The 57,671-nt window shown below is 64.4% G+C and carries 51 protein-coding genes and 2 tRNA genes (2 of these 53 cut by a window edge); 21 read left to right on the top strand and 32 right to left on the bottom strand.

Annotation, left to right across the window (positions count from 1 at the left end; all coding sequences use genetic code 11):
* A protein-coding gene (locus ACFULT_RS17095) for an alpha-amylase family glycosyl hydrolase (RefSeq protein ID WP_037110217.1) crosses the window boundary here: on the top strand, positions 1-1,344 show its 3' portion. The gene continues 240 nt to the left of window position 1, outside the view; 1,344 of the gene's 1,584 nt are visible here — the last part of the coding sequence; its start codon lies off the left edge, out of view; the stop codon is at positions 1,342-1,344.
* A gap of 7 nt (positions 1,345-1,351) precedes the next feature.
* On the opposite strand, the gene ACFULT_RS17090 is transcribed toward ACFULT_RS17095, so the two are convergent.
* The 7 genes from ACFULT_RS17090 to ACFULT_RS17060 form a co-directional block, all read right to left on the bottom strand.
* On the bottom strand, positions 1,352-2,038 hold the full coding sequence (locus tag ACFULT_RS17090) for a hypothetical protein (RefSeq protein ID WP_378481987.1): 687 nt from the start codon (positions 2,036-2,038) through the stop codon (positions 1,352-1,354).
* Entirely contained in the window at positions 2,031-2,495 is a 465-nt protein-coding gene (locus tag ACFULT_RS17085; RefSeq protein WP_052059270.1) for a thioesterase family protein, read from the bottom strand. The genes ACFULT_RS17090 and ACFULT_RS17085 overlap by 8 nt, the downstream gene beginning before the upstream one ends.
* Positions 2,496-2,541: 46 nt before the next feature.
* A complete protein-coding gene (locus ACFULT_RS17080) occupies positions 2,542-7,410 on the bottom strand; it encodes an NAD-glutamate dehydrogenase (protein WP_378481986.1) in 4,869 nt (1,622 codons plus the stop codon).
* Positions 7,411-7,546: 136 nt separating this feature from the next.
* Entirely contained in the window at positions 7,547-9,226 is a 1,680-nt protein-coding gene (ettA, locus tag ACFULT_RS17075; protein ID WP_019664769.1) for an energy-dependent translational throttle protein EttA, read from the bottom strand.
* 151 nt (positions 9,227-9,377) lie between these two features.
* Entirely contained in the window at positions 9,378-9,914 is a 537-nt protein-coding gene (gene ssb / locus ACFULT_RS17070; RefSeq protein ID WP_037110211.1) for a single-stranded DNA-binding protein, read from the bottom strand.
* Positions 9,915-10,085: 171 nt separating this feature from the next.
* Positions 10,086-10,709, bottom strand: coding sequence for an IMPACT family protein (locus tag ACFULT_RS17065; protein WP_378481985.1), 624 nt, complete (start codon positions 10,707-10,709; stop codon positions 10,086-10,088).
* Positions 10,710-10,761: 52 nt separating this feature from the next.
* Entirely contained in the window at positions 10,762-12,525 is a 1,764-nt protein-coding gene (locus tag ACFULT_RS17060) for an ABC transporter ATP-binding protein (RefSeq protein WP_378481984.1), read from the bottom strand.
* A gap of 117 nt (positions 12,526-12,642) precedes the next feature.
* Here ACFULT_RS17060 and ACFULT_RS17055 point away from each other — a divergent pair, with 117 nt between their 5' ends.
* The gene (locus ACFULT_RS17055; RefSeq protein ID WP_378481983.1) at positions 12,643-13,071 is read left to right on the top strand and encodes a MarR family winged helix-turn-helix transcriptional regulator; all 429 of its coding nucleotides are present in this window, start codon (positions 12,643-12,645) and stop codon (positions 13,069-13,071) included.
* 21 nt (positions 13,072-13,092) lie between these two features.
* On the opposite strand, the gene ACFULT_RS17050 is transcribed toward ACFULT_RS17055, so the two are convergent.
* From ACFULT_RS17050 to ACFULT_RS17035, 4 genes are all read right to left on the bottom strand, one after another.
* A complete protein-coding gene (locus tag ACFULT_RS17050; protein ID WP_378481982.1) occupies positions 13,093-15,123 on the bottom strand; it encodes a cytochrome c oxidase assembly protein in 2,031 nt (676 codons plus the stop codon).
* Between the two features lie 92 nt (positions 15,124-15,215).
* Positions 15,216-16,367, bottom strand: a complete 1,152-nt coding sequence (locus ACFULT_RS17045) for an XdhC family protein (RefSeq protein WP_378481981.1) — start codon at positions 16,365-16,367, stop codon at positions 15,216-15,218.
* Between the two features lie 121 nt (positions 16,368-16,488).
* Positions 16,489-16,561 (bottom strand) — tRNA-Arg (locus tag ACFULT_RS17040).
* Between the two features lie 29 nt (positions 16,562-16,590).
* Positions 16,591-16,743 (bottom strand): hypothetical protein, encoded by a 153-nt coding sequence (locus ACFULT_RS17035; RefSeq protein ID WP_170945301.1) that lies wholly within the window; start codon positions 16,741-16,743, stop codon positions 16,591-16,593.
* A 38-nt stretch (positions 16,744-16,781) separates the two neighbouring features.
* Here ACFULT_RS17035 and ACFULT_RS17030 point away from each other — a divergent pair, with 38 nt between their 5' ends.
* Positions 16,782-17,900: a N(5)-(carboxyethyl)ornithine synthase gene (locus tag ACFULT_RS17030; RefSeq protein ID WP_052059275.1), complete on the top strand. Its 1,119-nt coding sequence runs from the start codon at positions 16,782-16,784 to the stop codon at positions 17,898-17,900.
* Between the two features lie 188 nt (positions 17,901-18,088).
* Entirely contained in the window at positions 18,089-18,730 is a 642-nt protein-coding gene (locus ACFULT_RS17025; protein WP_094721321.1) for a YdcF family protein, read from the top strand.
* A 33-nt stretch (positions 18,731-18,763) separates the two neighbouring features.
* Here ACFULT_RS17025 and ACFULT_RS17020 read toward each other — a convergent pair whose 3' ends face one another.
* From ACFULT_RS17020 to ACFULT_RS17005, 4 genes are all read right to left on the bottom strand, one after another.
* Positions 18,764-19,957 (bottom strand): PucR family transcriptional regulator, encoded by a 1,194-nt coding sequence (locus ACFULT_RS17020; RefSeq protein WP_378481980.1) that lies wholly within the window; start codon positions 19,955-19,957, stop codon positions 18,764-18,766.
* 216 nt (positions 19,958-20,173) lie between these two features.
* Positions 20,174-20,401, bottom strand: coding sequence for a hypothetical protein (locus ACFULT_RS17015; protein WP_033190614.1), 228 nt, complete (start codon positions 20,399-20,401; stop codon positions 20,174-20,176).
* A 46-nt stretch (positions 20,402-20,447) separates the two neighbouring features.
* Positions 20,448-21,626, bottom strand: coding sequence for an acyl-CoA desaturase (locus ACFULT_RS17010; protein ID WP_019664781.1), 1,179 nt, complete (start codon positions 21,624-21,626; stop codon positions 20,448-20,450).
* A gap of 48 nt (positions 21,627-21,674) precedes the next feature.
* On the bottom strand, positions 21,675-22,787 hold the full coding sequence (locus ACFULT_RS17005) for a ferredoxin reductase (RefSeq protein WP_052059274.1): 1,113 nt from the start codon (positions 22,785-22,787) through the stop codon (positions 21,675-21,677).
* Between the two features lie 199 nt (positions 22,788-22,986).
* On the opposite strand from ACFULT_RS17005, the gene ACFULT_RS17000 reads away from it, so the two are divergent.
* The gene (locus ACFULT_RS17000) at positions 22,987-23,613 is read left to right on the top strand and encodes a TetR family transcriptional regulator (RefSeq protein ID WP_037110336.1); all 627 of its coding nucleotides are present in this window, start codon (positions 22,987-22,989) and stop codon (positions 23,611-23,613) included.
* Positions 23,614-23,655: 42 nt separating this feature from the next.
* Positions 23,656-24,489 carry an alpha/beta hydrolase gene (locus ACFULT_RS16995; protein ID WP_037110192.1) on the top strand — a complete coding sequence of 278 codons (834 nt, stop codon included), beginning with the start codon at positions 23,656-23,658 and terminating at the stop codon, positions 24,487-24,489.
* A gap of 2 nt (positions 24,490-24,491) precedes the next feature.
* On the opposite strand, the gene ACFULT_RS16990 is transcribed toward ACFULT_RS16995, so the two are convergent.
* Positions 24,492-25,814: an MFS transporter gene (locus tag ACFULT_RS16990; protein ID WP_037110189.1), complete on the bottom strand. Its 1,323-nt coding sequence runs from the start codon at positions 25,812-25,814 to the stop codon at positions 24,492-24,494.
* Positions 25,815-25,943: 129 nt separating this feature from the next.
* Here ACFULT_RS16990 and ACFULT_RS16985 point away from each other — a divergent pair, with 129 nt between their 5' ends.
* The 3 genes from ACFULT_RS16985 to cmrA all read left to right on the top strand — a co-directional run bounded on the left by ACFULT_RS16985 (position 25,944) and on the right by cmrA (position 29,388).
* A complete protein-coding gene (locus ACFULT_RS16985; RefSeq protein ID WP_037110187.1) occupies positions 25,944-26,471 on the top strand; it encodes a PadR family transcriptional regulator in 528 nt (175 codons plus the stop codon).
* The gene (locus tag ACFULT_RS16980) at positions 26,468-28,504 is read left to right on the top strand and encodes an FAD-dependent oxidoreductase (RefSeq protein WP_378481979.1); all 2,037 of its coding nucleotides are present in this window, start codon (positions 26,468-26,470) and stop codon (positions 28,502-28,504) included. The genes ACFULT_RS16985 and ACFULT_RS16980 overlap by 4 nt, the downstream gene beginning before the upstream one ends.
* Positions 28,505-28,584: 80 nt before the next feature.
* Positions 28,585-29,388 carry a mycolate reductase gene (gene cmrA / locus ACFULT_RS16975; protein ID WP_094721316.1) on the top strand — a complete coding sequence of 268 codons (804 nt, stop codon included), beginning with the start codon at positions 28,585-28,587 and terminating at the stop codon, positions 29,386-29,388.
* A gap of 4 nt (positions 29,389-29,392) precedes the next feature.
* Here the strand turns inward: cmrA and ACFULT_RS16970 are convergent, their stop codons facing one another.
* Positions 29,393-30,004 (bottom strand): hypothetical protein, encoded by a 612-nt coding sequence (locus tag ACFULT_RS16970; RefSeq protein ID WP_037110180.1) that lies wholly within the window; start codon positions 30,002-30,004, stop codon positions 29,393-29,395.
* 113 nt (positions 30,005-30,117) lie between these two features.
* Here ACFULT_RS16970 and ACFULT_RS16965 point away from each other — a divergent pair, with 113 nt between their 5' ends.
* Entirely contained in the window at positions 30,118-30,657 is a 540-nt protein-coding gene (locus tag ACFULT_RS16965) for a hypothetical protein (protein WP_378481978.1), read from the top strand.
* Between the two features lie 31 nt (positions 30,658-30,688).
* Here the strand turns inward: ACFULT_RS16965 and ACFULT_RS16960 are convergent, their stop codons facing one another.
* Positions 30,689-32,476 (bottom strand): helicase HerA-like domain-containing protein, encoded by a 1,788-nt coding sequence (locus ACFULT_RS16960; RefSeq protein ID WP_378481977.1) that lies wholly within the window; start codon positions 32,474-32,476, stop codon positions 30,689-30,691.
* 105 nt (positions 32,477-32,581) lie between these two features.
* On the opposite strand from ACFULT_RS16960, the gene orn reads away from it, so the two are divergent.
* The 3 genes from orn to ACFULT_RS16945 all read left to right on the top strand — a co-directional run bounded on the left by orn (position 32,582) and on the right by ACFULT_RS16945 (position 34,386).
* The gene (gene orn, locus ACFULT_RS16955) at positions 32,582-33,184 is read left to right on the top strand and encodes an oligoribonuclease (protein WP_080732968.1); all 603 of its coding nucleotides are present in this window, start codon (positions 32,582-32,584) and stop codon (positions 33,182-33,184) included.
* Between the two features lie 87 nt (positions 33,185-33,271).
* Positions 33,272-33,347, top strand: a tRNA-His gene (locus ACFULT_RS16950).
* A 298-nt stretch (positions 33,348-33,645) separates the two neighbouring features.
* Positions 33,646-34,386 (top strand): M23 family metallopeptidase, encoded by a 741-nt coding sequence (locus tag ACFULT_RS16945; RefSeq protein ID WP_037110170.1) that lies wholly within the window; start codon positions 33,646-33,648, stop codon positions 34,384-34,386.
* Here ACFULT_RS16945 and ACFULT_RS16940 read toward each other — a convergent pair.
* The 5 genes from ACFULT_RS16940 to ACFULT_RS16920 form a co-directional block, all read right to left on the bottom strand.
* Positions 34,383-35,573: an Ig-like domain-containing protein gene (locus ACFULT_RS16940; protein WP_378481976.1), complete on the bottom strand. Its 1,191-nt coding sequence runs from the start codon at positions 35,571-35,573 to the stop codon at positions 34,383-34,385. The genes ACFULT_RS16945 and ACFULT_RS16940 overlap by 4 nt on opposite strands.
* Positions 35,574-35,762: 189 nt before the next feature.
* A complete protein-coding gene (locus tag ACFULT_RS16935) occupies positions 35,763-37,244 on the bottom strand; it encodes a flavin-containing monooxygenase (protein WP_378481975.1) in 1,482 nt (493 codons plus the stop codon).
* Positions 37,245-37,272: 28 nt separating this feature from the next.
* Complete coding sequence (locus tag ACFULT_RS16930; protein WP_094721311.1) at positions 37,273-38,133, bottom strand: SDR family oxidoreductase; 861 nt, start codon at positions 38,131-38,133, stop codon at positions 37,273-37,275.
* Positions 38,134-38,238: 105 nt separating this feature from the next.
* Complete coding sequence (locus tag ACFULT_RS16925) at positions 38,239-38,988, bottom strand: IclR family transcriptional regulator (RefSeq protein WP_037110162.1); 750 nt, start codon at positions 38,986-38,988, stop codon at positions 38,239-38,241.
* 65 nt (positions 38,989-39,053) lie between these two features.
* On the bottom strand, positions 39,054-40,337 hold the full coding sequence (locus ACFULT_RS16920; protein WP_037110160.1) for a nucleobase:cation symporter-2 family protein: 1,284 nt from the start codon (positions 40,335-40,337) through the stop codon (positions 39,054-39,056).
* 9 nt (positions 40,338-40,346) lie between these two features.
* On the opposite strand from ACFULT_RS16920, the gene ACFULT_RS16915 reads away from it, so the two are divergent.
* Entirely contained in the window at positions 40,347-40,574 is a 228-nt protein-coding gene (locus tag ACFULT_RS16915; RefSeq protein ID WP_378481974.1) for a hypothetical protein, read from the top strand.
* Here ACFULT_RS16915 and pucL read toward each other — a convergent pair.
* The 3 genes from pucL to uraD are packed head-to-tail and all read right to left on the bottom strand — an operon-like array spanning position 40,571 to position 42,327.
* Entirely contained in the window at positions 40,571-41,461 is an 891-nt protein-coding gene (gene pucL, locus ACFULT_RS16910) for a factor-independent urate hydroxylase (RefSeq protein ID WP_019664800.1), read from the bottom strand. The two genes, ACFULT_RS16915 and pucL, sit on opposite strands and share 4 nt — an antisense overlap.
* A 2-nt stretch (positions 41,462-41,463) precedes the next feature.
* Complete coding sequence (gene uraH / locus ACFULT_RS16905; RefSeq protein WP_378481973.1) at positions 41,464-41,796, bottom strand: hydroxyisourate hydrolase; 333 nt, start codon at positions 41,794-41,796, stop codon at positions 41,464-41,466.
* Positions 41,797-42,327, bottom strand: a complete 531-nt coding sequence (gene uraD, locus ACFULT_RS16900; RefSeq protein ID WP_378481972.1) for a 2-oxo-4-hydroxy-4-carboxy-5-ureidoimidazoline decarboxylase — start codon at positions 42,325-42,327, stop codon at positions 41,797-41,799. It abuts the gene before it with no gap.
* Positions 42,328-42,547: 220 nt separating this feature from the next.
* On the opposite strand from uraD, the gene ACFULT_RS16895 reads away from it, so the two are divergent.
* The 6 genes from ACFULT_RS16895 to allB are packed head-to-tail and all read left to right on the top strand — an operon-like array spanning position 42,548 to position 48,835.
* Entirely contained in the window at positions 42,548-42,940 is a 393-nt protein-coding gene (locus ACFULT_RS16895; protein WP_037110157.1) for a gamma-glutamylcyclotransferase, read from the top strand.
* Between the two features lie 14 nt (positions 42,941-42,954).
* Positions 42,955-43,782, top strand: coding sequence for a hydroxypyruvate isomerase family protein (locus ACFULT_RS16890; RefSeq protein ID WP_378481971.1), 828 nt, complete (start codon positions 42,955-42,957; stop codon positions 43,780-43,782).
* Positions 43,783-43,791: 9 nt separating this feature from the next.
* A complete protein-coding gene (locus ACFULT_RS16885) occupies positions 43,792-44,691 on the top strand; it encodes a 2-hydroxy-3-oxopropionate reductase (RefSeq protein WP_037112649.1) in 900 nt (299 codons plus the stop codon).
* A gap of 1 nt (position 44,692) precedes the next feature.
* Entirely contained in the window at positions 44,693-46,483 is a 1,791-nt protein-coding gene (gcl, locus tag ACFULT_RS16880; protein WP_378481970.1) for a glyoxylate carboligase, read from the top strand.
* A gap of 11 nt (positions 46,484-46,494) precedes the next feature.
* Positions 46,495-47,547, top strand: coding sequence for an allantoicase (gene alc, locus ACFULT_RS16875; protein ID WP_019664807.1), 1,053 nt, complete (start codon positions 46,495-46,497; stop codon positions 47,545-47,547).
* A complete protein-coding gene (gene allB, locus ACFULT_RS16870; protein ID WP_094721269.1) occupies positions 47,537-48,835 on the top strand; it encodes an allantoinase AllB in 1,299 nt (432 codons plus the stop codon). The genes alc and allB overlap by 11 nt, the downstream gene beginning before the upstream one ends.
* A 66-nt stretch (positions 48,836-48,901) precedes the next feature.
* On the opposite strand, the gene ACFULT_RS16865 is transcribed toward allB, so the two are convergent.
* The 6 genes from ACFULT_RS16865 to ACFULT_RS16840 are packed head-to-tail and all read right to left on the bottom strand — an operon-like array spanning position 48,902 to position 56,470.
* On the bottom strand, positions 48,902-49,978 hold the full coding sequence (locus tag ACFULT_RS16865) for an XdhC family protein (protein ID WP_037108966.1): 1,077 nt from the start codon (positions 49,976-49,978) through the stop codon (positions 48,902-48,904).
* Positions 49,978-51,414, bottom strand: a complete 1,437-nt coding sequence (locus tag ACFULT_RS16860) for an NCS2 family permease (protein ID WP_037108967.1) — start codon at positions 51,412-51,414, stop codon at positions 49,978-49,980. The genes ACFULT_RS16865 and ACFULT_RS16860 overlap by 1 nt, the downstream gene beginning before the upstream one ends.
* 8 nt (positions 51,415-51,422) lie before the next feature.
* A complete protein-coding gene (locus tag ACFULT_RS16855; RefSeq protein ID WP_378481969.1) occupies positions 51,423-53,777 on the bottom strand; it encodes a xanthine dehydrogenase family protein molybdopterin-binding subunit in 2,355 nt (784 codons plus the stop codon).
* Positions 53,774-55,117 carry an 8-oxoguanine deaminase gene (locus tag ACFULT_RS16850; protein WP_378482057.1) on the bottom strand — a complete coding sequence of 448 codons (1,344 nt, stop codon included), beginning with the start codon at positions 55,115-55,117 and terminating at the stop codon, positions 53,774-53,776. Before ACFULT_RS16850 ends, ACFULT_RS16855 begins: the two co-directional genes overlap by 4 nt.
* A gap of 8 nt (positions 55,118-55,125) precedes the next feature.
* Positions 55,126-55,599, bottom strand: coding sequence for a (2Fe-2S)-binding protein (locus ACFULT_RS16845; protein WP_037108970.1), 474 nt, complete (start codon positions 55,597-55,599; stop codon positions 55,126-55,128).
* Between the two features lie 4 nt (positions 55,600-55,603).
* Positions 55,604-56,470, bottom strand: coding sequence for an FAD binding domain-containing protein (locus ACFULT_RS16840; protein ID WP_378481968.1), 867 nt, complete (start codon positions 56,468-56,470; stop codon positions 55,604-55,606).
* 112 nt (positions 56,471-56,582) lie between these two features.
* Between ACFULT_RS16840 and ACFULT_RS16835 the strand changes: the two genes are divergently transcribed.
* Positions 56,583-57,671, top strand: the 5' portion of a protein-coding gene (locus tag ACFULT_RS16835) for a PucR family transcriptional regulator (protein WP_241483726.1). It continues 432 nt past the right edge of the window; only the first 1,089 of its 1,521 coding nucleotides appear in the window; the start codon lies at positions 56,583-56,585; the stop codon falls past the right edge of the window.

Raw genomic sequence — 57,671 nt, 5'->3', positions numbered from 1 at the left:
CTGTTCGGTGACCTCGCGGTGATGGACTCGCTGATCGAAGAGGCACACGCGCGCGACATCAAGGTCACCATGGACCTGGTGCCCAACCACACGAGCGACCGACATCCGTGGTTCGTCGCAGCGCTCGACTCGGCTCCCGGAAGCCCGGAACGTGCCCGCTACATCTTCCGTGACGGCAAGGGACCGGACGGCTCCGAACCGCCGAACAACTGGCCGAGCATCTTCGGCGGTCCCGCATGGACCCGTATCCGCGAAGCCGACGGAACGCCGGGACAGTGGTACCTCCACATCTTCGCGGCCGAACAACCCGATCTCGACTGGACCAACCCCGAGGTCTTCGAGGACTTGGCCACGACGCTGCGTTTCTGGTTGGACCGGGGAGTCGACGGCTTCCGGATCGACGTCGCACACGGCATGGCCAAGCCCGAAGGCCTTCCGGACATGAGCCTGGAAACGAACGAGCTCATGAAGAACGACGACTCCGATCCACGGTTCAACAATCCGGCCGTACACGAAATACACCGTGGTATCCGAAAGATCATGGACGAATACCAGGGCACGACGACGGTCGGTGAAATCTGGGTGCAGGACAACGTCAGGTTCTCCGAGTACATCCGCCCCGACGAGCTGCACCTCGGCTTCAACTTCCGCCTGGCCGAAGCCGAGTTCGATGCAGCAGCCATCCGAAGCGCAGTGTCGAACTCCTTGGACGCGGTGGCCCTCGTCGACGGCACCCCGACGTGGACGCTGTCCAACCACGACGTCGTCCGCGAAGTCACTCGTTACGGCGGAGGCACTCGCGGCACAGCCCGCGCCAGGGCAATGATCCTGCTCGAATTGGCGCTGCCTGGAACGGTGTTCGTCTACAACGGCGCCGAGCTGGGCCTTCCCAATGTCGATTTACCCGACGAGTCCCTGCAGGACCCGGTGTGGGAACGCTCCGGCCACACCGAGCGCGGCCGAGACGGATGCCGTGTGCCCCTCCCGTGGGAAGGAACCGAACCGCCGTTCGCGTTCAGTTCGTCCCCGGCTACCTGGCTGCCGATGCCCGCGGAATGGGCGTCGCTCACGGTGGAAGAACAGCTCGAAGACGTCGATTCGATGCTGAGCCTGTACCGGTCCGCCTTCGAACTCCGCGCGCTACGGCCGGAATTCGCCGGACCCGGAGTGGATTGGTACGGCAGTCCACCCGGATGTCTTGCGTTCCGACGACCAGGGGGGCTGATCTGCGCACTCAACGCGACCGACGTTCCGATCCCCCTCCCGCCGGGCGAGGTCCTGATGTCCAGCGCGCCTCTCGTCGACGGGCAACTTCCCGCCGACGCCGCAGCGTGGTTGGTCTAGGGCCGTGTCAGCGCTCCACGGTGAGGGAGAGCGAGTTCTCTCGGCGGCAGAAGACCGAGCCGTAGCGCGCGTCGAGTCGTAACCACACCTTGGTGGCGCGAACGCGCACGATCTCGTTCGAGTCGATGCGCGCGAGGTCGACGTCGGCCTTGAGCGGGTCCTCCCCCGTGTGCGGCACGAAACCCATTGCCGTGAGGGCGAATACCGTTCTCATCGTGACCGACACTCCGCCCGCGGCACCGTCGACGTGCAGGACCTGCTGATCGAGCAGCGACACCGGCGGACCGTGGCTGCTCCCGTGCTCCTTCGCCAGCGCTGCACCGCGCTGAGCGAGGTCGATCAAGACCCGAGCAGGTACGTCGTCGACATGCTCGAATCCCTGGTCGGGAGGCAACGCGCCCTTCCACGCCGAATCCATCGAGAAGCCTGGGTCGACCCTGCCGTCGACGGCCGACCCGAGCGCCACGAGCAGCTGATCGGCTGCCGCCGAGGTGTCGTCCGGAACGATCGATCCGGCGACGACCCGCACGGCGAGCGCGTCGAAACCCGTCGATGCCCACGCCGACAGCCGCCCGTCGGTACGCGTCCTCAAGCGCACCACCGCAGCTTCGTCGAGGCGCAGCGCCTTGCCGAGGAACGCGGTCAGATTCTCCCGTTCGACCGGGTCCGGGATGGTGAGTACACGCTCAAACACGCTGCCAGCTCTCGAGGTACTCGCGCTCTTCGGCGGTGAGACGCCGCAGCTTCTGAGTGTCGATGTCGAACGCTGCGATCTGAGTCGACGCGATGATCGCCGCCGGAGTGTCCAAGGACGCACCGTTGGCGCGCACCTCGTAACCGGCCACGAAATCCACGGCCCGCACCTTGTCGATCCACATGAAGACGTCCAGTGGGCCGTCCTCGTGTCGAAGCTGACCGCGGTACTTCACGTGCAGATCCGCGATGACCGCGCCGTGTCGCAGGTTCGCCGTCGGTCGTCCGTCGACGAGAAGCCACGGGATCCGTGCCTCCTCCAGCAACGTCACCATGCGGGCATGGTTGATGTGCTGGTACACGTCCATGTCCGACCAGCGAACATCCACGCTGGTGTGAAAACCGATGCGTTCCTGCGGCTCTCGATGGTCGGACAGATGGTCGGCGGGCACACTCACAGCAGTCGTCCTTCTTTCGTCGATGGCACGCTACGGGCAGAAAATGCTACGGAACCATACTGCGCACCTGCCGCGCAGCGACGGACAGTGTAGCGAGGTCGAGGGTTCCCGAGTCCGAGATCTCGCGGAGCGCAGCGCGAGCACGTGCGAGGCGGGACGAGTTGGTCGATTCCCACTCCGCGATCTTCTCCGAGGCACTCTCGTGCGGTTCGCCGCCCAGGAGAACCTCTTTGGTGATCGCCCGCAGCGAGGAGTACAGATCGTCACGGAGCGCCAACCGTGCCAGCGAATGCCAGCGATCCCCTCGGGCGAGTCCGGACACCGATGTCAGCAACCAGTCGATGCCGATGTGCGCGTCCAGTGCGAAGTACAGCTCGGCGACTTCCGCGGGGTCGTGTTCGGTGATGTCCGCGACGTCGATGATGTCGAGCAGACTGTAGTGATCGAGGAGTCGATACACCGCGGACGCAAGCTCCCTCGGTGCCCCACGTTCGACGGCTGCCTGTACGCGGGCGTCGGCGTCGCGCGCCTGATAGCTGTCGATGTACTCTCCGACGACGGCACGCAGAGATGCGACTTTGCCTGCGTAACGGCTGATTTCGGCGCCGACGGCAAGAGGTTGCGGCCGATTGGTCAACAACCACCGAGCGACGCGGTCGAGTACCCGTCGGGATTCGAGCAGCAACTCATCGGACGACGACGTCGACATACCCGCCGTTCGGATGTCGTTCCACAGCTCGTCCAACCCGAAAATCGCCGTCGCAGCCGCGAACGCACGCACGGCGTCGGTACCCGTTGCACCTGCGTCCTCGGCGAGTCGGTAGACGAAAGTGATGCCGCCCCGATCGACGGTCTCGTTGGTCAGCGTGGTCGCCACCAACTGCCTACGCAGTGGGTGCGAGGTGATCTCGTTCGCGTAGGGCTCGCGAAGAACGTCCGGGAAGTACTTCGGCAGACGCGAAGCGAACACGTCGCTGTCCGGCAGTTCGCTGGCCAACAGGTCACTTTCGAGGCTCAACTTCACGTGAGCCATCAATGTCGCAAGCTCCGGAGAGGTCAGTCCGCGGCCCTCCGACTTCCGCGTGCGGATCTCCTGTTCGGTGGGCAGCGCTTCGAGTTCTCGGTCGAGCCCTCGTCGTTCCTCCAGGTCCTCGATCACCCGTCGGTGCACGGTGAGCAACGACGGCGCGTCGTATCGAGAGGTCCCCAACAGTTCGTTCTGCATGAAGTTGTCCCACAGCACCAACCGGCCGACCTCGTCCGTCATCGACGCGAGGAGTTCGTCGCGATCGCCTCGGTCCAACGCACCGTCGGAGATCGCGGACTCGAGAAGGATCTTGATGTTGACCTCGTGGTCGGAGCAGTCGACGCCCGCCGAGTTGTCCACGGCGTCGGTGTTGATCCGTCCGCCTGCCAGGTCGTACTCGATGCGGCCGAGTGCCGTTGCACCCAGGTTTCCGCCCTCGCCGACGACTGTGGCCCTGATCTCGTTGCCGTCGACCCGAACCGCGTCGTTCGATTTGTCGCCGACGTCGGAATTCGATTCGGTGGACGCCTTGATGTAGGTGCCGATTCCGCCGTTCCACAGCAGGTCGGCCGGGGCAGTGAGGATGGCACGAACCAGCTCGGGGGGCGACAACGACGTCACGGTGTCCCCCAGCCCCAACGCCGCGCGCGCCTCGGGACTGATCGGAACCGATTTCACGGTCTTGTCCCACACTCCGCCGCCCCGCGAGATCAATGCCGAATCGTAATCGGCCCAGGAGGAACGAGGGAGTGCGAACAGACGCTCCCGTTCGGCGAACGACGCCGCCCTGTCCGGGTTCGGATCGAGGAAGATGTGCCGGTGGTCGAACGCCGCCAGCAGTCCGATGTGGCGGCTGAGCAGCATTCCGTTTCCGAACACGTCGCCGCTCATGTCGCCGACGCCGACGACGGTGAAGTCCTCGGTTTGAGTGTCGACTCCGATTTCACGGAAGTGCCGCTTGACGCTCTCCCACGCACCCTTCGCCGTGATTCCCATCGCCTTGTGGTCGTACCCTGCCGAGCCGCCGGACGCGAAAGCGTCACCGAGCCAGAAGTCGTATTCGGCGGCAACGGAATTGGCGAGGTCGGAGAACGTCGCAGTACCCTTGTCGGCGGCGACGACGAGGTACGTGTCGTCGCGGTCTCGGCGTACGACGCGTTCGGGTGGAATGACCGATCCGCTTGCACGATCGAGGTTGTCGGTGACGTCCAGTAGCCCGGCGATGAACAACCGGTAGCAGGATTTGCCCTCGTCCAACGCCGCAGTACGATCAGCGGCAGCATCCCCGGTGGTGGCGGGCGGACGCTTGACGACGAATCCGCCCTTCGCGCCCACCGGAACGATCACCGCGTTCTTGACCATCTGAGCTTTGGCGAGGCCGAGGATTTCGGTGCGGAAATCCTCGCGACGGTCGGACCAGCGCAACCCTCCTCGGGCGACGGCCCCGAACCGAAGGTGAACACCTTCGACGCGCGGGGAATAGACGAAGATCTCGAATGTGGGCTTGGGCTTGGGCAGTTCCGCGATCTTCTGCGGATCGAACTTGATCGAGAGAAACTCGCGCCGAGTGCCGTGTGCATCCACCACGTAGAAGTTGGTGCGCAACGTCGCGCGGACGAGTTCGAAGATCGATCGCAGAATTCTGTCCGCGTCGAGGCTGATGACCTCGTCGATCAAGGACTGGAGCTCGTCACTCAGTTCCTCGGAACGGGATTCCGACGCGCGCTCGGGGTCGAACTGCGCCTCGAAGAGCCCGACCAGAAGTCGTGCGGTCCGCGGGTGCGAGAGCAGGACGCCCTCGATGTTGAACTGACTGTACGGAAAGTTGGCCTGGCGCAGGTATTTCGCGTATGCCCGCAGGATCTGTGCTTGACGCCAGTCGAGTGCAGCCCGCATGACCAGTTCGTTGAACCTGTCGGCTTCCGCCCGACCCTCCCACACGGCCGTGAAGGCATCGGTGAAGCGCAGCTGGACCCGCGATTCACGATCGGTCGCACCGGCATCCTGCAACTCCGAGTCGAGATCGCCGTCGATCGCCGCGTTCAACATCTCGCGCGATGCCGACACCCCGAAATCGTATATCCAGCACTGCAATCCGTCGGGGCGGACCACCGGATAAGGACGCTCGTCGTCGACCTCGACACCGAGGCTCTGCAACACGGGCAGTACCTGGCTGAGCGATACTCCCCTTCCTCCGATGTACAGACTGAACCGCCAGCTACCGACCTCGGAGTCGGCGTTTCGGTAAAGCTGCATGTCGATCGCACCGTCGGACAGGGCTTCGAAACGGACGATGTCGAAGACTGCACGCTCGGGCCGGAAGTCCTGCTTGTACGCCTCGGGCAATGCGTCCGCGTAGCGCGAGGCGACGACGGTGTCGGCCGAGTCGATACGCGAGACCGCCTCCGACAGCGCATCTTCCCAGGTTCGGATGGTCTCGGTGAGCAGAGCCTCGATCCGGTCGACGTTGTCCCGCGAGAGATCGAGTACGGAGGCCTCCGCGTCGTCCCGCCGGACCGTGACGTGCAGCAACGCCAGGTCGGATTCCGTGACACGTGCCGTGTAATCGATACCCGAACCGGCCAATTCGTCGAGCAGGCACTTCTGTACCGCCAACCGCACGCGTGTGGTGTAGCGATCACGCGGTAGATAGACCAGCGCGGACACGAACGCCCCGCCCGCGTCCTCACGCAGGAACACCTTCACCTTGCGCCGACGCCCCAGGGCGAGCACCGCCGTCGCCGTCTCGTACAGAGAGTGAGCATCGGTGGCGAACAGCTCCGACCGCGGCATCGACTGGACGACCTCCAGCATCGCCTGTCCCGAGAACGACTGCAGGTCGTACCCGGCGCGATCAACCGCTGAGCGGACGCGGCGTTCGATCACCGGTATGTCGAGGACGTTCTCGTGTAACGCGGTCACGGTGAAGACACCGACGAATCGATGTTCCCCCAGTTCCGGATTCGACGGATCGAAGAGAGTCACGAAGTAGGGATAGACAGCGCGGTGCACCGTCGCCGGGCTGGAACCCTGAACGAGCGCGACGATATCGGTACGATCGTCCAGAGAGATTGTGTCCGAACCAATTCGGTGATCGTCCCGCAACACACCCAATCCACTGTCCGCAATCGGTACCGCGGTGAGGGACCCCTCGGACGACTTCTCGGCCGAGTAGCGGCGGTACCCGAGCAACGTGTAGTGACCGTCGGCGAGCCAGCGCAGCAGGCCGGCGGCTTCACGCTGCTGAACCGCAGACGAATCAGGGGACACGGCAGCGGCGGCCTCGAATGCATCCGCGATCTCGCTCTGCACCCGTCGCATGTCGTCGGTGTCGGCGATGACTTCGCGAACGTCGGTCAGTACCGCGGCGACAGCGACCTCGAGCGTGTCCACGACGTCGTCGGGCACCGCAGGATTGAGCTGTAGATGCATCCAGGATTCGCGGTTCGTCCCGCTCGGACTCGATCCGTTGCTCGATCCGGCAGACACCAACCTGCCGTCACTGTCTCGTGTGACGTCGAGGATGGGGTGCACGACGTCGCTGACCTCGACTCCGATCCGAGACAGCTGGGATACCACCGACTCGACGAGCAAGGGCATGTCATCGGTGACGATCTGCAGTGCAAGCCCCGCCACACCCGGCGTCCCGTCGGAATTGTCGGCACCGGGGCGATACAAGCGGATGTTCGCGGTCCCCGCGGTACGCCGCGCGGCGAGTTGCACGTGACGCCGGAACATCGTTCGTTCGGCCTGCTCGATCGATCCGTCCTGATCGGCCGAGTCGACGTGCGCGAAGTACGCCGCCTTCACCCGAGACAGGGATGTGACCAACTCCCCCGGCAGTTCGCTCGTCCAGTCGATGTCCGTCGTACCCGCCGAGTTCGGCATGTGTTGAACCACTCCCTTGTGAGGACCTTCTTCGTCGTAAGGACGAGCCTATAGGGGAAGGCGCCTCTCGATGGGCGTGTGGTCCGGCCTGTTTCGCGTACTCGTCGGTAGACGAAACAGGCCGGACAAACCGCGGCTAGTCGCGGGTCAGTTTGCGGTGGGTCACGCGGTGCGGGCGAGCAGCATCGGGGCCGAGGCGTTCGACCTTGTTGGCCTCGTAGCCCTCGAAGTTGCCCTCGTACCAGTACCACGCGGCCTCGTTGTCACCGAAGCCGCCTTCCCACGCGAGGATGTGGGTACACGTCCGGTCCAGGAACCACCGGTCGTGCGAGATGACCACCGCACAGCCCGGGAACTCCTCGAGCGCGTTCTCGAGCGAACCGAGGGTTTCGACGTCCAGGTCGTTGGTCGGCTCGTCGAGCAGGATCAGGTTTCCGCCCTGCTTGAGCGTCATCGCCAAGTTCAGACGGTTACGCTCACCACCGGACAGCACGCCCGACGGTTTCTGCTGATCGTGGCCCTTGAACCCGAACGAGCTGATGTAGGCGCGCGACGGGAACTCGGAGTTGCCGACGGTGATGAAGTCCAGGCCGTCGGAGACCGTCTCCCAGACCGTCTTCTTGGGGTCGATACCGGATCGGTTCTGGTCGACGTAGCTGAGCTTGACCGTCTGACCGATCTTGACCTCGCCGCCGTCCGGCTCCTCGAGCCCGACGATGGTCTTGAACAGCGTCGTCTTACCGACACCGTTGGGGCCGATGACGCCGACGATGCCGTTACGCGGGAGCGTGAAGGACAGGTCCTTGATCAGCACGCGACCGTCGAAGCCCTTGTCGAGGTTCTTGACCTCGACGACGACATCGCCCAGCCGCGGCGGGTTGGGGATCTGGATCTCGTCGAAGTCGAGCTTGCGAGTCTTCTCGGCCTCCGCGACCATCTCGTCGTAGCGCGCGAGACGGGACTTGCTCTTGGCCTGGCGTGCCTTGGCGCCCGAGCGCACCCAGGCGAGCTCGTCCTTGAGTCGCTTCTGCAGTTTCTGGTCCTTCTTGCCCGCGACTTCGAGGCGCTCTGCTTTCTTCTCGAGGTACGTCGAGTAATTGCCCTCGTACGGGTAGAGGTGGCCGCGGTCGACCTCGGCGATCCACTGCGCAACGTGGTCGAGGAAGTACCGGTCGTGAGTGACGGCGAGGATGGCGCCGGCGTAGGCAGCAAGATGCTGCTCGAGCCACAGCACCGATTCTGCGTCGAGGTGGTTGGTGGGCTCGTCGAGGAGCAGCAGGTCCGGCTTGCTCAGGAGCAGACGGCACAGTGCGACACGACGCTTCTCACCGCCGGAGAGGTTGGTGACCGGCGACTCCGGCGGCGGGCAACGCAGTGCGTCCATCGCCTGCTCGAGCTGCGAGTCGATCTCCCATGCGTCCGCATGGTCGAGCTTCTCCTGGAGCTCACCCATCTCCTCCATGAGCTCGTCGGAGTAGTCGGTTGCCATGAGCTCGGCGATCTCGTTGTACCGCTTGAGCTGGACCATCACGTCGCCGAGTCCGTCCTCGACGTTCTCTCGAACGGTCTTGGCGTCGTCGAGCTCCGGCTCCTGCATGAGGATGCCGACCGACGCACCTGGCGCGAGGAATGCCTCACCGTTTCCTGGCTGGTCGATCCCGGCCATGATCTTCAGGATGCTGGACTTGCCGGCGCCGTTGGGGCCGACGACGCCGATCTTCGCTCCCGGGTAGAAGCTCATCGTGACGTCATCGAGGATGACCTTGTCGCCGTGCGCCTTGCGCACCTTCTTCATGGTGTAGATGAATTCCGCCATGTGGGCCAGCTTATCGGTCCGAAGGCTCACCGACACCATCGCCGTCGCGGACCGTCTCGTGCGACCGACGACGGCCGTATCCAGCCGCGATGCAGGTCCGGACCCGATCGCCCCTCGAATCGAGTCCGGACACGCGCGTCGAAGAAGGGTCCTACGAGACAGCGGCGACGATCCGCTCGTCTCCGGATGCGTCCGACGAGTCGAAGTCGGGCTCGTCGTCCATCTCACGTCCGTCCGCTTCCTCGGTGTCGCTGCTGTCTCGGAGGACGCCGGGATCTCCGGATTCCGTGGCTCCGCTCGGTTCGTCCGATTCGCCACCGATCACGGTCCTGACTCGTTCGACCTTGACGATGCACCGGGCGAGGTCGGGTCCGATCGCGCTCGCCGTCATTTCGACCGCAGACCGTTCGATTCCTTCCCTCGTCGTGTATTCGTTCGTTCTGAGTTGGCCGTACGCGATGACCGGATCGCCCTTCATGAGCGATCCTCCGACGCCCTTGACCAGCCTGCGCCAGCAGGTCACCGTCAGGAACAGCGTCCCGCCGTCGGTCCACTCGCCCGTCGCGCGATCCTGACGGCGCGCGTTGCTCGCCATCCGGAAGCTCAGTACTTCGTCGCCGGATGCGGTCGATCGTTTGACTGGGTTGGTGATCACGGTCCCCACCACCGCACATTGCGCCTCGTACATGTTCGTCCCCCTTGCTTCGGTGTTCGGCCGAGCACTACTCGACCCACGTCGAACTGTGCCGCGAAAATCGACCCTTCGGAGCCTCGAAACGAAATCTGTGGATGGAGCCTGCACCTGTGGACAACCGACTCTCGAACGCCGGTTCACGGTGAGGTGCGTCGGGTTGCCGTGCTATACGGCTGCGTCGACGTAGTCGGTGCCGAGTCGTACCGGTTCGGCACTGCCCGCGGTGGAACCCGCGAGGACACCTTCGATCATGGTGTACTCCGCTGCCGCGAGCGTCAACACCGCCTTGGAGAGATAGTCGACGGACACGATGTCGATCCCTCGCGCACGCAGGTCGGCTTCGATCCTGCCGACATCAGCGTGATCGAGTTCCACTCTCACACGGCGTCTTTGGACCCTGCGACGCACAGTGGCCGTCGCCAGAGCTTCGACGACCGCCCCGGCGTACGCGCGCGCCAGCCCTCCGGTGCCGAGTTTAGTTCCGCCGTAGATCCTGCTGACGACGGCGACCACATTGGTGAGTTCGCGTCCGGTCAACACCTCGAGAATCGGTGTGCCGGCGGTACCACTGGGCTCACCGTCGTCGCTGGCCCTGGCGATTCGGCTACCGGGGAGGTCGCCGACGACGAATGCCCAACAGTGATGCCCGGCAGCGCTGTTGGATTGTCGGGCGTCCGCTATGACGGCTCGTGCGCGGTCCTCGGAGTCCGCCCGTGCCACGACTGCGAGAAATCGCGACTTCTTCACCTCGATCTCGGCGGTAGTTCGATCGACGACAGTCAGGAACATCGTCGGTCTCCTTTCGCCAGAGTCGCGAGGGCGGCTCCTCGGCACGAGAAGTCTACGCCGCGACCGATTCCGAGACGTGTCCGTGCACGGAGTCGCCGGACGCGTGCACCAGGTCGGCGTATCGACCACCCTTGTCGACGAGGTCGGTGTGGTTACCGATCTCGACGACGCGTCCACCGTCGAGGACGGCAATGCGGTCGGCGGCCCGGACCGTCGAGAGCCTGTGGGCGACGATGATGGTCGTGCGCCCTACCATCAGCTCGTCGAGAGCGGTTTGCACGGCGCGCTCGGTCGAGTTGTCCAGCGCGCTGGTCGCCTCGTCGAGAATGAGGATCGGCGGGTTACGCAACACCGTGCGCGCGATGGCGAGGCGCTGCTTCTCGCCACCGGAGAATCGGTACCCGCGTTCCCCGACCACGGTGTCGTACCCGTCGTCCAGGCCCACGACGAAATCGTGAATCTGCGCGATCCGTGCGGCACGTTCGATCTCGGCGTCGGTTGCGTCGGGTTTCGCGAACCGGAGGTTGTCGCGAATGCTGGCGTGGAACAGGTACGTCTCCTGCGACACGACGCCGACCAGGTCTGCGACGACTGCTGTCGGCAGGTCTCGGATGTCGATGCCGTCTATGGTGATTCGGCCGTGAGTGGGGTCGTGCAGCCGTGCGGCGAGATATCCGAGCGTGGTCTTGCCGGACCCCGTCGATCCGACGAGCGCCAGGGTGCTACCCGCGGGGACGTCGATGTCGATGTCGGACAACGCGAGCCGTGAGGCGTCGGCGTAGGAGAACTCGACGTGTTCGAACCGTACGTGCCCCGATACGTCCTCTCGGGCGAGCAGGGTCGGAGCGATGGGTTCGTCGATGTCGACCGGCAGGTCCAGGTACTCGAAGACGCGCCCGAACAGTGCCAGGGAACTCTGCACCTCCACGCCCGTGCTCAGCAGCTGCATCGTCGGCCTGAACAGCTGAGTTTGCAGGGTCGTGAAGGCGACGAGTGTGCCGACGGTGAGCGCACTTCCGTTCCCGATGGTGATTCCAGCGAACCAGTAGACGAGTGCGGGCATGATGGCGAAGCTGATCTGCATGCTTGCCATGCGCCACTTACCGGCCATCATGGCTTTGAGTTCCACGTCGGCGACTTCGTCGGAGCGCGCCGCGAACTGCTGTGTGAGAACGCCGGACGACCCCGTCGTCTTGCCGAGCAGGATGCCGCTGACGGACAGCGACTCCTCGATCTGAACCGACAGCTCGCTCAGCAGCTTCTGCCGCGTCGTCGAGATCTTTCGTCTCTCGTTGCCGATCTTTCGAGCGATGCGAACGAACACCGGCAGGATGATCAATGAGAACAACGCCAGCCGCCAGTCCAGCAGGAACAGCGCCACGACGGTCGCCGCAACCGTGGTGGCGTTCTGAGCGATCGACGTGGCCGTATTGGTGACCACGGATTGCATTCCGCCGATGTCGTTGGCGATTCTGGACTGCACCTCGCCGGTGCGGGTGCGCGCGAAGAAGCCGAGAGATTGACGTTGCAGGTGACCGTAGACGGCGACGCGCAGGTCGTGCATCAGCGTCTGACCGACGCTGTTGGACATCCACGTCTGGAGTACGCCGAGGGTGTTGGTGACGACGGCTACTGCGATCATGCCCAGCGCGATCAGCGTGACGAGCGTGACGTCGCGATCGGGGATGGCGTGATCGAGCAGTTCACGAAGAAGCAGTGGTGAAGCGAGCGCGACGACTGCACTGACGACGATGATCGAGGTGACGAGTGCGATGCGTGCGCGGTAGGGACGGAACAGCGCCAGAACCCTACCCACGGGGGCTGGGTCGGCGACTTTCGGTTGATTGCGTACCAAGTAGACCTCCTGGGTCGACGAACATAAACGAGAGGTTACCTCACTAAGAGGTTGCGTACAAGCGGCTATGCTGTCGGCATGCACACGGGAGACACCCCGAACCTGGCCGATTCCTTCATGGCCGTCGCGCGGCGGATCCGCCATACCCACATGAGCGCCCTCGAACCGTTCGGACTCAACCCGTCACAGAGCCGCGCGCTGCACGTGCTGGCACGAGAAGGTCGCCCGATGCGACTGCGTGCCTTGGCGGATCATCTGCGCATCGTGGCCCGTTCGGCCACCGACATCGTCGACTCCCTCGAAACCGCGGAACTGGTGGCGAGGGAGAACGACCCGGCCGATCGACGGGCTGTCCTCGTTTCGCTCACCGACACCGGCCGGGTCCGACTACGTGACATCGACGCGGCCCGCGCGAAGGTGGCCGTCGAGTTGTTCGACACCCTCGACCCGTCGGAGCGTGACGATCTTCAGCGCATTCTCACCAAGATCACGGCCGATCGACTCTGACCTGCCCGAGGAACGTGCGTTCTATCCGTTTTCCCGGTCGCGCCGCGCCAGCTCGGCGAACATAGCGTTGTGCGCGGCCAGGTCGGCGTCGTGGTCGCGGTCCGCGGCGCGGTCCGAGCGTTTGGCGTTGCGGTCGTCGCTGCGCGACCACTGGATGAGCAGGGCCAACATCACCAGCACGAGTGGAATCTCGCCCGTGGCCCAGGCGATTCCACCGCCCAACTTCTGATCGCCCATGAGATCGCCGTTCCAATCCAAGCCGAGCGTGCGGTAGTACCAGCCGCCCATGACGGTGTTCATGCTCATCAATGCGACGCCGAAGAAGGCGTGGAAGGGAAGCGACCCGAAAACCATGGCCAGCTTGGTGATGGGTTCGATGTGCCGCGGCGACGGGTCGACACCGATCACGACCCAGTAGAAGAGGTAACCGCTGAGAATGAAGTGCGCGTTCATCAGCAAGTGCGCCGAATGGTTGTCCAGCACGGCACCGAAGATGCCACCGAGATACAGCACGTAGAAGCCGCCGACGAACAGGACCGCCGCGACGACCGGGTGCGTCAGGAAACGCGAGACAGGGCTGTGCAGCGCCTGCAGAAGCCACTCACGGGGACCTGGAATTCCGTCCTTGCCCGCTACCGGCAACGCACGCAGGGCGAGCGTGAGCGCGCCACCGAGTGCGAGCAGAACGGGCACCAACATCGACAACGCCATGTGCGCGCCCATGTGCACGCTGAAGGTCGCCGGCGAATACTTGCCGACGCCGGAGGACGTGGCCACGAGCATCGTCGCGCACCCGAGGAGGAACGAGATCGTCCGCCCGACAGGCCACGCGTCGCCGCGGCGACGCAGACGCCGAACACCGAGCAGGTACACGACGGCCAGCAGGATCGAGGCCGTCCCGAAGATGAGGTCGAACCGCCAGTCGAACATCAGCCGGGCGAAGGTGGGCGGATCCGGGAGGTCGTAACCGAGGGCTGCTTCGGACAAGGAGAGATCGGGGTCGACGTCCGACGGCGGCGGAGTCCGCCCCAGGCCGACGGCGAGGCCGATCGTGGCCGCGAGAACGAGAACTTCTCCCCCGGCGAACCTGATCAGCGCACCACGGGACGACGGGTCGGATGCGAGAGCAGGCAGCGACCTGCGCCGCTGGATCCATCCGAAGAATCCCAGCACGACGAGGGCGAGAACCTTGGCCAGAATCAACCGGCCGTACAGCGTCGTGAACAGATCCCCGATGGACACTCGAACGAGAGCGTTGATCACTCCGGAGGCTGCCATCACGACGAAGCAGACGGTCGCGACCGCCGAGAACCTCCTGGCCGCGACATCGGTGTGCGCACCCCTGCGGCGGGCGTGGGCGAGAACTGCGAACAGACCGCCCGCCCAGAGGGTCGCGCCGACCAGGTGCAGGATCAGACTGTTGGTGGCGACGTCATGCGCACCTCCGGAGGAGGAGTGTCCCGTCAACGCGATGGGCATCAACGTGGCCAGCGCGAACACGAGAAGCAACGGGGTCCACGACCACCTGAGTACCGTCCGCGACACGACCGCGAGCACCACGGCCAGAATCGCCGTCCAGCGCCAGGCTCCGGCGATTTCCACCTGATCGAGGGCCACCCAGAGGTTGCTGGGTTGGATCGCGACGGTGAACGGCTGACCTGAGGTGTCCGACAGGGTCAGCGGGACGAGTACCAGTGCGCACGCAGCCCACACGATCGCGGCAGCCGACCCGGTGCGCACGGCGCGGTATCCGCCCACGTCGAGCACTCCGGATTTCTGCGGAGGTACCAGAAACGCCGCGAGGAGGAAGGAACCGATGGCGATCGATGCCGCTATCTCGCCGATGGCGCGGATGGCGGGGAGCCCGTACGTCGTGGCCGGACCAGGGTCGGGTATACCGAGGAGAACGAGCGCGTCCGACGCGGACAGGCTGATGACGAGCGCTGCAACGACAGCACCGATCAATCCTGCCGTCACGAACACGGAGGTCGATGCGGTCCCCGGAGACTCGGTCGGTGGTGTTTCGACGGTCTCGACGTCTGGTGCTGCCATGACAACCAGAGTAAGAGGTGTCGAGTGCCCTCGTCACCGGCGCCCTGCCGGAGCGAGGCCTGGTGGGGGCCCGAACGACGGGAAGTCCTACGCTACGTCGTAGATCGTGTGACCTCGGCCACCGGCAGATCGTGATGAATCCGACCGCTTCCACCGGCCAGAGGGGCACCACTGCCGCCCCACCGCTTCGCGACGATCTCGGCAGCGATGGAGACGGCCGTCTCCTCCGGAGTACGCGCCCCCAGGTCGAGCCCGATCGGGCTGGACAGTCGTTCCAGTTCTGTATCGGTCAGTCCCGCCTCACGCAAGCGGGCGACGCGGTCGGCGTGGGTACGACGCGACCCCATCGCCCCGACGAACGCGAACTGTGGCCGACGTAACGCGACCTCGAGCAATGGGACGTCGAATTTGGCGTCGTGCGTCAACACACACACGATGGTGCGCTCGTCCACCCTTCCAGCCGCGATCTGGTCGGCAAGATAACGATGTGGCCACTCGACGACGACCTCCGCCGCGGCCGGGAACCGCTGGGTCGTGGCGAACCGTGCCCGCGCGTCGCACACCGTCACCCGGTATCCCAGGAACGCGCCCTGCTGGGCGACGGCGGCCGCGAAGTCGATGGCACCGAACACGAGCATTCTCGGCCGCGGCGCGTAACTCGACACGAAGACGTCCATGCCGTCGCCGAGACGCTCACCCTCCGGTCCGTACGTCAATGTCTCCGTGCGCCCGGATGCCAGAAGTCCACGCACGTCGTCGACCACGGCTGCGTCGATTCGGTCGGTTCCGAACGTGCCCGCCGATGCGTTCTCCTCGATCACCAGGTGACGCCCGAGCTGTGTCGGATCCGGATGACGGACGACGGTTGCGACCGCGATCGGTCGCTCGGCCGCGATCGCATCGGCGACGGCCCCCAGTTCGGGAAAGGTCGTCTGCGAGATGGGCTCGACGAACACGTACAGCGTGCCGCCACAGGTCAATCCCACCGCGAACGCATCGTCGTCGCTGACGCCGTATCGTTCGAGGACCGGGGAGTCCGATGCGATGACCGACATCGCGGCCTCGTACACCGCTCCCTCGACGCATCCACCCGACACCGAGCCGCTGACCGTTCCGTCCGGTCCGACGACCATCGATGCCCCTGCGGGTCGCGGAGCAGAATCGAACGTGCGAACCACGGTCCCGACGCCTGCCGTGGCACCGGCGCGCCACAGCGCAAGCACCTCGTCGAGGACATCTCTCATCGACAGAATCCTCTCGTCCGAACACGGACCCGGACGACCGCGATGTAGCAGTGCCTCGGTGTTCGCGTTCCATCGACTATGCCCGATACGGAGGGCGACGAATCGTCGATCGTGTTCTCGGTGCCCCCGGCAGGATTCGAACCTGCGACCAAGGGATTAGAAGGCCCTTGCTCTATCCCCTGAGCTACGGAGGCGTGGCCCGGACGGGTCCGAGCACGGTGAATCAGTCTACCTGCTCGATCGGCGCGTCGACGAAGGGCAGCGGATAAGACCGGAAATGCGGTGCGAAATCCGCTGCGAGCCCGGTCGATCCTGCACCGAGGCGCAGCATCACGTGCGAATACGCGCCGCCGAACGTGTGGTTGACTGATCGCAACCGAAGGGGCCACCGTGCACCAGCTCACCCTCGGCGTCATGTCTCGGTCGTCGAAGCCGAACGAACGTCGCCTCCCGATTCATCCGCATCACCTCGAACGTATTCCCGACGAGCTGCGCCGCCGCGTGTTCTTCGAGGCGGGGTACGGACTCCCGTTCGGTATCTCCGACGACCACATCGCCGCGTCGACCGGAGGCATCCGCTCGCGTACGGAGCTGATCGACGAGTGCGATGTCATTTTGTTGCCGAAACCGCAAGCGTCGGACTTGGAGTCGCTCCGTCCGGGTCAGATTCTGTGGGGTTGGCCGCATTGCGTACAGGACGTCGAGCTCACTCAGGCGGCCATCGACCGCAGGCTGACGCTCGTGGCTTTCGAAGCGATGAACCATTGGACAGCGGAAGGTTCGTTCAATCTCCACGTTTTCCACAAGAACAACGAATTGGCCGGTTACTGCTCGGTGCTGCATGCCTTGCAACTGATCGGGTCGACCGGCGACTACGGACGTCGGCTGCGCGCTGCGGTGATCGGTTTCGGTGCTACGGCGAGGGGTGCGGTGACGGCTCTGAACGCCCACGGCGTGCACGAGGTGGACGTACTCACTCAGCGCGGTGTCACTGCTGTCGGTTCGCCGATTCACTCGGCACGCATCGTCAATTTCGATCTCGACGGCGAAAACCCGCGACGTAGCCGTGCATTGACCGACGAAGGGCGAATCCCGTTGTCGCAGTTCCTCGGCGATCACGACATCATCGTCAACTGCGTATTGCAGAATACGAATGCCCCGCTGACGTTCCTGCGCACGGAGGATCTCGACTCGATCGATCCCGGCACGTTGATAGTCGATGTCTCGTGCGACGAGGGAATGGGGTTCGAATGGGCCCGTCCCACGTCCTTCGACGCGCCCATGTTCACGGTCGGCGACAATGTTCGTTACTACGCGGTCGATCACAGTCCGTCCTACCTGTGGGACTCGGCAACCTGGGAGATCAGCGAGTCACTGCTGCCGTTCATCGGCACCGTCCTGGGCGGACCGACCAGCTGGGACGCCGACGCGACCATTCGTCGCTCCATCGAGATCCGCGACGGTGCCCTGGTCAACCCGGACATCCTCGCATTTCAACACCGAAGCGCCGAGTATCCTCACCCGGTGGCGTGATCGAAGGCGAAAGCGTTGTGAATCATGACGTTTCGCCCCGGCCGCACGTTCATGTACAGCGTCACTGGTCAGCGTCCGTGATCTTGTAAGCCCTCACACCGCGCGAGCGTTGTGTGGAGGAACCCCCTGTTGCACGCTGGATCGAGAGAACATGTCTCGAGACGAACGACCAGCCGGGGGGCGCCTTCATGGCACACAGATCACGATGGAATTTCACACGTCTGACGCTCGCGACGGCCATCGCGTGCGGGCTGGCCTTAGGCCACGCACCCGGGACAGCACACGCGGACATCAATCCGATCACGTTCGGCAACGGTCTGATGTCGACGCTCGGCGGTTGCTTGTTCCCGGATCCGACGGCCATCGCGTGGTGCACTGGGCAGGAGATCCTGACCGACCATGCACCCCTGATGTTGGACCTCAATCCCGTCGGCACCACGATCGTCGTTCTCGGAGCCGGACTGTACGACGACGGAACGATGCGGCCACTGCTCGTGGATCGACTACAGGCAGCGTTGACGCTTGCGCAGCGCTATCCGGCGTCCCCCATCATCACGAGCGGCGGGGTTCCCCGTGCAGGCGTCACCGAGGCTCGCGCCATGCGGGACTGGTTGATCGCGGCAGGTGTTGCGCCGGAACGGATCACCGAGGAGAACACGTCGACGTCGACGGTGGAGAACGCCCGAAACACTGCAACGATCCTGGCGGATCGGGGCTCGCAAGGAGCCGTGGTCGTGTCCAGTACCAATCACGTCGAACGAGCGCTCATCGACTTTCGAAAGGCAATATCCGGACGGTTTCCGGTGAGCGGCGTCGTGTCGGGTCGGTGACCCGAGCACGACGCTCACCGACGCGGGTGCGGATCAGGATGCCTCGGCAACCATGTCCGACATGGCCCCACCCGGTTCGTTTGCCCGCGAAAGGCAGTCGACGACGAGAGCAGCATGCAACGACATGAGGCCCGCGGAACTGAGCGGGTCCACACCGGTCAGCTGTTCGATCCGCTTGAGGCGGTAGTCGACGGTATTGGGATGTACGTACAGCAGTTTCGCACTCGCGCGCCTGTTGGCCTCGCTGCCGACGAACGTCTTCAGGGTGTGCATCAACTCGGGGAAGCCGTCGAGTGGCGCGATCACCGAACGCAACCGCGAACGGCCGGGGCCCGGACGCGAGAGCTGATACTCCAGGGCGAGATCGCTCGTCCGGTACAGACGGGGTTGCATCCGCAGCGACCTGGCCAGATCCACCAACTCGCGGCAATGGTCGAGCACGCCGTTCAACGAGCCGAGTGCGCCACGTGCCGTGGCTGCGACGGTATCGACGTCCAGAGTTGCGCCGAGCCGTGCCAGGCAGTCCTCGACGACGCTCGCAGGCGAAGACGGAACGAGGACGACTCCCCCGCCCGCGGTCAGCGACAGCAGTGGTCCGCGAACGCCCGAGGCTGCAGCCATCGCGCTCTCCGCGGCAGCCAAGGCTGCGTTGTCCACGGTGCGGATGTCGGTCTTGGCAGTGTCCGGTCGTCCGGTGTCCGGTCGTCCGGTGTCCGACGGCGTGGCGACGAACCGTAGGAACACCACGTCGTATTCCGCGGCCACCTCGATTCCATTTCGTTCCGCAATGCCGCGGGCTTCGGGATCGTCGGCGACGAGCAGGTCGACCAACTGGGCGACGCGCTCTCCGTTGGACCCTGGGTCCTGGCGGCAGAACTCCATGTATGCGGCCGAGACTGCATTGCCGAGGGACTCGAGGACTCGCATCATGAACACCGCACTGTCGACCACGTCGGATCGATCGACCTCGGCGACACTGCCTTTCAGCCCCGCGGCGGCCGCGGCGTGAACGTGACGCTGCGCGTCCCGTAGCGGTACACCCTCCCGCGCAAGGTCTTCCGCCGCGCGACGGACCGGTTCGAGCTCGGCGGGCGCCGGGGGCCTACCTGCGCGAAGGCAACGGTCGACGACAGCACCGCTGCGCCCTTCCAACGCGGATGTCCGTCCGCGAGAGACCTCGGTGACAACAGTGCCGGGGGAATGCGTGAACGAGGAGTCCAACCGCATGTCGAGCCGCCTTTCCTACCGCTTATGTGGTTCGTGGAGTAACGGTAACCCATCGAGCGGTCCGAGGGTATGAAAATGGAGGTACAAACATTCTTCGAGTTTGTTTTCGATGTATCGATCTGCTCTTACAGCGAACAGCCGGGCCGTTCGCCCCGGTGAAGGGGGGAACGACCCGGCGTCCGAGCCTCGATCGATTCTGCGGCCGTGGCCGAGTTGCTACCTGTTCTCGAACTCGCCGTTGATGACCTTGCCAGCAGGAGTGTCCTCGCGGGCCTTCTTCGCAGCCTCGCGCATCTCGATGCCGTCGGAGATGAGATCACCGATCTCCCGGGTCACGTCTCGCACCGCCCCGGCAATGATGACGGCGATCCGACCCACGTGTGTGGCCGCGGACTCGGTCAATTCCTGCACGGTGTCCTTGTTGCGTTCGAACTTGCCGACCACGACGTTCACCCCTGATTCGGTATTCGGTCCGGTAGCGCCGGCCACGTCAGGCCGCGACCTTCTTGCGCTCGACGATAACACCGACCGTCGGCTTGGATCCGGTCAGAGAATCCGGTAACGCGAGCTTGAAGATCTTGCCCCACACGGTGCCGATCTGCTTGAAGAAACCGCCGGTGTTGTAGGGAAGGCCGTACTTGCCGCACAGTGCCTTCACTTCAGGGGCGAGCTCGGGGTAACGGTGCGCGGGCAGATCCGGGAACAGGTGATGCTCGATCTGGTGCGACAGGTTGCCGGACATGATGTGGAACAGCGGCGATCCCTCGATGTTCGCCGATCCGAGCATCTGTCGGACGTACCACTCGCCGCGCGACTCGTCTGCGGTCTCGTCCTCGGTGAAGGTCTGTACCCCCGTCGGGAAGTGTCCGCAGAAGATGATCGAGTACGTCCACAGGTTGCGGATCAAGTTGGCGCCGACGTTCCCCACCAGTGTGGTGACGAAGAAGGGTCCGGACAGCGCCGGAAAGATCACGTAGTCCTTGAGAACCTGACGACCGGCCTTGCGCCACATCCCCTGCAGCAGCGGCTTGACGTCGTGCCACTTGCGCTTGCCCTGGACGATGTTCTCCGCTTCGAGGTCGTGCAGCATGACGCCCCACTCGAAGAACGTCATCAGCAGGAACGCATAGACGGGGTTACCCAGATAGTACGGATTCCACTTCTGGCCCTCGTCCATCCGCAGGATTCCGTAGCCGATGTCGCGGTCCTTGCCGACGATGTTGGTGAACGTGTGGTGCATGTAGTTGTGCGAGTGCTTCCACTGGTCGGCTGGGCAGACGGTATCCCATTCGAACACTTCCGAATTGAAGCCGGGCTCACGCATCCAGTCGTACTGGCCATGCATGACGTTGTGGCCGATCTCCATGTTGTCGAGAATCTTGGAGACGCCGAGGGCGCCGACTCCGGCAAGCCACACCGGAGGCAGGAACGGCAGATACATCATGGCGCGACCGGCGATCTCGAGGCCGCGTTGAGTCTTGACGATGTTGTAGATGTATTCGCGATCCTCTTCGCCCAGCTTGGCGACGGTGCGAGCGCGGAGCTCGTCGAGCTCGCGGCCGAGGTCTTGGACTTGCTCGTAGGACAGGACTGTCGGTGGCAGCGCCTCGGGCTTCTCCGCGGATCCGAAAAAGGGCAGAGACAGTGAAGGCAGTGGTATTCCGAACATTTGAAACACTCTCCGTTTCGGTTGTCGAAAATTTGTCGGTCGGGTCGGTCAGATTTCGATGTCCACGTCACCGACAGGGACCGACACGCAAATCTGGATCTTCTTGTGCGGTTCGGTGTCGGTCTCCCCGGTCTTGACGTTCCGGGTGCATCCCGAGGTCTTCACGGACGTGCAGGTGAAGCAGATGCCCATCCGGCAGCCGTAGGACGGCGTCAGGCCCGCGTCCTCCGCCTGCTCGAGGAGGGTCTTGCCCGAGTTGGTGGCGACGACGTCACTGGTGGAGAAATTGATGTCTCCGTCTGCATCGGCGTCGGCGGTCGGTGCTGGCGCTGCGAACTCCTCGAAGTGGAGTCGGTCGGAAAGTCCTAGGTCATCGTAGATATCCCGGACTCCCCGCATCAGCCCCGGCGGACCGCACAAGAACGTCTGAGCATCCGCGAACCACGGCGCCACGGCGTTCAGATGCTCGGGTCCGAAGAAACCGTGAAGGTCTCCCCCGCTCGGCTGGTTCGTGTACGCCAACACGATTCGGACGCGTTCGTGCTCGGCGGCGATCTGTTCCAACTCGGCCCGGTACGAGACATCTTTTTCCGTGTAGGCGTAGTGCAGGAAGGTGAGGTCGCCGCTGTACCCCTCGTCCAGCAGCGACCTCAACATGGACAGCACGGGGGTGATTCCGCTTCCGCCACTGATCAGCAGGACCGATTCCGGACGAGGCGTCGGCAGGTGGAACACACCGTCGGCCTGCGACAGGCTGACGACCAGACCCACCCGGGCGTTCGCGTGGAGATGCTGCGAGACAAGGCCTTCCGGGTGCGCCTTGATGGTCAGTTCGATTTGGCCGTCGGCGCGGTACTGCGAGCACGCGGGCGAGTAGCACCGCGTATGGCGCACCCCGTCGATGACAACGCCGACCTGGACGAACTGCCCGGCCTGGAAGCCCTGCCACTGGTGCGTGGGACGCAACGTAAGGGTGACCGTGTCAGCGGTGGACCGGTGTACATCCGTCACTTCTGCCCGAAGGTCTCTCACTGTGGTCATCGGGTCGACCAGTTCGAGGTAACGGTCGAGCGCATGAGGCGTTGCCATGGCCTCGAACAGGGACAGCAGCGAAAACTTGCGGCGAATGCCTGATTGTCGAGACTTCTGCTGAATTGCCATCTCGCCTCCCGGTTCGAGGAACTTCTTCAGTGTACGTCTGTGCACTAGAATCTCAGTGTGGCAGATCCGTACCGGAATCTGTCAACGTGAAAGTGATGGCACCGACACCGGATCATCGGTGTGTCCCGCCTCACACTCATCCTGAGGCGACGTCGAGACCGGAGGAGGTCACAGAGTGGACAGCAATAAACTCGAACATGTGACAGAACCGGGTACGCGTGCGGAACGTAAGGAACGCACACGACAAGCACTCATCGACGGCACCCTGGATCTGTTGCGCGACCGGTCGTTCGCGAGCGTCAGTTTGCGGGAGGTCTCACGATCCGCCGGCATAGTGCCGACTGCGTTCTACCGGCACTTCGCGTCCATGGAAGATCTCGGTGTAGCGCTGGTCGAAGACTCGATGCGGACGCTTCGTCAGATGCTGAGGGACGCGCGCAAGGATCCCACGGTCAAGAACGCAACCGAATCGCTCCGGATCCTCGTGCGCGCCGTTCGCTCGCACGAGGATCAGTTCCGATTCATCGCCCGTGAGCGCTACGGCGGAGTCACCGAAGTACGACGCGCATTCGCGACCGAGCTCCGCATGTTCGTCAGCGAACTGACCATCGACCTCGCCCGCATGCCTGGACTCGAATCCTGGGACATCAGCGATCTGGAGATGGCCGCGGATCTGATCGTCTCGACCATGCTCACCGCTACCGTCGGTCTGTTGGAGATCGACCGCCCCGGCAGCGCAAGCGAACGCGAACTCCTGACACGCACCGAACAGCAAGTCCGCCTCGTGGTGTTGGGCATGGGAGTCTGGAGATCGAACCACGGTTGAATCGACCCGAGGTCCACTCGACCTCAGCTGGGAGAACCGCACATGACGATGACCGAAGTAACCGTCGACGATCTGGTGTTCGACGTGTCGATCGCCGGAGAGGCACGCGCGGAACCGGTGGTGCTGCTGCACGGCTTCCCGCAAACGCACGCATGCTGGGATCGGATCTCACCGACGCTCGTGAACCACGGGCTGTTCACCATCGCACCCGACCAACGCGGATACTCACCCGGCGCACGTCCGCTCGGCACCGAGGCCTATCGCGTGGAGAATCTCGTCGGCGACGTCGTCGGGATCCTGGACCAACTCGGCCTGGAGTCGGCGCACGTCGTCGGACACGACTGGGGCGCCGCCGTGGCGTGGCAACTCGCCGCACGGCATCCGGAACGCGTTCGTTCGCTCGTTGCAGTGTCCGTGCCCCACACGGCTGCGTTCAACCGAGCGCTTCGAGAGGACGCGGACCAGCGTGAGCGCTCGACTTACATGGGCCTGTTGCGACAAGCAGGTAAGGCCGAGGATGTGCTGCTCGAAGACGACGCACGCAGGCTGCGGGCCATGTTCTCCGATCGCAGCCCGGACGACCGTTACGTCCGACACCTGCAACAGCCGGGGGCTTTGACCGCGGCGTTGGAGTGGTATCGCGCAATGACCAACGAGTTCGGACGCCTCCCACCGGTGACCGTTCCGACGACCTACGTCTGGAGCAACCAGGACTCGGCGATCGGCCGTGCGGGCGCCGAACAATGCGGCGAATTCGTCGACGCGGACTACACATTCGTCGAACTCGACGGAATTTCGCACTGGATTCCCGAGGAAGCCCCCGAACGTTTGGCCGACGAGATCCTGCGGCGAGTCGCCCAGTCGCGGGTGTCGTGAGATCAGACCTTGTCGGGCGCTTTCACGGCGAGCAAAGCCAGTAACCCGACGAACAGCACGACGAGTAGTCCACCGATGCCGGCACGGTCCGCGTCGAACAGCCAGACGAACAGCCCGAACAAGGTGGGTGCGAGGAACGAGACTGCACGGCCGGTCGTGGCGTACAGACCGAAGAACTGACCCTCGCGCCCGGGTGGTGCCAGACGTGCCAGGTAGGTTCGCGACGACGACTGCGCCGGCCCGACGAACAGGCACAGCACCAACCCGAACACCCAGAACAGCACCGGGCCGGACACGAACAACAGCACGATCCCCGCGACGATCATCGCCACGAGCGAGAACACGATGACGGATTTGGGTCCGGATCGATCGTCGAATCGACCGGCGGTCACCGCGCCCAGACCGGCGACGACGTTGGCGGCGACGCCGAAGAGCAGTACGTCTGCCGAGCTGATGCCGTAGACACTCACCGCCAGAACAGCACCGAACGTGAACACCCCGGCCAGGCCGTCGCGGAACAGAGCGCTCGCGATCAGGAAGTAGACGCTGCGTCTGTCGGCAGTCCACAGCTCGCGGAGGTCGCGGAACAGTACTTTGTACGATTCCAGCATTCCCGCCTTGGCGGCGCCTGGATCCTGTTCGGTGGACGGCAGTTCGGGAACGGTGAGCAGGACGGGAATCGCGGAGACGGCGAACCACACCGCGGCCAGCAGGGCGACGAGCCGAATGTTCATGCCACCGTCGGTGGTGATGCCGAACAGTCCTCTGGTGTCACCGTCACCGGTGATGAAACCGAAGTAGCAGATCAACAGCAGAACGATGCCGCCGAAATACCCCATCGACCAACCGAATCCGGACACGCGGCCGATGTTGGCCGGCGTGGAGACCTGACGAAGCATGGCGTTGTACGGAACACTGGCCAGTTCGAACAGGATCGAGCCTGCGGCGAGCAGTACCAGGCCCAGCCACAGGTAGTGATAGTCGTCGGCGACGAAAAACAAGCCGGCCATCGACGCGACGGTGAGCCCCGTCAACAACGCCAACGAGCGCTTTCGGCGGCCACGGGCGTCGAAGCGTTGGCCGGAGACAGGCGCAAGTATCGCGATGACGACGCCTGCTGCTCCGATCGCCCAACTGAACCACGACGTCGCCGAGATCGATCCGGGCAGGTCGTCGCCCACCGCATCGGTGAGGTACACCGAGAACACGAACGTCAGAATCACCGCGTTGAAGGCGGCAGATCCCCAATCCCAGATACCCCAGGCGAATACCTGCTTTCGGGTCGTCGCGACGCCTACGACGGCGGTGTCGGCCGGAGTGTTCATGGGCAAAGCCTAAGCCGGGAGTGGAGCCTGCGGGAATGACCCCGGAGAGCAAGCACGTCCAGCACAGCATCGCACTGCAGGATATGCACCTGGTTGCATAGTCACCGTGTTGCATACATACTGGCTGTCGTGGCACTCGAGCACGCGATACTCGTTTCCCTGACCGAATCGAACGGCTCCGGTTACGAACTGGCGCGCCGATTCGACAAGTCGATCGGCTTCTTCTGGAGCGCAAGCCATCAGCAGATCTACCGGGTGCTGACGCGTATGGACGCGGCCGGGTGGATCGTGGGCGCCTCCGTCGTGCAGGACGGTCGGCCGGACAAGAAGGTCTATTCGGTCAGCCGGAGCGGGCTCGACGAGCTGGATCGCTGGATCGCCCGACCCACCGATCCGAGCGCGCTCCGGGAGGAACTGGCCGTCAAGATCCGGGGCGCAGCACACGGTGACGTCGAGGCGCTTCGCACCGAGGTCCGCCGACACCGGGATGTCCATGCGGACAGGCTCGAGATCTTCCGACTCATCGAGAAACGCGATTTCCCATCACCGTCCTCCCTCTCGGGTACCGCACTGCATCAGTACTTGGTACTGCGCGGCGGAATCCGAGTCGAGGAGGGCTTCGCCGAATGGTGCGACGAGATATTGGAGCGATTGTGACCGGTACCGAGAACTATCCGATTCTTCTGTCGCCGTTGAAGGTCGGCAACACCACTCTGAAGAATCGCGTCATCATGGGATCCATTCATACCGGTTTGGAGGACCGCGCACGAGACACCTCTCGACTGGCGGCCTACTTCGCCGAACGCGCGCGCGGTGGCGTCGCGCTGATCGTCACCGGTGGCTATGCACCCAATCGCACCGGATGGCTCCTCCCGTTCGGCGCCAAGCTCACCAACCGAATCGAGGCGCGGCGGCATCGCACGATCACGGACGCGGTGCATGCGGAAGGCGGCAAGATCGCTCTGCAGATCCTGCATGCAGGTCGATACTCGTATCAGCCGTTCAGTGTGTCGGCGTCGTCGATCAAGGCCCCCATCAACCCATTTCGCCCGCGGCGCCTCACCGCACGAGGTGTGCGGTGGCAGATCCGCAACTTCGTGAGGTGTGCGCGGCTGGCTCGGTCCGCTGGGTACGACGGCGTCGAGATCATGGGCGGCGAAGGATATTTCATCAATCAGTTCCTCTCCGAGCGCACCAACAAGCGGCGCGACGAGTGGGGTGGAAGCGCAGAGAACAGGCGTCGTATCGCGGTCGAGATCGCCCGGTGTATCCGAGAGGCGGTGGGCACCGACTTCCTGGTGATGTTCCGATTGTCCATGGCCGATCTCGTCGAGGGTGGACAGAGCTGGAGCGACATCGTCGCCCTGGCGCAGGATTTGGAGAGCGTCGGTGTCGACGTCATCAACACCGACATCGGTTGGCACGAATCCCGCGTTCCCACCATCGTCACGTCGGTTCCGCGTGCAGCGTTCGCCGACATCACCGGAAAGCTCGACAAGAATGTCGACATCCCGGTGGCGGCGTCGAATCGAATCAACATGCCCGACATCGCGGAAGGAATCCTCGCACGCGGTGACGCACAGCTGATCTCGATGGCCCGGCCGATGCTCGCCGACCCGTTCTGGGTGCGCAAGGCCGAAGCGAACGCAGCGGACTCCATCAACACGTGTATCGCGTGCAACCAGGCGTGTCTGGACCACGCGTTCGTCCACAAAACAGTCTCCTGCCTGGTCAACCCCCGCGCGGGACGTGAAGTCGAATTGCAGTTGATGCCTGCCCGCAGAACCAAGAAGGTCGCGGTCGTGGGCGGCGGTCCGGCAGGGCTGTCCGCCGCACTCGAAGCTGCCCGTCGCGGCCACGCCGTCAGCCTGTTCGAGTCCAGGCCGGCACTGGGTGGCCAATTCGGTATCGCACAGCGCATTCCGGGCAAGGAGGAGTTCTCCGAGACCATCCGCTACTTCACGACAGCGCTGCGCGACGCCGACGTGGCGGTCCACCTGGGCAGGCGCGTCACCGCCGTCGAGCTCGTCGCAGGCGACTTCGACGAGGTGATCGTCGCGACGGGAGTAGTCCCGAGAATCCCGTCGATACCCGGTATCGGTCACCCGTCGGTGCTGTCCTACGCCGATGTCGTCGAGCACGGAAGACCGGTGGGTGACCGCGTGGCCGTCATCGGGGCGGGCGGCATCGGTGTCGACATCGCGGAATTTCTGACGACCGACGCCTCCCCCACGCTGGACCTGAAGGAATGGAAGCAGGAGTGGGGTGTCACCGAACCGGAAGCGGCGCCGGGGGCGCTCACCACACCCGTCCCCGCGCCGTCGCCGCGTGAGGTCTACCTGTTGCAGCGCAAGAAGGGACGAATCGGCGCGGGGCTGGCGAAGACGACGGGATGGGTGCACCGCGCGGCACTGAAAGCCAAAGGCGTGCACGAGCTCTCCGGCGTGAATTACGAACGCATCGACGACGAGGGTCTGCACATCACCTTCGGCGAGCGCCACGAGCGTCCACGCACGCTCGCCGTCGACACCGTCGTCGTGTGTGCAGGCCAGGAACCCGTCCGCGATCTCGTCGACGACCTACGAGCCGCGGGAACGACCACCCATGTCATCGGGGGCGCCGATGTCGCTGCCGAACTCGACGCCAAGCGCGCGATCGAGCAAGGAACACGCCTCGCTGCATCCATCTGATTCCAGCCAGGTGATTCCAGCCAGGTGATTCCAGCCAGGTGATTCCAGCCAGGTGGATTCATCCACTACCCTGTCTCAGCGTGAGCCTGCCCAGTCCCGCGCCCGAAGCCCGTGCTGTCGTCACCGGAGCGTCCTCCGGAATCGGCGAAGCGCTGGCCACCGAACTCGCCGCCCGCGGCCATTCACTGATTGTCGTGGCACGGCGGGGTGAGTTGCTCGAGGCACTTGCCACCGGACTCCGTGCCGCGCACGGAGTGACCGTCGAGGTCCGAGTTCTCGATCTGTCGGACCGGAATGCCCGCGTATCGTTCGCCGACGAGTTGGCGAAGCGCGAGATCAGCATTCTGTGCAACAACGCAGGTATCGCCACGTTCGGGCCGGTCGCAAACCTCGACCCCGCCTACGAACGGGATCAGGTGGAACTGAATGCAGTCGCCGTGCACGATCTCACGCTCGCTGTCATTCCGGGAATGGTGGCGCGGGGCAGCGGCGGAATTCTGATCACGGGTTCGGCGGCCGGGAACATGGCCATCCCGAACAATGCGACGTACGCAGCGACGAAAGCGTTCGTCAACACGTTCTCCGAGTCGCTACGGCTCGAACTCAAGGACAGCGGAGTGAACGTCACCCTGCTGGCCCCTGGCCCTGTTCGCACCGAGACTCCGGATCCCGCCGACGCATCCATAGTGGACAAGCTGGTCCCGGATTTCCTGTGGATCGACAGCGCCTACACGGCCAAGCTGTCGCTGGATTCGTTGGCGAAGAACAAGATGCGTGTAGTGCCGGGCCTGCTGTCCAAGGGCATGTCGATCGCGGGCCAGTACAGTCCGCGCGCCATCTCGGCCCCCATCGTCGGAAGCTTCTACAAGAAGCTCGGCGGCTGAACACTCACCGAGGGCGGAAGTGGTCCAGCGAATCGGACACGATCGACAACGCGGTGTCGGTATCCATCGACGGGGCCAATTCCGGTATCAGCACCGTCACCCCGTCACGGACGCCCTGGCACCGCAGGACCGTCGAATCCGGTCGTGTCGGGCCTGTACTTCTGCCTGATTCGGTCGATTCCCCAGGCTCCACTCCGGCCGGCACCAGCGAATTCACCGTCACCAGGCACTCGGCGTCACCCGAGGTCTCGATGCGTTCGGGAGGCGACGGCAACCGGAGCCGCTCGGCGATGGCATCGCCCGCCTGCGTGCTCCACAAGCGAGGGCTGGGCGCATCGACTGCGTAGACCGTCACCAGAACCATGAGCGACTCGTCCGCGTATCCCTGTGCGGCGGCGTCGGCCCCGTCGTACGCGGCGCTGAGCCCCGCGACGGCATCCTCGCGCTGCGGACCCGAGTCGTCGTCTCGGTCGAATCGCTCCATCTGCTGTTGCATCGTCTGGAGCCCGGCGACGGAGTCCGGGAACTCCAGAGCCTGCTGCGCACTAGCCGAACCCGAACTGCAGCCGACGACGGCCGCGATCGCAACGGGTGGTACCAACCAGGATTTCTTCATGCAGTCGATCCTCTCGCTACCGCGGGGCGGCCGATATGAGTAGTTCTACCGGTTTCGCAGGGTGAAACCACCTCCTAGGCTAAACGGACAAACCGCCCGGGAGGACTTGTTCGATGATCGACCGCGCACCCATCGTGTCCACCGCTGTCGTGTCCATCGCTGTCGTGACTGCCGCCGTGGCCGCCGTCGTGCTGATCGGAGGATGTAGTCGGCACGAGGTCACCTACACGGTGAACGGCGAGACGGTGCAACCCGATCCGCCGACCGACGCAGCCGCCGAGGTGGACCCGTGCTCGGTCCTGTCCGAGAACACGCGCACTCGTCTCGGCTTGGCGGACATCGAGCCGGTCGAACTACCGAAGACACCGGACGGGGGCTGCACCTGGGACGGCAACAGCCGCTACCTTCTGCCGAATCTGACGCTGTGGGTGCGCGGGCAGACCGACGCCGATCCGAACGACGACATCGTCGACATCGCGGGCGTTCCGGTCAACGTGTACAACATCGCGGGCACGTCGGGGCGACTCATTGCGTACTTCGACGACCTGACGCTCAGCCTGAACTACATCAAGGCAAAGGTGGAGATCGACACCTTCGATGCACTGGAGGCCGCGATGACCGACGTGTTGGACGGGTACTCCCGCACCGCGTGAACCACTCGCTCACGCGGCTGCGGCCGTACCCTCACCGTCGACGGCGACGACCAGTGCCGAAAATGCTGCGTGAAATTTCCCGTCCGGCAGCCGAAGCTGCAGAACGGAGGAAACTTTTGACTGCGGGGTTACCCATGATTCGTTCCGCCGCAGAGGGCCCTTCAGGTTCCAGTGGCGGTAGATCGGGCAGGTCCGCAGGCAACGGTGGCAGGTCGAACGTTTCGGTCGGCGCGGGCACATCGGTGACCCGGGCCTCCAGTTTCTCGTAGGCCGACTCGCGATCGATGGTCTCGCGATACTTGGGTCCGAGCGTGCTCGCCGACGCCGCAGCGCCGATGGCGTCGTTGCCTATGGTGTCCATCAGCGAGCGCGGCGGGCGAATCTTGGTCCAGGCCACCGGCGTCGGCGCGCCCTTCTCCGAGAGCACGGTGACGATGGCCTCGCCTGTGCCGAGCGAGGTGAGTGCCTTCTCGAGTTCGTACGCTTCGGTTTTCGGGTAGGTGCGGACGGTCTTGTTCAGCGCCTTCTGGTCGTCGGGCGTGAATGCCCTCAGCGCGTGCTGAATTCGCGCGCCCAGCTGTGACAGCACTTGGTTCGGCACGTCCGTCGGGAGCTGTGTGCAGAAGAACACACCGACGCCCTTCGAACGGATGAGCTTGACGGTCTGTTCTACCTGCTGCAGAAAGGCTTTGGAGGCGTCGGCGAACAACAGGTGAGCTTCGTCGAAGATGAACACCAACTTGGGTTTGTCGATGTCGCCGACCTCGGGCAGGGTCTGGAACATGTCGGCCAGGACCCACATCAGGAACGTCGAGAACATCACCGGCCGGGCGGCGTGGGCCCCCAGCTCGAACAGCGTGATGATGCCCTTGCCGTCGGCGCCGACCCGAAGAAGATCCTCGGTGTCGAGCTCGGGTTCACCGAAGAAGGTGTCTCCTCCGTCGGCTTCGAGGTTGATCAGGGAACGCAGGATGACACCCGCGGTCGCAGCCGATACACCGCCGATGCCCTTGAGATCCGCCTTGCCCTCGTCACTGGTGAGATGGGTGATGACGGCACGCAGATCCTTGAGATCCAGCAATGCCAAGCCTTGCTTGTCCGCCCAATGGAAGATCAAGCCGAGTGTCGATTCCTGAGTGTTGTTGAGTCCCAGCACTTTGCTCAGAAGTATCGGACCGAACGCGGTGATGGTCGCACGCACAGGGATACCGATGCCGTCGGTGCCGAGCGAGAGGAATTCGACGGGGTGACCGGTCGGACTCCAGTCGGAATCTCCGGTCTCCACTGCACGCGCCCTGATCTTCTCGTTGTCCGCACCTGGGGCCGACAGCCCGGACAGGTCGCCTTTGACGTCGGCCATGACAACGGGGACGCCTGCGCTCGACAACTGTTCGGCAATCCCCTGCAGTGTCTTCGTCTTCCCGGTACCGGTCGCTCCCGCGACCAATCCGTGCCTGTTCAGCGTCGCGAGGGGAATGCGAATTTCAGCGGCTGGATCCGTCACGCCGTCCAGGACGACGGTTCCGAGCTTCAATGCGGCTCCCGAGGACTGATAACCCGCAGCTATCTCGGCTGCCACACCAGCCGGTACCGCGGCGCCCTCGGTTTCGGTGACCTGGGCTTCGGCGCCCTCGGTTTCGGTGACCTGGGCTTCGGTGACCTGGGCTTCGGCGTTCAGCGCTTCCTTCTCGGCCGCCTCTGCTACTGCCAGAGCCTCGGCGGCAACTCGGGCCGCTTCGACGGCAGCGGCCTTGGCAGCCTTCGCCTTCTCCGCGGGGGTGAGAGTGGTGGAACCTTCCGACGCCGGATCGACCGTCATGTCTATCGATGCTCCTTGGTTCTCTGTGCTTGCTGTCGTTCGGCTCGCACTGCAATCGCCACCGCAAACCTTAGCGGTGAGCATGGTCGCACTAGTCTGTGTCGTGTGCAGGACAAACTTGTGTGGATCGATTGTGAAATGACCGGCCTGGATTTGTCGAAGGACAAGCTCATCGAGATCGCGGCGCTCGTCACCGACAGCGAACTGGAGATTCTCGGCGAGGGTGTCGACATCGTCATCCACGCCGACGACGACGCGTTGGCGTCGATGCCGGATGTGGTGAAGAAGATGCACGCCAAGTCCGGGCTGACCGACGAGGTGCGTGCGTCGACGGTGACGCTCGAGGAAGCACAGCAGCAGGTGCTGGCGTACATCCGCGAGCATGTTCCGGTGGCCGGGACGGTGCCTCTGGCAGGAAACTCCATTGCGACCGACCGCGGATTCATCTCCCGTGACATGGTCGAGCTGGACACATACCTGCACTACCGCATGATCGACGTCAGTTCCATCAAGGAGCTGACGCGTCGGTGGTATCCGCGGATTTACTTCGGCCAACCACAGAAGGGGCTCGCGCACCGCGCCTTGGCCGACATCAAGGAGTCGATCAAGGAGTTGAAGTACTACCGCCAGACGGTGTTCGTGCCCGAGCCTGGCCCTTCGACCAGCGAAATTGCTGCCGTCGTCGAAGGGCTCGACACACCGTCGTAGGGGCGATTCGCAACTGACGAATCGAACCGCTAGTATTGTCGTCGCTGCTGAAACAGAGCCTGAACGGGCGAAGAAGATGTGGCTATGGTGGGTGTAGTTCAGCTGGTAGAGCACCAGGTTGTGATCCTGGGTGTCGCGGGTTCGAGTCCCGTCACTCACCCCATAGAAGCGAGAAAGCCGGTCTCCGTACGGAGGCCGGCTTTTTTGCTGTTCGAGGTCCGTCCCCCCGCGTCGACCTACGCCCATCGCCCAGCTCGCTGAATTACGTTGTTGTAATTCAACTTTCGAGTTTCCTATGAGGTTCATGTGACGTACGGTTACAAATGGCACTTTTGGGGAAGAAAAGTACCAACGTGAAAACTGTGAACTTGCAGTGTTGATTCAACGTGCCCCGAAACGCGCCACCAGCAGTTCTAGCCCAGTTTCGTTCGAGTCGGGCACTAGATCAGGAGGCAGTTCACGTGGGTCGAAGAGTTCACAAGGTCATTGCGGGTTCGATGTTGTCGGCGGCGCTGTGCCTCGGTACCACGGGTCTGATCAACCCCACCGTCGCCACGGCGCAGCCGACCATCGAACTACCCGAAATCCCGATTCCACAGCCGGACGCGCAGCAGAGGGCGGCCATACTCGCCGCGGTTCTGGACGCGACCGGAGTACTGATCAACGAGGTCGCAGCCGTCATTCTCGACTCGGACTTCGGCCCGGCGCCGGACACTTCGTCCGACGAGCCGGAGGCCTCGACCGCTCCCCCATCGGTGGGCCTGGGTGGCTCGATCCTCCCGCTCCCCGCCAGAAGCTACGAGATCTCCTCCGGTTACGGCAGTCGCAACAACCCCACCGGAAACGGCGGTCAGTTCCATCAAGGTGTCGATTTGGCAGCACCGTCAGGTACGCCCATCTACGCCGTGACGGGCGGAACCGTCGAACAGGCGGGAGATGCGGGCGACGGCTACGGCAACCTGGTTCGGATCAAGAGCGGCAACACCGTCACGTACTACGGCCACCAGTCCAGCGTGGACGTCGAGGTCGGCGACACGGTGAACGCGGGCGATCGGATCGGATCCGTCGGCAGCACCGGCAACTCGACCGGGCCACACCTGCACCTGGAGGTCAGGAACAACGGATCGAGCATCGAACCGGTGGCCTACCTGAAGACACTCGGTATCGATCCCGCTCGATACGAGAAGCAGGGTTCCGACTAGACGCTCGACGCGTTGCCGGCTTTCCATTCCTCCCACGGAATGTTCCAGTCGCCGAGCCCGTCGACGCCGGACAATGTGCCGCCCACGGTGTTCTTGACCACGACGATGTCGCCGCGCTTGGTGTTGTCGAAGACCCACTTGGCGTTGGACGGGCTCAGGTTGAGGCATCCGTGGCTGGCGTTGGAATATCCCTGCTGCCCCACGGACCACGGGGCGGAGTGGAAGAAGATGCCGCTGTACGACATCCGGACGGCCCAGTCGACCGGGGTGCGGTAGCCGGCCGAGGAGTTGACGGGCACTCCGTACGTGGACGAGTCCATGACGAGGTGATCGAAGCGGTCGCCGATGATGTAGACGCCGTTGTCGGTCGGTGTGCTGTCCTTGCCCATCGACGTGGGCATGGTGATGACGTCCTGGCCGTTGACGTTGAACGTCACCTGCTTGGTGTTGTCGTCGGCCGTCGCGACCACGGCGTCGCCGATGGTGAACGACGTCGACGCGTTCTCCTGGCCATAGATACCGTCGCCGAGGTCACGGCCGTACACGTTGACCGCGACGTCGACGCGCGTGCCCGACGCCCAGTAGTTCTGCGGCCGCCAGCGGACCTCGCGGTCGTTGACCCAGTAGAACGCGCCCTCGACGGCGGGTGTCGTGGTGACCTGGATGGCGTTCTGAGCGGCGATCTTGTCGGTGATCGTTTCGTCGAACTGGACGGCGACCGGCTGACCGATGCCGACGACGGCGCCTTCGCTCGGCATGACGTACGGCTTGGTGAAGTTACCGGGCTGACTGGTGGTGAACGAGCTGACTGTCGTGCTCGATCCGCCGAGCCCGTACGCGTCGGCCTGCACGCGGTACTTTCGGTTGTATCCGAGCGGCTCGGTATTGGTCCAGCTCAGACCGTCCGGCGAGATTGCCCCCGATACGGGCACGCCCTCGGGGTTGAGCATCGTGACGCCGGCGAGCTTGCCGTCGACGACGCTCACCGTGACCGGATCCGCCGGGGAGAATCCGACCGCACCGTCGTCGACGGTGGAGGTCAGCTTGGGCTTGAGGAGCTCGGCGATCGGGTTGGAGTCGATGGGGGCAGCGTCGATCTTGCTGTCGTTCGATGCACATCCGGACAGAACGACCGTTGCCGCCACCGATGCGACAGCCGCCAACACGACTCCGCGCGAGATCCTCATGCGCCACTCCACTTCACGACCGACCGATTTGCGAGTACCCACCGAAAACGGACACTTCGACCACATAATGCCAGGCCATCACCTGCGCATCCACTTGAAATGCCGCTCCGAGAGTAACGTTCGAATACCAATCGGCCCGTTACCGACCTGTGTTACCTCACAGGCCGTGTCGGCGCCATCGGTGACGGATCACCGGAAGCTCATGTTGTCGTCGACCAGCTTGCCGTACCGCAGAGCCGGCAAATCGCGAAAGTAGTTCATACGCAATTTCCACGGGGCCGACGATCCCTGTTTGGGGAACGAATCGACGGCGCGGAGAACGTAACCGGCCGCGAAGTCGAGGAACGGCTCCTCCCCGACCGATGCATCGCGCTTCAGCCGCACTTCTCGCGCGCCGGTCTTGTCCATGTGTGCGAGCAGCCTGGCGACGTAATCGGACACCAGGTCGGCCTTGAGCGTCCACGATGCGTTGGTGTATCCGACGACGAACGCGAAATTCGGCACGTCGGTCAGCATCATGCCCTTGTACGCCATCGTGTCCGTGAGGTCGACGACGCGGCCGTCGACCGAGAGCGTCACATTGCCGAACGCCACGAGGTTCAATCCGGTCGCCGTGACGACAATGTCGGCATCCAGATGCTCGCCGGATTTCAGATCGATGCCGGAGTCGGTGAACTTCTCGATGTGATCGGTGACGATGTCCACTTCGTCCTTGCGAATCGAGCGGAACAGATCGTTGTCGGGAACGAGGCAGAGCCGTTGGTCCCACGGGTCGTACCGGGGTGTGAAATGGGTGTCCAGGTCGTACCCCTTCGGAAGCCACCCCTCCTGCAATTTTCTGATCTGCTTCTTCATGAACCCCGGATAACGCTGGCAGAGCACGTACAGCCCGATCGCGGTCAAAGCGTTCTTCGTCCGGGTGATTCCGTATGCGGCACGTGCGGGAAGGTACTTGCGCAGGCCGAGCGCGACCTGGTCCTCGGATGGCAACGACAGGATGTAGCTGGGCGAGCGCTGCAGTAACGTCACGTGCGATGCTTCACGAGCTAGATTGGGCGCCAACGTGATCGCAGTAGCGCCGCTGCCGATGACCACGACCTTCTTGCCGGAGTAGTCGAGATCCTCGGGCCATTTCTGTGGGTGGATCACCGTGCCACCGAAGTCCTCGATGCCGGCGAACTCCGGGGTGAATCCCTTGTCGTAGTCGTAGTACCCACTGCAGCACATCAGGAACGACGCCTCGAACGTCACGACATCTCCGCCGGAACGCTGAGCCGTCACCGTCCACTTGGACGTCGCGGTGGACCATTCCGCGGACACGACCTTGTGGTGGAACCGAATATGACGGTCGATCCCCTCGTCCTTCGCCGTGTCCTCGATGTACTCGCGGATGTCCTTGCCGTCGGCGATCGACTTGTCGCCCGCCCATGGGCGGAAGTTGTACCCCAGTGTGTACATGTCCGAATCCGACCGAATCCCCGGATACCGGAACAGGTCCCACGTACCGCCGATTGCGCCGCGGCTCTCCAGAATCGCGTACGTCTTGCCGGGTAGCTTCGCCTGAAGGTGATGCGCCGCGCCGATACCGGACAGGCCTGCGCCGACGATGAGGAAGTCGACCGATTCCGTCTCGGTTCGCGACGAAGTGTCGGAGGGGGATGTCGTTGTCATCGAAACTCTTTCGTCCGTGCCGTCTGGTCTACTTGTTGCGTGCGCTGGTCGAGCGCCCGAGTGCGGCGACTTCGGCATCCATCTTGGGAAGCAACCTCGGTACGTGCTTCAGCAGCGCTCTGTCGCCCACTGCCGAGTTCAGGACGGCACGGAACTTGCCCGCCACTCCGACCCAGCCGGGCACGTACACCTTCCTCTTGCGACTTTCGAGCCCCGCAACGAAGGCGTCGACGCACTTGTCGACGGTCATCGTTCGCCCGAACGGCCCTGGCATGACCTCGAGCATTTCGCGGAACGCACCGAGATCGGATTTGGCGTCCTGAACGAGTGGAGTGTCTATCCAGGCCATGTGGGCCGACCCTACGCCGACGCCCTGGTGTGCGACCTCGAGCCGCAGTGCGTTCGCGAACTGCTCGACCCCGGCTTTGCTCGCGTTGTACGCCGCCAGGCCGGGGCACGCAGCGAACGCGGCGAGCGACGACACGACGAGGACATAGCCGTTGCGCTCGATCAACGACGGCAGCGCCGCCCGAACGGTGTGGAACACCCCGAGGACGTTGATGTCGAGTACTCGCGCGAACGTGGCGGGGTCGACCTGGAGTACCGAACCGTAGCTGGAGATGCCGGCGTTGGCCAGCACGAGGTCGATGCCGCCGAAGCGCGCAATGCCTGCGTCGACCGCGGCCTGCGTCGCGTCGAGGTCGCGGACATCGGCCACGACGGTGACCGCGGCGTCGCCCAGCTCGACACCCAGAGCGAGCAGTGGCTCCTCGTCGACGTCGGTCAACACCAGCTTGCTCCCCCGGGCCGCCAGTGCACGGGCTGTTTCCGCGCCGATACCGCGCGCCGCGCCCGTGATGAAGACAACCTTGTTCGAGAGTGTGGGCATCGCCCGTCACCTCCAGTCTCCGTTCCCCCCGTATTGGGAACTGCTAGGTGTCACTTTCCATCTGATACGGACGGGTGTCAAGATTGGAACGAGCACACGGCGCGGTCAACGAGGCTGGAGGTCCTTCGACAACCGTTCGGCTGCGGACACCAGAAGTGGAACGAACTGCTCAGCGGACTCCAGGGTCACCCGCGCGGTCGGCCCGGCGATGGACATGGCGGTGAGCGTCGGAGCTCCGATCACGGGAACCGCGAAGCACCGCACTCCCACCTCCTGCTCACCGTCGTCGATCGCGTACCCACGCGATCGGACGACGGCAAGATCGGCGAGCAGTGCATCGAGAGTGTTCAGCGTGTTCACCGTCCGCGGAGCCATACCGGTTCGCGAGACGAGGGCACGGACCTCGTCGTCGGGCAGCTGAGACAGAAGCGCCTTGCCCACCCCGGTGGAATGAGGAAGGACACGCTGACCCACTTCGTTGAACATGCGCATGGCGTGCTCCGACGGCACCTGCGCGACGTAGACGGCCATGTCGTCTTCCAGGAATGCCATGTTCGACGTCTCGTGCGTCTGCCGAACGAGCTCGGACAGATACGGCTTGGCCCACCCCCCGATCAGTTTGGTTGCGCTGTCGCCCAATCCGATCAACTTGGTGCCCAACGCGTACCGACGGGTGGCGAGCCGGCGGACGTAACCGAGCGTCACCAGAGTTCCGATCAGTCGGTGCACCGTGGGCATCGGCAGATCGGCCGCCTCGGCAAGTTCACTGATACCGATCGAGCCTCCCGAGGCCGCCATGATGTCGAGAAGCTCGAATGCTCGCTCGACCGACTGCACTCCGCCACCCACCGCCATGGATCACCTCTCGACTCGTTCGGTTACGGCTACCCTATTTCACCTGCCGGCCTTCACCGCTCGACTCAGGAGGAGTGGTGTCGTGTGGCCACGGGCGGTGCCGCTGTGACCACGGACGGTGATGCCTTGTTTCCCTTGGTCAACACGTTGAAAGCGATGTTCAGAACCACGGCCACGATGCTCGCCGCACTGATGCCCGAGTCGAAGACCACGTGCACCCACTCGGGAAAGGCCGAGTAGAAACCCGGCACCGCGATCGGAATGACGCCGAATCCCAGCGCGACCGCGACGATGACGAGGTTCAGGTTCCCGTCGAAGTTCACCTTGGACAGGGTTCTGATTCCACTGGCCGCAACCGAGCCGAACAACACTATTCCCGCTCCACCGAGCACGGGCAACGGCACCGACGCCACCACCCGGCCCAACACCGGAAAGAGACCGAGGAACAACAACACCGAACCGCCCGCGGCCACCACGTAACGGCTCTTGATCCCGGTGACGGCCACGAGTCCGACGTTCTGCGCGAAGGCACTCGCCGGGAAAGTCCCGAACACCGGTGCAACCGTCGTCGCGATCATGTCCGCCCGGAGCCCGTCCCCGACCCGACGAGCATCGACGTCCGTTCCGACGATCTCGCCGACGGCAAGAATGTCCGCTGTCGTCTCGGTCATGATGACCAGAATGACGACGACCATCGAGATGATCGCGCCGATCTGAAAGACCGGTGCACCGAATGCGAACGGCTCCGGCAAGGCGAAGAAACTGCCAGTGCCCACGTCGGAGAAATCGGCCTTGCCGACGGCGAACGCGAACCCGGTGCCGACGACGATTCCGATGAGTATCGACAGGCGAGAGAGAGTTCCCTGCACGAACCGGCTGACCAGGAGCACCACGGCGAGGCTGAAGCCGGCGAGACCGATGTTGGACATCGACCCCCAATCAGCGGCGCCCTGGTCGCCACCCATCGCCCACCGCACCGTGACCGGAAGAAGCGAAATCCCGATCACCGTGATGATCGTGCCCGTCACGACCGGCGGGAAGAACCGGACGATCTTGCTGAAGAACGGCGTGATCAAAACGCCGATCGCACCGGCCGCGATGATCGCACCGAACACCGAGTTCAAACCGTCGGGACCACTGGCGATCGCAACCATCGTCGACACGGAAGCGAAGGAAATACCCTGGACCAACGGCAGTTTCGCGCCGACGTACGGAAGCCCGAGGGTCTGGAGCATCGTCGCAGCACCACTGACGAACAGCGCAGCCGACACCAGAACCGCAATCTGGGTGCCGTTCAACCCGGCCGCACCGCCGACGATCAGAGGCGGCGCGATCACCCCGCCGTACATCGTCAGGATATGTTGCAATCCATAGAGATACGACCTACCGATCGACAGGCGCTCGTCCTCCGGACGCCCATGATCACCCTTACCAGCTCCGCTCCCGGCCTCATCCTGGTCACTCCTGCGGGCTCCGCTCCCGGCCTCATCCTGGTCACTCCTGCGGGCTCCGCTCCCGGCCTCATCCTGGTCACTCCTGCGGGCTCCGCTCCCGGCCTTCCTCAGCTTCATGGCCTTCGCTCCTAACAGAATCCGGGTACGGTGGCCCACACGTGCCCGGCGTCGGGAACGTCGTCGCGTTTCACCGTCGCCTCGATCAGTCCGTACGGCCGGTCGGCGACGTAGAACACTTCACCTGGGTTGTCGAGTCCGAACGGCTCGAGATCGACGAGGAAGTGGTGGATGTTGGGCATGGAGAACTTGATCTCGCCGATCTCCGGGTGCGCTTCGAGGACTTGGGTTCCCATCTGGAACAGGCTCTGCTGCAACGCCAACGAGTGGGTGGATGCGAAGGCGTCGAGCATGATCGACCGGACGTCGTCGAAGACCTTGTCGAAATCGAGGTCGGTGGACAGGTACCGCCACCGCGCGCTGACCGACGTCGCGAGAATGCGGTCGGTCGTCTCCTTCAGCGTGGTGTACCGATCCTTGGGGTATCCCCAGAACTCCGATGCCGTGGAGTTCAGGACTACGAGATCGCTGACGCCGGAGATCACCGTCGGGCCGGTTTCGTCGATGGTCACGACGGTGTTGCGCTTCTCGTCACTGCTCTTGACGAACGAGTGGTCGTAGCCGTCGGTGCCCGACGGTATTCGCGCCCAGCTGTACTGCTCGATCTCCCACCTCCCGCCGTCGATCCAGTCGAAACTGTCGGTGAAGTGCCGGCCGAGACGCAGAGCGAAGTCCTCGATTGCGCCGAGTCCGTCCCGGGCGAAGGCGTACACGGTGTTCTTCTGGGTGTCCGTCGCGACGACGTGACTGTTGTCGCCGACGGTGTGGGCGGCTTCCAGGTCACCCCGCAGCTGGGAGGTGACGCTGACGTCGGTGATGCGGTGACGCGGAGTGTCCCGGTCGATTCTGACCAGGCGGCATTCGGCCTTTCCGTACTGATTTGCTCCGAGAACGATGCTCATGTCTAGCTCCCTCGATAAGTCGTGAATGCGAACGGGCTGAGAAGAAGTGGTACGTGGTAGTGCGAGGCGTCCGGGGCTGTCTCGAAGACGATCTCGACTGCGGGGTAGAAGGTGTGGACGTCACGGTCGGCGTAGTAGCGGCCGGTGTCGAAGGTGAGGCGGTATCGGCCTGGGTCGAGAGCGTCGGGGCCCAGGCTTTCGATGCGCCCGTTGGAATCGGTGACGCCCTGGGCGATCTCCTGCCGAGCATTCGAGAGTACGACCGAAACGCCCTGTGCAGGAGCGCCACTGGACGAGTCGAGCACGTGGGTGGTGACGAAGCTACGTCCGGGCATCTACAACACCTTCGCCAATCGCACGGCGGCGATCTCACGGAGTTCACGCTCGACGACGCGCTCCTCGACATCCGGTTCGTTGCCGAGGCGACGCTCCAGCATGTCGACGATGTCGGCGATGCTCCGGCCGGCAGCGCGAACGAGAAACACTCGGTCGAAGCGCCTCTCGTAGGCGATGTTTCCGTCGCGCAGCCGTCGCCGGACGTCGGTGGCCGACATGTCGAGGCCCGCCTGCTCCGCCCGGGCACTGCGTGCGTGGTCGTCGTCGCCCTCCGGGCGTTCCCCGATGCGAGGGTGCACGTCGAGCGCTCGGTCGATCTCGTCGGCGGTCAGTGGGGCTGCCGCAGCGAACACGGCCCGGCGTAACTCGTCGTCGTCCTCGTACGGCAGGTGCCCGATCATGTGCTCGATCCAACGAGGAACGTCGAGTGCCGCTGCAAGCATCCTCCGCACGTCGGGTTCGGCGGCTGCGTTCAGACGCTCCGCCGCCCCCGCCTCTCCTAATTCCGTAATGCGAAATGTCGATTCCATATATTGAGCGTGACAGCCATCACATATTGATGTCAAGGGTTTGTGCCGACGAGTTTGCCGGGACGTCATGATCATTGGAGCGCAACGGATTTCGCATCATGGAATTGCCACCGGCGGGGTTCCGTACTGTTGACAGATCGCCGTGCGGTGCATCACACTTTCCTCATCGCTGGAATTTTTATTCCACAATGCGAAATTCATTCGATCCGAGGAGGCTTAGATGACCGAGCTGTTCTGCAACGGCGGAGCCATGCGCGGCGGCAACCTTCACCACAATGTCGCCGGCCACCCATTCGTCGGAACCGCCAGAACGACCGCCAAGTACCGCTTCTACTCGGTTCGCGACGAGTTCCCGGCACTACTGCTGGACGACGCTGCAGGAGCGGCGATCGACGGCGAGCTCTACGACATCCCACTCGACGACATCCGGACTGCGTTTCTGCCCGACGAGCCACCGGAGCTCGAGCTGACAGTCGTCGAACTCGAGGACGGGCGTTCCGTGCTGGGCGTGGGACTGCGCCCCTGGGTTCTCGAGGAGCACCCGGACGATCTGACCGACATCACTCACACTGGAGGTTGGCGACAATATCGCGGTCTCCCGGTCCCGAGATGACGAAAGGTACAGCAATGCAGAACAACTCGTACACAGTCAACTGCTCCATCCTGTTCACCGACGTTCCGCTGCTGGAGCGACCGGCTGCTGCGAAGGCGGCGGGGTTCGACGCCGTGGAGTTCTGGTGGCCATTTCCGACTCCGGTTCCCGGCGACCGTGATGTGGACGCGTTCGTCTCCGCGGTCCGGGATGCAGGCGTTCGGTTGACCGGACTGAACTTCGCCGCGGGTGACATGCCTGCGGGCGACCGCGGAATTCTGAGCGACCCCGCGCAGGTTCGTGCCTTCCGTGACAACATCGACGTCACTGTCGGCATCGGCAAGACGCTCGGGACCGGCGCGTTCAACGCGTTGTACGGAAACCGAATCGACGGCACCGACCCTGCCGAGCAGGATCGTGTCGCGGCTGAGAATCTGGCTGCCGCCGGGGCCGCTGCCGCCGGGATCGGCGCGGTCGTGTTGATCGAGCCGGTCAGCGGTGCACCGGCATATCCGCTCCTGACCGCCGACGACGCCGTGGCCGTCATTCGACGCGTCGAGCGCGACCACGACGTACACAGCCTTCGTCTGCTGGCGGATCTGTATCACCTCGACGTCAACGGGGACGACGTCGCCGCCGCACTCGACTCCTACTCCGACCTCATCGGTCACGTTCAGATCGCCGACTCCCCCGGCCGCGGAGAACCAGGCACCGGAACGCTCGACCTGCCCACCTACCTGTCGCAACTAAGCGGCAACGGCTACGACGGCTACATCGGCATCGAGTACAAGGCCACTCGCCCCGACACCTTCTCCTGGCTGCGCGACACCTCGTCCTGGGTCGCCGCCCCCACCTCCACGTAAGGAATCTTTATGAGCACAATCGCTTTCATCGGTCTCGGGATCATGGGAAGCCCCATGTCCGTTCATCTCGCCGAGGCCGGACACCATGTCGTCGGCTACAACCTGACGCCCGACCGCACCGGCCCACTCGTCGCCGCCGGTGGCATCGCCGCGGACTCCATCGCCAAGGCCGTCGCCGACGCCGACATCGTGGCGGTCATGGTCCCCGATTCCCCCGACGTGCACCAGGTGCTGCTCGGTGAGGACGGCGTGTTCGACCACGCCCGCCGCGGCACCCTCGTCATCGACTTCTCGAGCATCCGCCCGGACGTGACCGCCTCACTCGCCGAGGAAGCCTCCACCCGCGGATTCCGTTTGATCGACGCACCCGTCTCGGGAGGCCAGGCAGGCGCCGAGAACGCCACACTGTCGATCATGGTCGGCGGCAGCGCAGAGGACTTCGCCTCCGCCGAACCGATACTCGACGTGGTCGGAAAAACAGTGGTACACGTCGGCCCCAGCGGGTCGGGGCAGACCGTCAAAGCCGCCAATCAGCTCATCGTCGCCGGCAACATCCAGGTCCTCGCCGAGGCCATCGCATTCCTCGAAGCCTACGGAGTGGACCTCGCGGCATCGGTCGAGGTACTCGGCGGAGGCCTCGCCGGATCAGCAGTACTGAACCAGAAGGCACAGAAGATGCTCGACAGATCGTTCGAACCGGGATTCCGAATCGACCTGCACCACAAGGACCTCGGCATCGTCACCTCCGCTGCCCGCGAAGCAGGCATCGCCGTGCCGATGGGTGCAGTCCTGGCCCAGCTGATGACATCGGCCCGCGCCAACGGCGACGGCAGCCTCGATCACTCGGCCCTCTACCGCGGGGTCGCTCGCCTGTCCGGAACCCTCGACACAGAAACCACGGTGCACTGACATGCCCAAGATGCGCGCGGCCGATGCAGCCGTGAAGATTCTCGAACTCGAAGGCGCAACGACCGCGTTCGGTCTGCCCGGCGCAGCGATCAACCCTTTCTACGCCGCGATGCGGGAGCACGGCGGCATCCGCCACGTCCTCGCCCGCCACGTCGAAGGCGCCTCCCACATGGCCGAAGGGTTCACCCGCGCCGCCGCAGGCAACATCGGAGTCTGTATCGGCACCTCCGGCCCGGCCGGCACCGACATGATCACCGGCCTGTATTCCGCGATGGCCGATTCCATCCCGATCCTGGCCATCACCGGCCAAGCTCCCGTCGCACGGCTGCACAAAGAAGACTTCCAAGCCGTCGACATCGCTGCGATCGCCGGGCCCGTCACCAAGATGGCGATGACCGTTCTCGAACCAGCGCAGGTGCCGGGCGCGTTCGCTCAGGCATTCCACCTGATGCGATCCGGCCGACCTGGGCCGGTCCTGATCGATCTGCCCATCGACGTACAGCTCGCCGACATCGACTTCGACCCCGATACCTACCAGTCTCTGCCGGTGCACAAGCCCCGGTGCTCGCGGGCGCAGGCCGAGAAGGCGATCGACATGCTCCTCGCCGCCGATCGCCCGTTGATCGTCGCCGGCGGCGGCATCATCAACGCCGACGCCTCCGACCTCCTCGTCGAACTCGCCGAACTCCTCGACGTCCCCGTGATCCCGACCCTGATGGGATGGGGCACCATTCCCGACGACCACCGCCTCGCCGCGGGCATGGTGGGACTGCAGACCGCACACCGCTACGGAAACGCCACACTACTGGCCTCGGACTTCGTGCTCGGTATCGGCAATCGGTGGGCCAACCGGCACACCGGGGGCCTCGACACCTACCGCAAGGGGCGGAAGTTCGTCCACGTCGACATCGAACCCACCCAGATCGGACGCGTCTTCGCACCCGACTACGGCATCATCTCCGACGCCGAGGCAGCCCTCGAGCAGTTCATCGCGGTCGCCCGGGAACGCACGGCAGCAGGAACACTGCGCGATCTCGGTGACTGGGTCGCGGCGTGTGCCCACCGCAAAGCCACCATGCACCGACGCACCCACTTCGACAACGTGCCGATCAAACCGCAACGCGTGTACGAGGAGATGAACAAGGTCTTCGGCCGAGACACCCGATACATCAGCACCATCGGACTCTCCCAGATCGCGGGCGGACAGTTTCTGCACGTCTACTCCCCACGCAACTGGATCAACTGCGGGCAAGCCGGCCCGCTGGGCTGGACCATCCCGGCCGCCCTCGGTGCCGTCGCCGCCGACCCGAGCGTCGACGTCGTTGCCCTCTCCGGTGACTACGACTTCCAGTTCATGATCGAAGAACTCGCCGTCGGAGCGCAGTTCAACCTCCCCTACGTGCACGTCGTCGTCAACAACTCCTACCTCGGGCTGATCCGTCAGGCCCAACGCGCCTTCGACATGGACTTCTGCGTCCAACTCGGATTCGACAACATCAACACCCAAGAAGCAGAGGAGACCCTGCCCAAGGGATACGGTGTCGACCACGTCCGTGTCGCAGAAGGACTGGGATGCACAGCACTGCGCGTGACCGAACCCGAACTGATCGGCGACGCACTCCGCCGTGCCCGAACCCTCGCCTCGGAACACAAAGTCCCGGTCGTCGTGGAAATCATCCTCGAACGCGTCACCAACATCGCTATGGGCACCGAGATCGACAACGTCGGTGAGTTCGAGGAACTGGCCGTCACGTCGGCCGACGCACCCACTGCCCTGCTGATGATGGACTAGGAAAGGCACAGATGACCATCAAGGATTTCACTCACCTCACCGATCTCGCCTCACGCGCCCTGGGCGGAAGCGTGTCGGCCGCCAACGACGAACTGTTCGCCCAGCGGGAGAACCTGATTCGTCCCGAAGCACCGTTTTTCGATCCCCACGATTTCGGACACAAGGGCAAGGTGTACGACGGCTGGGAGACGCGGCGGCGACGCGACGACGGTGGCCACGACTGGGCAATCGTTCGTCTCGCGGCGCCGGGCATCGTCCACGGTGTGGTGGTCGACACCGCGTACTTCAAGGGCAACTATCCGCCTTTCGTGTCGGTCGAGGCCGCATTCGTCGACGGCTACCCGTCGATCGACGAGGTGATGAAGGCCGACTGGCAGACCATCGTCGCCAAGTCCCCGGCGGACGGCGACACTGCGAATCTCTACGAGGTCGCCGATCGACACCGCTGGACGCATGTCCGGTTGTCGATCTACCCGGACGGAGGTGTCGCTCGATTCCGTGTACACGGCAAGGTCGTTCAGGACCCTCGATTCCTCGGCGGCACAGTGGACTTGCTCGCCGCCGAGAACGGGGCCTCCCTGACCGAATGCTCCGACGCTTTCTACTCCTCCCCCGCCAACATCATCCTTCCGGGGCGCGCACGCAACATGGGCGAGGGCTGGGAGAACTCTCGTCGGCGCGGCGGAGGAAACGACTTCGCGATCTTCGAGCTGGCAGCGCCCGGCGTTCCCCGTCACGTGGAGGTCGACACCAGCTACTACGTCGGCAACGCGCCGGGATGGATCCGGCTCAGCGCGGTCGATTCTCGTCGGCGACACAAAGCGGACCACACCGCGTGGACCGAGATCCTCCCGCGCACAGCCGTACAACCGGATACCCGCCATCGTTTCCTGATCGATCGAGCCGAGTCGTACACGCACCTGCGCCTCGACGTCTATCCCGACGGCGGGCTGTCCAGGCTCAGACTCTTCGGCGAACTGGACGCCGAAGCGTTGGACAGCGTCGATCAGGCCTGGCAGGCGGCATCCCCCTTCGAACTGGTCGGAGCCGACGGTGGCCGATAGGTTCGACCTGCTGATCAGGGCACCGCGCGCGATCGTCGACGGATGGGAATGCGCGGTGTCGGTGGGAATTCGAGACGGGCGCATCGCTTCCCTCGATGCTCGGCACGCCGACGACGTCGTCGAACTCTCCGACGACGAAGTGCTGCTCCCTGGTCTCGTCGACACTCATGTGCACGTCAACGAGCCCGGACGCACCGAGTGGGAGGGCTTCGCCAGCGCCACCCGTGCCGCGCGGGCCGGCGGGATCACGACGATCGTCGACATGCCGCTCAACAGCATTCCGCCGACTGTCGACGTGGACGCTCTCGAGATCAAGCGACGGGTGGCGGCCGATCGATCGGTGGTGAACGTCGGCTTCTGGGGTGGCGCAGTGCCGGGCAACGTCGACCAACTCCGTCCGCTGCACGACGCCGGTGCCTTCGGGTTCAAATGTTTCCTGCTGCACTCCGGCGTCGACGAGTTTCCACCGCTCTCGGCACCGGAACTCGAGAAGGCACTCATCGAAATCGCGTCGTTCGACGGATTGATGATCGTCCACGCCGAGGACGCAGGCGTGATCTCGTCCGCGCCCCCGCCGTCGGGCACCGCGTATTCGGGTTTCCTCGAATCTCGACCCCGCGCAGCCGAGAACCTCGCCATCGCACAGGTCGTCGAGTTGTCCCGGCGCACAGGGTGTCGCGTGCACATTCTGCACCTGTCGAGCTCGGACGCGCTGCCGCTGATTGCTGCGGCCAAGCAGGACGGAGTGCGCGTCACCGCCGAAACATGCCCGCACTACCTGTGTTTCGACGCCGAGGACATCCCGCCCGGTGCAACACAGTTCAAATGTTGTCCCCCGATCCGTGAGGCAGGCAACCGAGAACTGCTGTGGCAGGGCCTCGCCGACGGCATCATCGACACCGTGGTGACCGACCACTCCCCCTCGACCGTCGACCTCAAACGACTCGACACCGGCGATTTCGCCGATGCCTGGGGCGGGATCGCGTCACTCCAGGTCTCATTGCCCGCAGTGTGGACCGAGGCGTCGCGGCGCGGCCACTCGTTGGCCGACGTGGTGCGGTGGATGGCGGTGAACACCGCAGACCAGGTCGGTCTGGCCGACCGGGGGCGCATAGCCGTCGGCGCCGTGGCCGACCTCGTCGTCTTCGCCCCGGACCAGGAGTTCACCGTGGACGTCGCCTCCCTGCATCACAAGAACGCCGTCACCGCGTACGACAAGCTCGGCCTTCGCGGTGTGGTGCGTCGTACCTTCCTCGCCGCTCCGCAACTCCTCTCCCGCAGAACCTGACCCGTCAGTGCACATGAGTCCGCCCCGGAAGCCACATTCGGCCCCGGGGCGTCGGCTTGTGTGCAGTCAGGACACGCGTGCGGCCTCGATGTCACGGTGAATCGGACCTGTGGACTGCACGAGGGGCAGGCAACTTCCGTCCCGTCGGAGTGCGGTGAATTCCGCGGCGATGGACAAGGCTGTTTCCTCCGGGGTGCGGGCGCCGAGGTCGAGGCCGATGGGCGATCGCAGCCGCGACAGTTCGCAGTCGGTGAGCCCGACGTCCCTGAGACGACTCAGCCGATCGAGGTGCGTTCGCCTCGAGCCCATGGCTCCGACGAAGGCGACGGGTAACCGTAGCGCCACGTCCAGCAGCGGAACGTCGAACTTCGCGTCGTGCGTCAGAACGCAGACGACGGTGCGCGAATCCACCTGTGTCCGTGCAAGGTAGCTGTGTGGCCACTCCACCACCACCTCGTCGGCGTCGGGAAAGCGGGCCTCGGTCGCGAAGACCGGACGAGCGTCGCACACCGTCACTCGGTAACCCAGGAACTTCCCCAGCCTGGCCAGTGCACCCGCGTAGTCGATGGCGCCGAAGATCAGCAGACGCGGCGGCGTGGCGTGAGACTGGACGAACACCTCGACGTCGGGGCGGCATCGGACCGAACGGATGCCGGAGGACCCACTGTCCAGCATGGCGAGCGCTTCGCTGGAGACCACGTCGTCGACGTCCGCGAAACCCGTCGTTCCCGTTGTCCCGTGCGCGCCGACCATCAGCACCGCACCGGTGGCGTCCAGCAGCTGGGCCACCGCCACGTCGGCACCGGTGGCCACCGCGTCGACGACGGACGCCGGCGGCGCGGAGGAGACGAACACCTCGATGACGCCGCCGCAGGTCAGTCCGACCGCGAAGGCGTCGTCGTCGCTGTATCCGAAGCTCTCCCTGACAGGCACACCCGTGGCCAGGACGTCGCGGCACAGCTCGTAGACAGCACCTTCGACGCATCCGCCGGACACACTTCCCACTGCTTCGCCGTCGGCTGCGACGGCCATCGCCGCCCCCGGCAGGCGAGGTGCGCTGCCGGAGACGGAGACGACGGTGGCGATGGCGTACGGCATTCCGATGGAGTTCCAGGTCGCCAATGACGATGCGATGTCGCGCATCAGGAGATCCCGAGCGCTTCCTCGATGGGATGCAGTGCGAAGTACACCAGGAAGATAACGGACATTACATACAGCAGCCAATGTGTCTGTCGCACTTTGCCCTTCGCCACGCGAACCAGGGTGTAGGCGATGACACCGGCTGCGACGCCGACGGTGATGGAGTAGGTGAACGGCATGAGCACGATCGTCAGGAACGCGGGGATCGCGATGTCGGTGTCCGCCCAGTCGATCTTGCGTACGTGGGTCATCATCAGCGCACCGACCAGCACCAGTGCGGGTGCTGCCGCTCCGACCGGCACCACTCCGGCCAACGGGGTGAAGAAGATCAGGCTGGTGAGCAGTCCTCCGGTGACGACGCTTGCCAGTCCGGTCCTCGCGCCTTCGGTGACACCGGCCGCGGATTCCACCACGGCGGTGTTCGCGGATCCGTTGAACGCGCCGCCGACGATGGCACCGATGCCGTCGACGGTGAGGATGCGGCTCAGTCCTGGCATCTTGCCTTTCTTGTCGACCAGGCCTGCTTCCTCGCCGACACCGAGGATGGTGCCCATGGCGTCGAAGAATCCGGACAGGACGAGGGTGAACAGGACCACCGAGGCGGTGACGACTCCGGCTCGGGCGAACCCGCCGAAGATGTCCACGTCGAACAGCAGGCCGAAGTGCGGTGTGGCGACGATGGAGTCCGGCACCTTGGGCACGACGGGCCCCCACGCCTTCGGGTCGATGTCGATCACCGCGTTCAGAACGATCGCCAGGTTGGTGGCGACGAAGATCCCGATGAGCATGGCGCCGGGTACGCGTCGGACGAACAGCATGAGCATCACGACGAGACCGACGCAGAACACGAAGACCGGCCAGCCGGCGAGTTTGCCGAACGTTCCGAGAGTCACGGCGGTGGCGGCAGATTCGTGGTGTCCGACGAAGCCGGCGTCGACCAGTCCGATCAAGGCGATGAACGCGCCGATGCCCACTCCGATGGCCTGCTTGAGTACCAGCGGTATGGCGTCCATGATGAGCTGTCGAACTCCGGTGAGCGCGAAGATCACGATGACGACGCCTTCGAGTACGACGAGTCCCATTGCCTGCGGCCACGTCATGTAGGGCGCGGCCTGGAACACCACGATGGGCGTCACACCGAGGCCGGCGGCCATGGCCAGCGGTGCGTTGCCGACGACTCCCATCAAGATGGTCGTGAGCCCGGCGGACAGCGCCACCATCGTGGACAACTGTGCCGGATCGAGGGTGGCACCGGTGACGTCTTTGGCGTCACCGATGATGAGCGGAATCAGGACGATCAAGTACGCCATGGCGACGAATGTGGTGATGCCGCCACGGATTTCTCGGGACACGGTGGATCCGCGCAGGGAGATCGAGAAGAACTTGTCCAGCGGCGAGGTACTGCGTTCGCGCGTGCCGGACGAATCGAGCTGAGTCATGTGCCCTCCTAGGGCGCGACGATGTGTTCGGGGCGGATGGGGACACGGGTCAGGGCAAGCCCGGTCGCGTCGCGGATGGCAGCGACGACGGCCGGCGTCGAAGACAGGGTGGGCGGCTCGCCCGCACCACGAAGGCCGTACGGCGCCAACGGGTCTGCGTTCTCCAGGATGTCGAGTTTCATGGGCGGCATGTCGAGGATCGTCGGGATGAGGTAGTCGGTGAAGGACGGGTTCTTCACGAGTCCGTCCTTCACCACGATCTCCTCCATGACGGCCAGACCCAGGCCCTGCGCCGATCCGCCGTGGATCTGTCCTTCGAGCGAGAGCCGGTTGAGGATCTTGCCGACGTCCTGCACGGCGGCCATTTCGACGACCTTCACCAGACCCAGCTCGACGTCGACATCGACGACCGCTCGGTGCACGCACAGTGCAAGCTGCGTGTGGCTCGCACCCTGACCGGTGACGGGGTCCATCCCGCTGGTCGGTCGGTGGTGAAATTCGCGTGTCTGCTCGATCACGCGGTCGCCCAACACATCCTCGATCGTCGCGAGTACTTCACCCGACGAGACGATCTTTCCGCCGTCGAGGGTCAGTCCGCTCACGGCTCGTCCGACGTGCAGGCTCGCGAGTACGAACACGGCGTCACGGACGGCCTCGCACGCGGCCTTGACGGCTCCGCCGGTCATGTAGGACTGACGCGACGCCGACGACGAACCTGCGTTCCCGACTGCAGTGTCGGCCGGATGAATGACCACCTTGGTCACGCCGAGTTCGGTGCGCGCGATCTGCGCCTCCAACGTGACCAACCCTTGACCGACCTCGGCCGCCGCGGTGTGCACCAGGGCGGTTGCCTCCCCGCCGATGACTTCGAGACGTACTCGGGCGGTGGAATAGTCGTCGTAGTTCTCGGAGAAGCAGATGTTCTTGATTCCGACGCCGTAGCCGATGCCGCGTACGACGCCTTCGCCGTGCGTGGTCTGGGAGGCACCGCCCGGCAGATTACGGATGTCCGACGCGTCGAGCGGGGCCGGCAGTGCCATTGCCTCGGCGCGGGCGAGCATGTCGGCCAGCGGCGCGGGTGCTTCGATGACCTGTCCGGTCGCCAGGATCGATCCTTGGCTGACGGCGTTGATCCGACGGACTTCGACGGGGCTGATTCCGCAGGCCTCGGCGAGTTTGTCCATCATGGACTCGTACGCGAAACATGCTTGTACTGCGCCGAATCCACGCATCGCCCCGCACGGTGGGTTGTTGGTGTACACGCCGTACGCGTCGATCTCGATGTTCGGGATCACGTACGGCCCGACGCCGAGGGACGCCGCATTGCCCACGACGTTGAGCGTTGCCGACGTGTACGCACCCCCGTCGAGAATGATCTCGACGTCGGCGTACAGCAGCTTGCCGTCGCGGCTGGCGCCGTATTCGTAGTGCATCTGCGCGGGGTGGCGGTGGACGTGGCCGAAGAAGGATTCGTAGCGGTTGTAAACGATCTTCACGGGCTTGCCGGTGTACATCGCGAGCATGGCGGCGTGGATCTGCATGGACAGGTCTTCGCGTCCGCCGAACGCGCCGCCCACGCCGGCCAGGGTCATGCGGATCTTCTCGTCGGGCAGGCCGAGGCACGGTCCGATCTGGGCCAGGTCGTTGTGCATCCACTGAGTGGCGACGTAGAGATCGACACCGCCGTCCTCGCCTGGAATCGCGAGGCCGGATTCGGGTCCGAGAAACGCCTGGTCCTGGATGCCGACGGAGAAATCGCTGGAGACGACGATCTCCGCGCGCTCTCTCGCCGAGGCGACGTCGCCCACGCGTACGGGCTGATGCCTGGCTACTCCCCCACGCTCCTGCACCTTCGGGTACGTCGGGTCGAGCGCCGCGCGCCGTGCATCCGTCAACGGCTCGAGTATCTCGTACTCGACGACGATCTTCTCCATTGCGCGGCGAGCGGTCTCGGGGTGGTCGGCGGCGATCAAGGCGATCGGCTCGCCTTCGTGGCGTACCTCGTCGAATGCGAGGACGGGCTGATCCCACGTGTGATCGAGGCCGAAGCACTTGCGGCCCGGCACGTCCTCGTGCGTCAGTACGGCTTCGACGCCCGGGGTGGCCAGCGCCTTCGAGATGTCGATCGACAGAATTCGCGCACGTGGATGCGGACTCCGAAGCGTTGCGCCCCACAGCATCCCGTCGATGAACAGGTCCGACGAGTACGCGAACTCTCCCTTGACCTTCAACGTCCCGTCGGGACGCAACGGGCTGTCACCGACGCGTCCTTGTCCCGGGGCTGCGATGTCGTGGGGAGCCCTGGTAGGAGCAGACCTGGCAGGAGCTGTCTTGGCAGGAGCAGTGTCGGTCGGGGAGCTCACAGTACATCCTTCGCAAGTGTCATGAGCCGACGGTGCGCGTCGGCGCCTTCTCGGGCTACCGCGTCCTGCGGTGCGCTGACCAGAACGTCGTCCTCGACGATCGTGCGGCCCCCGACCAGCAGCCGGGCCAACGGTGGGGTCTGTCCGTAGGCGAACGCGACGATCGGATCGTCGACCGCGGCGTAGAAGCCGTCGGTGCGCCACAGCGCCAGATCGGCCACCTTGCCGACCTCGATGGACCCGATCTCGTCCTGACGACCGAGTACTGTTGCGCCGCCGAGCGTCCCGATCTCCAATGCCTGGCGTGCGGTGAGCGCGGTCGGACCGTACTTGGCGCGCTGCATGTACATCGCCTGACGGATCTCTCCGGCCAGCGGCACCATCTCCGCGGACGCGCTTCCGTCGACTCCGAGGCCCACCGGAGCGCCTGCGGCGAGCAGATCCGAGATCCGCGCGATCCCTGCTCCGAGGCGTGCGTTGGAGCTCGGGCAGTGGGCAGCTCCGGTGCCGGTGGCCGCCATCTTCGCGATGTCGGAGTCGTGCAGATGCACCGCGTGTGCGAACCATACGTCGTCCCCGAGCCAGCCGACCTGCTCCATGTACTCGACGGGGGTGCAGCCCATCTGAGCGACACAGTGTTCTTCCTCGTCCAGTGTTTCGGCCAGATGCGTGTGCAGCCGAACGTTCTTGCTTCTCGCCAGAGATGCGGACTCGACGAGCAGGTCCTTGCTGATGGAGAACGGCGAACACGGAGCGACGGCGATCCGCAGCATCGAGCCGAACGAGCTGTCGTGGTAGGTGTCGATCGCGTCCGACGTCGCGGTCAGGATGTCGTCGAGGCTCTCGACCACCTCGTCCGGCGGCAGACCACCGTCGGACACCCCTCGGTCCATCGAACCGCGACACGGCTGGAATCGCACTCCGATGCGGCTCGCGGCGTCGATCTCGGCGGCGAACAGGTCACCCCGCCCCTTCGGGAAGATGTAGTGGTGGTCGGTGGTGGTCGTGCATCCTGATTTGGCGAGCCAGGCGAGGCCTGCCGCAGCGGCTCCGCCGACCACCTCCGCGTCCATCTTCGACCAGGGCTTGTACAGCGCGACGAGCCACTCGAACAGGGTGTTGTCCTTGGCCAGACCCTGTGACGCCCACTGGTAGAGGTGGTGGTGGGTGTTCACCAGTCCCGGCGTCAAAAGCGCTCCGCCCGCGTCGATGATCTCGACTCCGTCGGACGCAGGTGCGTCTCCCGATCCGATCACCGCGATGACGCCGTTCTCGATCACGACGTATCCCCGCGGGATCTCGTGCCCGACGATGGGCGCGATGTATGCGTTCCGAATCACTGTGCGTGTCACTGGGCTTCGGCCTTCCTGGTTGCGGCGAGACGCACTGCGTCGAGGATCTTCTCGTATCCTGTGCAGCGGCAGAGATTTCCGGCGAGCGATTCGCGAATCTCCGCGTCGGACGGATTCGGTACCCGCTCGATCAAGTCGTGAGCTTGGACGACGAGACCCGGAGTGCAGAAACCGCACTGCACCGCTCCGCATTCGACGAAGGCCTCCTGCATCGGGTCCAGCTTCTCCCCCTCTGCCAGTCCTTCGACCGTCCTGACCTCGCGCCCCTCGGCCTGTCCCGCTGCCACGAGGCACGCGCAGGCCGGCACTCCATCGAGATAGACGGTGCACGAACCGCATTCACCCTGCTCGCATGCATTCTTCGATCCCGGAAGACCGAGTCGTTCGCGTAGCAGGTACAGCAGACTCTCGCCCTCCCATACATCGTCGGCTTCGAGATCCTTACCGTTCACGGTGCACTTGACTCGCATGAGTTCACGCCGCCTTTCCGTTGTCGCGGAGGTCGTTCCAACACCAGCTCAAGGTGCGTCTGGCCATGACCGCCAGTGCATGCAGTCGGTAGTCCGCTGTGCCGCGAACATCATCGATGGGGCTCGCGGATTCCGAAACCAGCTCACCGAAGCGCGCGGCGATCCGCTCGTCGAGCGGGCCGGACCAGTCGAGTTCTTCGGCGAGGAAATCCTCGGCAGCATAAGCCCGTCTGGGCGTGGGCGCAGCGGAGCCGAGACCGGTTCCCACGAGCTGCTGCTCGGGAAACAGTGCGATGGAGAAGGAGCACACGGCGATCACCATGGCGTTGCGAGTACCGATCTTGGAGAAATACTGCGGGCCCTCGGCAGGCCGGACGTGAAACGCACGGATCAGTTCGTCCGGTGCGCACGAGTTCCGCTTGACTCCGACGTAGAACTCGGTCGCAGGAATCATCCGAATTCCGCGGGCAGCCGATTCGACCTCGACGACGGCACCGGCGGCCAACAGAGGGGCGTGGAGGTCTCCTGCGGGCGATGCTCCACCCAGATTGCCGCCGACGGTGCCGCGGTTGCGGATCTGCGGGGAGCCCACTGTTCGCGACGCCTGTGCGATACCCGGAAGTCGGTCGCCGAGTTCGGCGATGATGCGCACGTACGGGACGCCCGCCCCGACGCGCAGCGTCCCGTCGGGCAGCTGCTCCCAGTCGGCGAGTTCGGTCACCGGGTTCAGGTCCAACAATGCGCCTGGGCGATGCACGTCGAAGTTCATCTCGACCATGACGTCGGTTCCGCCCTGAATCGGCACCGCGTCGACGTCGTCCGCCTTGGCAGACAGCGCCTCGGTCCAGGTCTGAGGCCGTAAGAATTCCATGCACCAAGTACAGCCGCGGGCGCCTGAAGGATCGAGAGACAAGAACGACGAACTATGACGCCGATCACAGTGTAGGTTCTGGAGGTTCCTACAAGAGCAAGGAAGACACGCGGTGAGGCTGCACGATTTGATGGGTTTGTCGGACCTGAACCTGCAGCAGGTGGTCGCTCCCGAACATTTCGACCCCGTCATCAGGTGGGTCGTCACGACGGACATGCTTGATCCGAGTCGCTATCTCAGCGGCGGTGAACTGGTGCTCACCGGCCTCATGTGGCGTACCGGGCCGGGCGATTCACACGAGTTCGTGAGGGCCGTCGCCAAGGCAGGCGTCGCCGCACTGGCGGCGTCCGAAGGTGGATCGGTCCCGGACGACCTCGTCGACGCGTGCCGCGCCCACGGGCTTCCGCTGTTCCGAGTCCCGGCGGACGTCGCGTTCGCGACGGTCACCGAGCGGGTGGTCCGGCAACTGTCGGCGGCACGGGCGTCCGACGTGAAGGCGGTGCTGGAGCGGCACCAGAGGTTGGTGGAGGGCACGGGAACGGGCGGGGTCGGCGCGTTGCTCGATCTGGTTGCAGTCGAGCTCGGCATCGAATGCTGGATCCTCACAGCGACGGGTCGCGTAGTTGCCGGCTCGGCGTCCGTTCCCGACGCGGAACTGCTCGCACACGAGTTCTTGACTGCGCGCAGGCTCCCTCACTACGCTCCCGCGCTCGACATGTCGATGCTTCCGATCGACCGGGATTCCACTGCACGCGTTGTCGATTGGTTCGTAGCAGTCGGAAGCGATTGGCAAACATGGCATCCCGAGCGCCGCGCGTTGGCCGAGCAGGTCTGCTCGATCGTTGCTCTCGAACGAAACAGGTTCGACGACAGGCTGACCGGGGCCGGGATCCTCGCTCGAGAATTCATCCGCGCCCTCGGTGACGGTGCCGATGCTTCGTTCGTGACGCAGCAGATGGGGCTTCTCGGCCTACCCGTCGACTCGCGCTATCAGGTGATCGCCGCCTCGGTGTCACCGTCTGCACGTGAGAAGCAGGACGTGTTGCGCCCGAGTGAGGTTCGTCGCCTCGTACAGGAACTGTCGGTGCCCCACACGTCGGCAGTCGGCATCGTCGGCGGTGAGGTGCTGGCCGTGGTGGCCACCGACGTCGATGCCACCCCGTCGATCGGCAGAGGGGTGGACATCCTGTCGCCGGGGCTG

Origin of the sequence: Rhodococcus sp. NPDC057297 (assembly GCF_042667435.1) — a bacterium.
GTDB lineage: Bacteria > Actinomycetota > Actinomycetes > Mycobacteriales > Mycobacteriaceae > Rhodococcoides.
The sequence above is the reverse complement of the archived record's forward strand: the minus strand, read 5'-3'. Positions and strand labels throughout refer to the sequence as shown.

Excerpts from the sequence above, each read along its gene's own strand:
- ACFULT_RS17080 (WP_378481986.1), bottom strand. The coding sequence starts at position 7,410 with ATGCCGAACTCGGCGGGTACGACGGACATCGACTGGACGAGCGAACTG.
- ettA (WP_019664769.1), bottom strand. The coding sequence starts at position 9,226 with ATGGCGGAATTCATCTACACCATGAAGAAGGTGCGCAAGGCGCACGGC.
- ssb (WP_037110211.1), bottom strand. The coding sequence starts at position 9,914 with ATGTACGAGGCGCAATGTGCGGTGGTGGGGACCGTGATCACCAACCCA.
- ACFULT_RS17065 (WP_378481985.1), bottom strand. The coding sequence starts at position 10,709 with ATGTTCCTGACTGTCGTCGATCGAACTACCGCCGAGATCGAGGTGAAG.
- ACFULT_RS17055 (WP_378481983.1), top strand. The coding sequence starts at position 12,643 with ATGCACACGGGAGACACCCCGAACCTGGCCGATTCCTTCATGGCCGTC.
- ACFULT_RS17050 (WP_378481982.1), bottom strand. The coding sequence starts at position 15,123 with ATGGCAGCACCAGACGTCGAGACCGTCGAAACACCACCGACCGAGTCT.
- ACFULT_RS17045 (WP_378481981.1), bottom strand. The coding sequence starts at position 16,367 with ATGAGAGATGTCCTCGACGAGGTGCTTGCGCTGTGGCGCGCCGGTGCC.
- ACFULT_RS17030 (WP_052059275.1), top strand. The coding sequence starts at position 16,782 with ATGTCTCGGTCGTCGAAGCCGAACGAACGTCGCCTCCCGATTCATCCG.
- ACFULT_RS17025 (WP_094721321.1), top strand. The coding sequence starts at position 18,089 with ATGGCACACAGATCACGATGGAATTTCACACGTCTGACGCTCGCGACG.
- ACFULT_RS17020 (WP_378481980.1), bottom strand. The coding sequence starts at position 19,957 with ATGCGGTTGGACTCCTCGTTCACGCATTCCCCCGGCACTGTTGTCACC.
- ACFULT_RS17010 (WP_019664781.1), bottom strand. The coding sequence starts at position 21,626 with ATGTTCGGAATACCACTGCCTTCACTGTCTCTGCCCTTTTTCGGATCC.
- ACFULT_RS17005 (WP_052059274.1), bottom strand. The coding sequence starts at position 22,787 with ATGGCAATTCAGCAGAAGTCTCGACAATCAGGCATTCGCCGCAAGTTT.
- ACFULT_RS16995 (WP_037110192.1), top strand. The coding sequence starts at position 23,656 with ATGACGATGACCGAAGTAACCGTCGACGATCTGGTGTTCGACGTGTCG.
- ACFULT_RS16990 (WP_037110189.1), bottom strand. The coding sequence starts at position 25,814 with ATGAACACTCCGGCCGACACCGCCGTCGTAGGCGTCGCGACGACCCGA.
- ACFULT_RS16970 (WP_037110180.1), bottom strand. The coding sequence starts at position 30,004 with ATGAAGAAATCCTGGTTGGTACCACCCGTTGCGATCGCGGCCGTCGTC.
- ACFULT_RS16965 (WP_378481978.1), top strand. The coding sequence starts at position 30,118 with ATGATCGACCGCGCACCCATCGTGTCCACCGCTGTCGTGTCCATCGCT.
- ACFULT_RS16960 (WP_378481977.1), bottom strand. The coding sequence starts at position 32,476 with ATGACGGTCGATCCGGCGTCGGAAGGTTCCACCACTCTCACCCCCGCG.
- ACFULT_RS16940 (WP_378481976.1), bottom strand. The coding sequence starts at position 35,573 with ATGAGGATCTCGCGCGGAGTCGTGTTGGCGGCTGTCGCATCGGTGGCG.
- ACFULT_RS16935 (WP_378481975.1), bottom strand. The coding sequence starts at position 37,244 with ATGACAACGACATCCCCCTCCGACACTTCGTCGCGAACCGAGACGGAA.
- ACFULT_RS16930 (WP_094721311.1), bottom strand. The coding sequence starts at position 38,133 with ATGCCCACACTCTCGAACAAGGTTGTCTTCATCACGGGCGCGGCGCGC.
- ACFULT_RS16925 (WP_037110162.1), bottom strand. The coding sequence starts at position 38,988 with ATGGCGGTGGGTGGCGGAGTGCAGTCGGTCGAGCGAGCATTCGAGCTT.
- ACFULT_RS16920 (WP_037110160.1), bottom strand. The coding sequence starts at position 40,337 with ATGTACGGCGGGGTGATCGCGCCGCCTCTGATCGTCGGCGGTGCGGCC.
- ACFULT_RS16915 (WP_378481974.1), top strand. The coding sequence starts at position 40,347 with ATGTTGCAATCCATAGAGATACGACCTACCGATCGACAGGCGCTCGTC.
- pucL (WP_019664800.1), bottom strand. The coding sequence starts at position 41,461 with ATGAGCATCGTTCTCGGAGCAAATCAGTACGGAAAGGCCGAATGCCGC.
- uraH (WP_378481973.1), bottom strand. The coding sequence starts at position 41,796 with ATGCCCGGACGTAGCTTCGTCACCACCCACGTGCTCGACTCGTCCAGT.
- uraD (WP_378481972.1), bottom strand. The coding sequence starts at position 42,327 with ATGGAATCGACATTTCGCATTACGGAATTAGGAGAGGCGGGGGCGGCG.
- ACFULT_RS16895 (WP_037110157.1), top strand. The coding sequence starts at position 42,548 with ATGACCGAGCTGTTCTGCAACGGCGGAGCCATGCGCGGCGGCAACCTT.
- ACFULT_RS16890 (WP_378481971.1), top strand. The coding sequence starts at position 42,955 with ATGCAGAACAACTCGTACACAGTCAACTGCTCCATCCTGTTCACCGAC.
- ACFULT_RS16885 (WP_037112649.1), top strand. The coding sequence starts at position 43,792 with ATGAGCACAATCGCTTTCATCGGTCTCGGGATCATGGGAAGCCCCATG.
- gcl (WP_378481970.1), top strand. The coding sequence starts at position 44,693 with ATGCCCAAGATGCGCGCGGCCGATGCAGCCGTGAAGATTCTCGAACTC.
- alc (WP_019664807.1), top strand. The coding sequence starts at position 46,495 with ATGACCATCAAGGATTTCACTCACCTCACCGATCTCGCCTCACGCGCC.
- ACFULT_RS16865 (WP_037108966.1), bottom strand. The coding sequence starts at position 49,978 with ATGCGCGACATCGCATCGTCATTGGCGACCTGGAACTCCATCGGAATG.
- ACFULT_RS16860 (WP_037108967.1), bottom strand. The coding sequence starts at position 51,414 with ATGACTCAGCTCGATTCGTCCGGCACGCGCGAACGCAGTACCTCGCCG.
- ACFULT_RS16845 (WP_037108970.1), bottom strand. The coding sequence starts at position 55,599 with ATGCGAGTCAAGTGCACCGTGAACGGTAAGGATCTCGAAGCCGACGAT.
- ACFULT_RS16840 (WP_378481968.1), bottom strand. The coding sequence starts at position 56,470 with ATGGAATTCTTACGGCCTCAGACCTGGACCGAGGCGCTGTCTGCCAAG.